Source organism: Pseudomonas sp. SJZ078, from assembly GCF_007828255.1.
Lineage (GTDB): Bacteria > Pseudomonadota > Gammaproteobacteria > Pseudomonadales > Pseudomonadaceae > Aquipseudomonas.
Window position 1 is genome coordinate 57,672 of the sequence record NZ_VIUG01000020.1, and the last position, 56,878, is coordinate 114,549.

Below are 56,878 nucleotides of genomic sequence, written 5' to 3' on the forward strand. Positions count from 1 at the left end.
GCAATGGCTCAAGCGCACCCGTGACCCGCGATGCCTGCCCGCCTACACCGCACCCTTCGTGGGGCTGGGCTGGCTGCTGCTGAGCTTCGCTGCGCCACAGCCTTCGCTGATGTCGGCCGAGCTGACACTGGCCAACCTGCTGGCCGGCTGTTTGACGGGATTAGGCCAAGTCATGTTTCTCGGTCATCCGTTAGCAGGTGCGCTGATTACAGCGGGCCTGCTGGTTGCCAACCGTCGAGCCGCGGGCTGGGCACTGTTTGGTTCGGCCGCCGGCGTCGCGTTCGCCTGGTGCATCAGGAATACGCAACGGCGCTGTCCGGACTGGGCGGTTATAACCCGGCGCTGGTGGCGCTGGCCCTCAGTCAACAGCGCCGCCAACCCTGGCTGCTGCTGGCCGGAATCCTGCTGGCAGTCCTGCTCACGCCGGGGTTTGCCGCCCTCGGTCTGGCGCCACTCACCGCGCCGTTCATCCTCGCTGGCTGGCTGGTGCAGGCCACGGCGCGAACGTGGCGGCAGATCCTGAGCGACACCCCGCCTTGCGCTCTGCGGGGCAATCGCCCTAGGCTTCGCTGACTCTGAATCAGGCGAAGGTTATGGACAGCACCGACAATTGGCGTGAACGCCTCTACATCATGATTTTCCAGACCGACACCGTGGCCGGTCGACGCTTCGACAGTGCGTTGCTGTTGATCATCCTCGCCAGCCTGGTGATCGTGATGCTCGACAGCATCGACAGCGTGCACAAGAACTATGCGGCCCTGCTGGCCGGGATCGAATGGGGTTTCACTTTCATCTTCCTCGTCGAGTACGGCCTGCGCCTGTATTGCTCGCCCAAGCCCCTGCGCTATGCGTTCAGTTTCTACGGCCTGGTGGATCTGCTGGCCATCGTGCCGGGGATCCTGGCGTTGTACTACAGCGATGCCCAGTACCTGCTGATCATTCGGATCATCCGCATGCTACGGATCTTCCGGGTGCTCAAGCTCAGCCCCTACCTCAAGCAAGCCAATTACCTGATGGCGGCCCTGCGGGGCAGCAAGCAGAAAATCATCGTGTTCCTGGTCAGCGTCTCCACCCTGGTGACGGTGTTCGGCACGCTGATGTACGTCATCGAAGGCCCGGAGCATGGCTTCACCAGCATTCCCAAGGGCATCTATTGGGCGATCGTGACACTGACCACCGTAGGCTTCGGCGATATCGTGCCCAAGACCCCCCTGGGCCAGGTGGTTTCATCCCTGGTGATGATCACCGGTTACTCGATCATCGCCGTGCCCACCGGTATCTTCACCGCGGAACTGGCCACCGCCATGCGCGGTGACCAGCTCAAGCACGATTGCCCGGTGTGCAGCAAAAACAACCACGAACACGGCGCCGCGTTCTGCTCCCGCTGTGGCAATGCGCTGTTCAGGAAACTGGAATAAGCAAAGCACTTTTTGATGCTTGTCGGCCAAAAGGCCTGCCGCTAGTGTGCTGGCCTGGAAACCCCTTTCAAATAAAAAGGAATTCGCAGTGAAGAACTTCTTTGGCGCCACCCTTCTCGCCGCCGGCCTGACCTTCGGCAGCCTGGCTCACGCCGCCCCGACACTGCTCAACGTGTCCTACGACGTGATGCGCGACTTCTACAAGGACTACAACGCCGCCTTCCAGAAGCACTGGCAGGCCGAGCACAACGAAAACATCACCGTGCAGATGTCCTTCGGTGGCTCGAGCAAGCAGGCACGCTCGGTCATCGACGGACTTCCGGCCGATGTCATCACCATGAACATGGCCACCGACATCAACGCCCTGGCGGACAACGGCAAACTGGTGCCCGAGGACTGGGTCAGCCGCTTGCCGAACCACAGCGCCCCGTTCACTTCGGCCACGGTGTTCATCGTGCGCAAGGGCAACCCCAAGGCCCTGAAAGACTGGCCCGACCTGCTCAAGGACGGCGTGCAGGTGATCGTGCCCAACCCGAAGACCTCCGGTAACGGTCGCTACACCTATCTGTCGGCCTGGGGCTACGTACTGAAGAACGGCGGCGATGAAACCAAAGCCAAGGACTTCGTCGGCAAGCTGTTCAAGCAGGCGCCTGTGCTGGACACCGGCGGTCGCGCGGCGACTACCACGTTCATGACCAACCAGATCGGCGATGTGCTGGTGACCTTTGAAAACGAAGCCGAGATGATCGCCCGTGAGTTCGGTCGCGACCAATTCGAAGTGGTCTACCCGAGCGTATCCGCCGAAGCCGAGCCTCCGGTCAGCGTAGTGGACAAGGTCGTGGATAAAAAAGGCTCCCGCGCCGCCGCCGAGGCGTACCTCAAGTACCTGTGGTCGCCCGAAGGCCAGGAAATCGCCGCCGCCAACTACCTGCGTCCACGGGATCCAGCCATCCTGGGCAAATACACCGACCGCTTCCCGAAAGTGGATTTCCTGTCGGTGGAGAAAACCTTCGGCGACTGGCGCACCGTGCAGAAGACGCACTTCAATGACGGTGGGGTTTTCGACCAGATCTACAGCGGGCAATAAACCCGCAACTTTCCAGGCCACACCAAACACTGTGGGAGCGAGCCTGCTCGCGATGGCGGAGTGTCAGACAAGCATCGGCGACTGACACCCCGCCATCGCGAGCAGGCTCGCTCCCACAGTCGCATCAATCCCGGACATGGTTGTTATCAATCCAGGCGACTATCCCAAAGCCGGCACAGCCTTTAGCCTTGCCCGCAATCCTTACTAGTCATTGACGGAATTCCCATGACCGCCAACTCCCCCGCCCTGACCCGAGGCATGGTGCTGCTGTTCGCCTTCTGCTGCGGCGCCATCGTTGCCAACCTCTATTACGCTCAACCCATCATCGACCTGATCGCCCCCGACGTCGGCTTGTCCAGCACCATGGCCAGCCTGATCGTCTCGCTGACCCAGATCGGTTACGCCCTGGGCCTGTTCTTCCTGGTGCCGCTGGGCGATCTGCTGGAAAACCGCCGGTTGATGATCCTCACCACCCTCGTGGCGATCGCCAGCCTGTTGGGTGCGGCGTTCACCGATCAGCCAAATGTGTTCCTGCTGGTTTCGCTGCTGGTGGGGTTCAGTTCAGTGTCGGTGCAAGTGCTGATTCCCCTGGCTGCGCATCTCACCCCGGAAGCGTCCCGGGGTCGGGTGGTGGGTGGGATCATGGGTGGGTTGCTGCTGGGGATCCTGCTGGCACGGCCGGTCTCCAGCGTGGTGGCGGATTACCTTGGCTGGCGCGCGATATTCATGATCGCGGCGGCATTGATGGCGGCGATCAGCCTCGTCCTGGCGTTCACCGTACCCAAGCGCCAGCCCGACCACAGCGCCACCTACTGGCAACTGCTGGGCTCCCTCGGCACCTTACTGCGCCAACAACCGTTGTTGCGCCAACGGGCGCTTTACCAGGCCTGCATGTTCGCCACGTTCAGCCTGTTCTGGACTGCCGCCCCCCTGGAGCTTGCGCGTAACCATGGGCTGTCCCAGACCGAGATTGCCCTGTTCGCCCTGGTCGGTGCCATCGGCGCCATCGCCGCCCCCATTGCCGGGCGACTGGCCGACGCCGGTCACACCCGCATCGCCTCGCTGCTGGCGATGCTCTTTGCCAGCCTGAGTTTCCTGCCGGCGTTCATCCATCCGCTCTATAGCGTCATCGGCCTGGCAGTCACCGGCGTGGTATTGGACTTCTGTGTGCAGATGAACATGGTGCTGGGCCAACGCACCATCTATGCCCTGGATGCCAAAAGCCGCGGCCGGCTCAATGCCCTGTACATGACCAGCATCTTCGTCGGCGGTGCCTTCGGTTCGTCGATTGCCAGCGCGGTGTACGAGCATGGCGGCTGGCTGTGGGTGGTGATCATTGGCAGTGCTTTCCCGCTGCTGGCCCTGCTGCGCTTTCTTGGTACGTCACAGAAGCACGCCTTGGCAGCGGCCTGAGATAGAAGCCCGGCGGGCGAAACCTGCCGGGCGCCGCAGCGGAACCGTCAAACCCGCACGTTGCCTCGCGGCCCGGCAATCGCCCAGATGATCAGGCCCAATACCGGCAACAGCAGGACCAGCAGTACCCAGAGGATTTTCATCCCGGTTTCCGCGCCACTCTTGAGTACATTGATGATCGCCCAGATATCGAGCGCCAGGATGATCAGGCCAACCAGGCCATTGAAGGTGGAACCCATGGTGTCGCTCCCAAGTGATGACATGCACACTTAGGATAGTCCGCCTCCAGCGAGGGTTCCGTTGGATTGCTTCAGACGTGGACCGCGATCTTGAGGGCTTCCAGGGCGGGCGCCACGGCGATGCCGACTTGCGCGCCCAACTCCAGCACCCGCGGCACATCGTTGCCGTACACCAACACCATCTGCAATTCATCGTCGAGCAGTTGGCTGAAGTTCATCAGCACGTAGCCGCCGTTTTCCTTGTTCAGGCTGCTCATCTGGATCTGGATGCGGTTGAGCGCCGTCAGCGCTTCGGTTTTCGCCAGTTGCTTGGGCTTGAGATTGAATGCCACGCCGGGGCCGAAAGACGCGACGATCTGCTCGAACAACTGCACATAGGTGTCGGCCTGGAACAGTACGGTGTCCGGCAAGCTGCCGACGACCACCCATTCACCCAGGGGAATCGGAAAGGTGTCGTCGTAGTTGATGTCCGGGTTGGCCGCCAGGAAAGCCGCCGGATCGGCATAGGCCTGGGCTGCTTCGTCGGCAATCCTTTCAATGTCGGTATCGCCCAGGCAGCCGGAGCTGATTTTGCTGATGAGTTCGACGAGTGCGGCTTTCATTGGGTGGATCCTTTAGCGAGGGATTACTGTGGCGAGGGGATTTAGCGAAGCGTCACACGGCCCCGCTGGGCTGCGAAGCAGCCCCCAATTCTGACACACCGAGTGGTCAGGGTGCGGGGCGGGCGACATTTCGCTAAATCCCCTCGCCACAAAAGCAGCCTCAACCCAACAACTTCTCCAACTGCGCCGTGGTATCCACCGCCCCCATGGTCCGAGCCGCATCGAGGGCCGAGACACCGTTGGCGTCCTTGGCCTTCGGATCCGCGCCTTTGCCAATCAGATAGTCGACGATTGCCACCCGGTTGAACATCGCCGCCATCATCAGCGCCGTGCGGCCATCGAAGGACGCGCCTTCCACCTGTGCGCCACCGTCCACCAACGCCGAAACCACCGCCAGGTCGCCCTTGAATGCCGCACCGGCAATCGGGCTCTGGCCGTTGTCGTTGCGGATTTCCGGATCGGCCTTGTGTTCCAGCAACACTTTCACCGTTTCCACGTGACCGTGATAAGCGGCCAGCATCAGCAAGGTGTCACCCTTGTGGTTGCGCAGGTTGGGCGGCAAGCCTTTGCTCAGCAAGGCCGCCATCATCGCGGCGTCCCCCTGGCGCGCCACGTTGAACACCTGTTCGGCAAATTCCGCGGCCTCTTCCGGGGTCATCTGGCGGCTTGTATCGGACATGGGGTACTCCACTTGAGTCTTCGAGAATGCGGCTAGTTTCCCGAGCGACGCAGGGCCTGTCATCCCCTTTTTCTCTGTACCTGTTATAGCCACAATCAATAGCAGAACCGCCCACCCTGGATCTGCATCGCCAACTGGCGGTCGACCCGCACATAGGTTCCAGTGCCGGGCAGCCAGGCGTAGATCGGCTCATCGTCTATGACGCAGGGGTCGAAGGCTTCGCGCCTGAGCCGGGTCTTGTGGTATTTGAAGGTGTCGGTGATGTCCATCTTCACCTTGATTCGCAGGAACAGTGGCACCGCACCGGCCGACAGCCTGGATTGCAGAAACTGCAACAGTTCGCTGAAATCCAGGGTTGCCAGCGATTCGGACGGGGTGATCGCCGCCATACCGGCGCGCCCGTCGACACCGTTGACCTCCACCCCATAGACCACCGCCTCGGCCACTTGCCGGTGCTGAAGCAAGACGTTCTCCACCTGCGTGGCGGATACGCTTTCGCCCTTCCAGAGGAACGTGTCGCCGAGACGGTCGACGAACTGGCCATGCCCAAAACCCAGGTCACGCAGCAGATCGCCGGTGTTGAGATAAAGGTCGCCCGGGATGAAGGCATCCCGGTAGAGGCTTTCTTCGTTCCGGGCCGCGTCGGTGTAGCCATCCAGAGGCGCCTTGTCATCGATCCGCGCCAACAACAGGCCAGGCTGGCCCTTCGGCACTTTCTGCAGCCGCCCTTGCAGGTTGCGCAACGGCATCCCGCTGCCCTGGTCGTACCGCACCAGCGCCCAGCCCGTCAGGGAAAACCCGACGGTATTGTCGAAATTCAATAGGTTGCTGAAGCCGATATTGCCGTCGCTGGCCGCGTACAGTTCACAGATGTGCTCGACACCGAAGCGGGCCTTGAACGCAGCCCAGGCGCCCGGCCGCAGGCCAGTGCCGATCATCTTCTTCACATCATGGTGCCGGTCTTCGCCGCTGGCCGGCAGGTCAATCAGGTAGCGGCACAACTCCCCCGCATAACCCAGCGTGGTCGCCCGATGACGGCGTACATCGCTCCAGAACCGACCGGCGCTGAAGGTGCGCCGGATCGCAAAAGCCGACGCACCGCTGATCGCCGCTCCCCAACACACGCACAGTCCCGTGGCGTGATACAGCGGCAAAGGGCAATAGAAGACATCGTCGGGCTGCATGTCCAGGGCAATCAGGCCAGAATGGACGGCCGTGCGCATCCAGCGCCCATGGCGGAACACCACGGCCTTGGGCAGGCCAGTGGTGCCCGAGGTGTAGAGATAAAAACACGGGTCGTCGAAAAATACCTGGCGGCTGCTGGCCGGGTTGGTACTGGGGTAGTCCTCGCTGTTGCCCAGCAGGTCGACGAAACCGCAAGGAACAGCGGCGCCGTGCTCGTCCGCCAGCCACCAGGTGCGAACGCTCGGCAAAGCGGTCCGGCCGCGCACCGCCTCGAAAGCCGGGACCCGTTCGTCCCCCACCACCACAGCGGCCGGCGCAACCAGCGCCAAGCTATGGACCAGCGCGTCGCCCGTTTGCGAGGTGTTGATCATGGCGCTGACCGCCCCGACCTTTGCCGCCGCCAGCAGTGTGATCAGCAGTTGTGGACGGTTTTCGAGAAAGATCGCAATGCAATCGCCCTTGTCGATGCCCTGCGCCAACCAGTAGTGGGCGATGCGATTGGCCTGCTCGTTGACCTGTGCATAACTCAATGAAATGTCGCCGCACAGCAACGCCGGGCCCTGGGGATTACGTTGCGTGGCCTGTTCGAAACTCCAGCCCAGGCCACAGGGCTGGGCCGGGTCCCGGACATTGGCGAGCTTGTGGCCCTTGATGATCCGGGGAACGACTCTGAAGAGCGAAGGCAGCTTGCGCAGCATCATGCCCCAGGTAATGGCGTCGCTGGGTGTACGACTCATGAAACTCCCCGTTCAACCTGCGGGTCTCGGTTCCTGCTCTCGGCTGGCAGCGATGGTCGGTCGAAAGTACCCAGCGGTTGTTCTGCTGTACACGCGGTTTTTGCAATGTTTTGTATCCGCTGCCGGGGACAGGCGAAGCGTGAGCGTCAGGAATCGATTTGGTTCCAAAAATGATTGCCCGACCACGCAAAATGCAGGATGCACGATGGCTATTCATGCAAGATGCACGAAAGCAAAAAAGCTACATAAAATTAACTTATTGTTTTTAAAGGAATTTATAACGAATCCAATGCTGGCATGGTCAGTGCAACTGCTCCTCCACGGTTTGCCACCACCAAGGAGCAGTCATATGAATATGATTCAAGAGAAATTCGCGTCCCTGTTTTCCAACTACGAAGTGACTACACAAGCTCGCCCGGACGGCGGCATCCTGCTGACATTGCGCAATAGCGAAGGCAAACAGTTCAAACGCTCGATTTCCTACGCCCAGTTGCACGCAGGGGACCAGCTGTCCTGGGTGATCAGTGCTATCCGTCGTGACTTGGCCGAACAGGCCAGCGAGCTGCCGCAGATCACCATGCTGCAAAGCCAGCATCGCTTCGCGCTGCCGACTTACCACAGCGCTTGAGCTTGAAGTTCGCCCAGTTGGGCTCCCTCAACTGGGCTTTTGTGGCGAGGGGATTTATCCCCCGCTGGGCTGCATGGCAGCCCTAAAACCAGGGGATAAATCCCCTCGCCACAGGGTTTGCGGTGGTCCTTAGAAACCCTCGGGATTTATATCGGTGAAACTTTTTACCGTGACATGCCCCTCCAGCGCTCCTCCCTCCCGAGCCAATCCACACGTCGCCATGCCAGCCCCCCGGGCCGCGTCCAGTTCCTGGACGATGTCCGACAGGAACAGGATTTCATCCGGCGCAATGCCTATGGCCTGGCTGATCCGCTGATAGGACTGCACCTCGCGCTTGGGCCCTGAGGTGGTGTCGAAGTAACCGCTGAACAACGACGACAGGTCGCCGGCCTCTGAACAGCCGAAGATCAGCTTCTGCGCCTGGATCGACCCCGATGAATACACATGGAGCCCGTAGCCTGCCTGATGCCAGCGCTTGAGGGCCTCGACCGCATCCGGGTACACGTGTCCTTTCAATTGCCCGGCCTGATATCCCTGCTCCCAGACCATGCCCTGCAACGCCTTGAGTGGCGTGGCCTTGCGGTCTTCGGCAATCCAGCCCAGCAGAATCGCGATGACCCGCTCGACGTCAGCGTCCGGCTCGCCACTGTCCTGGCGCACCGCCGCCAGTTGCTCGGCCACGTCGCCGCGGTCGGCGTGCTGACGGACAAACGCCGGCAAATGCTGCGCAGCGTAGGGAAACAGCACGTCGAAGACGAAACTGACCGCGCTGGTGGTGCCTTCGATGTCGGTGAGTATGGCTTTGATCGACACGGGCTCAGTCCTCCAGGCGTGGGAAACGGCTGGCGATGTCGTCGCCGGTGAACTTGGCGACCCAGCCTTCCGGGTTGTTGAACAGGCGAATGGCAACGAAGTGCGGATGCTCGCCCATGTCGAACCAGTGCGGTGTGCCCGCTGGTACGGAAATCAGGTCGTTCTTTTCGCACAACACGGCGTAAACGTAGTCATCGATGTGCAGGGTAAACAGGCCACGCCCGGCGACGAAAAAGCGCACTTCGTCCTCGCCGTGGCGATGCTCATCGAGGAACTTGGCGCGCAGTTCGGCTTTTTGCGGATGATCGCTATTGAGGCTGATGACATCGACCGTGATGTAGCCACGTTCGGTCATCAATTGATCGATCTGGCTCCGGTAGGCGGCAATCACTTCGTCCTGGGTCGCGCCTGGCTGGATTTTCGTCGCGGCCTCCCAACGGTCGAAGCGAACCCCCTGTTCGGCCAGGGTCGCGGCGATGTCTTCGAAGTGGGTCAACACCTTGTTCGGGATGTCGGGACTCGAGACGTGGTAAACGGACAGGCTGCTCATGGCAATGGCTCCAGCAAATTAACGGTTCAGGAGTGCGCGGGTTTTCAGCTCGCACTCGAACAGGAATTCGAACGCCTCGATCTGGCGCAACGCATCACTCATGCGTGTCCCCCAGGTATACAGGCCGTGGCCACGGATCAGGTAGCCCACGCAATCGGAATGTTCGTCGAGCCACGGCTGCACTTTGGCGGCCAGGCGGGCGATGTCCTGGTCGTTGTCGAAAATAGGCACGCGCACCCGGGACTCGTGGGTCGACACGCCGCTGAAGGCTTTCTGCAGTTCATAGTCTTCGAAAACGATGAACGCTTCAGCCGTCAGGCGCGACAGCACCGTGGCGTTCACCGAATGAGTATGCAGCACCGCGCCGATCTCCGGGCGCCAGCGGTAGAGCTGGGTGTGCAACAGGGTTTCGGCGGAGGGTTTCTTGCCCGGTTCCAGGCTGTTGCCGTCCAGGTCAGTGGCCAGCACATCGTCAACGCCCAACTGCCCCTTGTGCTTGCCAGACACCGTAAGCAAGGCCTGGTCAGGGGCAAGACGGGCGGAGTAATTGCTGCTGGTGGCCGGGGACCAACCGCGGCCATACAGAAAACGCCCGGCGTCGATGATTTCCCGGGCAAGCTGTTCACGGGTAAGGCTCATGGCCTGTCCTCTTGCATACGTGTGGCAATGATAACGGCTGCAGCGAAGGCTGCGACGCTGGCGATACTGAAAGTCCAGGTGGCGCCCAAGGCGTTCCAGCTATAGCCGGAATACAACGCGCCCAATGCCCCGCCCGTACCGGCCAGCGCGGCATACAGCGCCTGGCCCTGGCCTTGTTGGCGGGAGCCGAAACTACGTTGCACGAAATGGATGGCAGCGGCGTGAAAGCTGCCGAAGGTCGCCGCATGCAGCACCTGGGCAAACAACAGCACCCAGAGAAATTCGGCCAATGAGCCCAGCAGCAACCAGCGCAAAGCCGCCAGCAGGAAACTCGCCAGCAGCACCCGCCGCACGGAAAACCGCGCCAGGATCCGGCTCATCACCAGGAACACCAGCACCTCGGCCACCACGCCCACGGCCCAGAGCACGCCGATCACCCCACGGCTGTAACCCAGCCGCTCAAGGTGCAGCGTCAGGAAGGTGTAATACGGCCCATGGCTCATCTGCATCAGACCGACGCACGCGTAGAAGGCCAGCACACCGGGGTTGCGCAGCTGGCGCAGGAATCCGTCGCCCACCACCCGTGGCCCCTGCACCGGTTGGGCATTGGGCACCCAGAAGCTGGCGAACACGATGCCGCCCATGATCAACACCAGCGCCAGCGGGTAGATGTCCAGGCTCAGCCATTCGAACAACCGGCCCAGCAGGACCACGGCGATGATGAACCCGATGGAGCCCCACAGGCGGATCTGGCTGTAGCGCGAGGCCTGCGCGCTCAGGTGGGCCAGGGTGATGACTTCGAACTGTGGCAGCACCGCATGCCAGAAGAACGCGTGCAAGGCCATGACCATCGCCAGCCAGGCGTAGCTCTTGTCGATGAAAATCAGGGAAAAGGTCAGCAATGTACAGACCGCGCCAAACCGCACGATTGCCAGGCGCTGGCCGGTGTAGTCCCCCAGCCAGCCCCAGATGTTCGGCGCCACGCAGCGCATCAACATGGGAATCGCCACCAGCTCGCCGATGCGCGCCGCGTTGAATCCCAGGTGATCGAAATACAGCGCCAGGAACGGCGCCGTCGAACCGAGCAGGGCGAAATAGAACAGATAGAAACTGGAAAGCCGCCAGTACGGCAGTGCCGCCATGGTCGTCAGGCCACGGCGGTCGGCAGGTCAGCCATCAAAGCTGACCCAACACCGGGGTGCTGACCCGTACATCGGCGTTCTGGCCGCGATGGCGCAGCAGGTGATCCATCAACACGATCGCCATCATCGCCTCGGCGATCGGCGTGGCACGGATACCGACGCACGGGTCGTGGCGGCCCTTGGTGATGACATCGACCGGGTTGCCGTGGATGTCGATGGAGCGGCCCGGCGTGGTGATACTGGACGTTGGCTTCAATGCCAAGTGCGCCACGATCGGCTGGCCCGAGGAAATGCCGCCGAGAATGCCGCCAGCGTTGTTGCTGAGGAAGCCCTGCGGGGTCAGTTCGTCGCGGTGCTCGGTGCCACGCTGGGCGACGCAGGCGAAACCGGCACCGATTTCCACGCCTTTCACCGCGTTGATGCTCATCAGCGCGTGGGCCAGTTCGGCGTCGAGGCGGTCGAAGATCGGCTCGCCAAGGCCGGGCATCACCCCTTCGGCCACCACGGTGATCTTCGCACCGACCGAATCCTGGTCCCGGCGCAGTTGGTCCATGTAGGCCTCAAGCTCTGGCACTTTTTCCGGGTCGGGGCAGAAAAAGGCGTTCTGCTCCACTGAATCCCAGGTCTTGAACGGAATTTCGATAGGGCCCAACTGGCTCATGTAGCCACGGATCACGATGCCCTGGCTGGCCAGGTATTTCTTGGCAATCGCCCCGGCCGCCACGCGCATCGCGGTTTCCCGGGCCGAACTGCGGCCGCCGCCACGGTAGTCGCGCTCACCGTACTTGTGGTGGTAGGTGTAGTCGGCGTGGGCCGGACGGAACAGGTCCTTGATGGCCGAGTAGTCTTTGGACTTCTGGTCGGTGTTGCGGATCAGCAGGCCGATGGCGCAACCGGTGGTGCGGCCTTCGAACACGCCGGACAGAATCTCGACTTCATCGGCTTCCTGGCGCTGGGTGGTGTGGCGGCTGGTACCGGGCTTGCGGCGATCCAGGTCACGTTGCAGATCCTCCAGGGCAATCTCCAGGCCCGGCGGGCAGCCGTCGACAATGGCGACCAACGCCGGGCCATGGCTTTCGCCCGCGGTGGTGACAGTGAACAGCTTGCCGTAGGTATTGCCGGACATGCAGGGTGCTCCGTGAAATCGCTGAGAAACTCAATCTGGGATTCTTGATCGGCGCCAGTATACGCAGGCTGACTGCGTAGTTCATCCTCGAACCTTATCGGTGGCCGTCAGTCCAACCGGCACCTTCGCAACCAGTGGCGTGATGATGCTAAACCTGCGTGTCCTGAGCCTTACCCTGTTCATCGGTCTGTTTTCCAGCCTGGCCCAGGCGACGGTCCTGTTAAGACCGATCAGCCTCGACACCGGCCATGGGGAACTCTTCGGTTCACTGTTGCTGCCTAAATCCGACACGCCGGTGCCGGTTGTCCTGATCATTTCCGGGTCTGGGCCTACGGACCGCGACGGCAATAACCCCGAGGGTGGGCGCAACGACAGTCTCAAGCGCCTGGCCTGGGTCCTGGCCAAGCACAACATTGCCAGCGTGCGCTATGACAAGCGCGGCGTGGCCGCCAGCCTGGCCGCGACACCGGACGAACGCGACCTGAGCGTCGAGGCCTATGTCGCCGACGCCGTCGCCTGGAGCCGCAAGCTGGCCGCCGACCCACGGCTGGGCCCATTGATCCTGCTGGGCCACAGCGAAGGCGCATTGATCGCCAGCCTCGCCGCGCCCCAGGCCAATGCGGCAGCGGTCATCTCGGTGGCCGGTAGTGCCCGCCCCATCGACCAGGTGCTGCGCCAGCAATTGGGCAGCCGCCTGCCACCGCCGCTGATGTTGCGCAGCAATGAACTGCTGGACAGCCTCAAGGCCGGTCGCGTCGATGCGAACGTGCCGGCGCAGTTGCAGTTCATTTTCCGCCCCAGCGTGCAGCCGTACCTGATCTCGCTGTTCCGCCAGGATCCGTCCCAAGCGTTCGCGGCGCTGAAAGTGCCGGCCTTGATCATCCAGGGCAGTCATGACATCCAGGTCAGCGTCGATGACGCCCGGCAATTGAAGGCGGCCAAACCCGACGCCGAACTGGCGCTGATCGGGGGCATGAACCACGTGTTGCGTATCGTGCCCAACGACGAGAAACAGCAACTGGCATCTTATAAAAGCCCCGACCTGCCCCTGGCGGCGGCGCTCGGCACTCATATCCTGACCTTTATTGACTCGATAGCGGCCCGTTAAACGCTTTTAGCCCTCCAGTCCTGGAAAAAACGGCCGATAGACCGGTGTCGGACAGCGCATTGGCTGCCGACGAGCCGGCCAGGACAGGATTTCGCCGTTATGACTGAGACTGAAACTTCACCCGACACCACCGCCGAAACGCCCGCCACACCGGCGGCGGAGCTGCCATGGGCGGACGTGCAAGCCGAGCACCACAAGATGCTCCGGCTGGCCCCGCTCAAGACGGACCGTGCCACGGGCGCGCGGCCGCTGCGGTTTGTCGAATTCAGCTACGCCGAGCGCCACAGCAAGGAACGCAGCTTGTTGCGCATGAGCATCCAGTTGCCGGGCCAGCGCGTGCGCAAGGAACAGAACCACCTGGATGTCTGGGCCGATCACGTCGAAAAGCGCCTGCATTTTTCCCCGGACAGCCTGCAGACGGAGCCGATGAACCGCGGCATCGGCCGCTTCCTCGCGGCCCAGGCCATTACGTGGGCCAAGAAGCGCTGGTCCAGCTACCGGGTCGACGGCACCGACTTGAACAACAAGGACGCGCTGAACGAAGACACCCGACTGCGCCGCGACCGATTCCTGCAAGCCCATGGCTTCGAGGTGGTGTATGCCGACGCCCAGCACCTCAAGGGCAGCGTCAAGGATGCCCAGGTCGGTGACCTGAAAGGTGACTGGAATACCGAAAAGCTGCAGTTCGTGGAAATCCTCGAAGCCGCGCAAATGCTGCAACAGGCCGAGCAGAACCTGGCGGAACAGGAGGTCAAGCTCAAGCAGCAGGAGGAGAAGGTCAACAAGTTCAAGCGCGAAGACACCGGCCTGCGTTTCACCATCACCTGCCTTGTGGCGTTCGCCATGTTCCAGGCGGGTTTGCTGATCTGGATTGCGACGCGGCATTAAGACGGCGCACTGGGTGATCCTGTGGGAGCGAGCCTGCTCGCTCCCACAGGTATTGTGTTCCGCCAGTAGGCTTTGGGATAAATCCCAAAAGCTGTGGATCAAACCCGCGAAGCAAACAGCCCCTGATGCTGGCGGCACTGCTCCGCGCTGAGCATGAACACGCCATGCCCACCGCGTTCGAAATCCAGCCAGGCGAAATCGACTTCGGGGTACAACGCCTCGACATGCACCTGGCTGTTGCCCACCTCGACAATCAGCAACCCCTTCTCGGTCAGATGATCAGCCGCCTCGGCCAGCATCCGGCGAACCAGGTTCAAGCCGTCATCGCCACAGGCCAGACCCAGCTCCGGCTCATGCTGGTATTCCTGGGGCATGTCGGCGAAATCTTCCGCATCGACGTAGGGCGGGTTCGACACGATCATGTCAAAACGCTGCCCCGGCAGACCGTCGAAACCATCGCCCTGGACAGTGAATACCCGCTCATCGACGCCATGGCGCTCGATGTTCTGGTTGGCCACTTCCAGCGCCTCGAACGACAGGTCGGCCAGCACCACTTCGGCCTCAGGAAACTCATAGGCACAAGCGATACCGATGCAGCCGGAACCGGTGCACAGGTCGAGGACTCGCGCAGGGGCCTGGGCCAGCCAGGGTTCGAAGCGTTTTTCGATCAGTTCACCGATGGGCGAGCGCGGAATGAGCACGCGTTCGTCGACAATGAATGACATCCCACAGAACCAGGCCTCGCCCAACAGGTAGGCCGCAGGGATCCGCTCCGCGATACGTCGCTGCAACAGGCGCTGCACATGGACCAATTCGTCGTCTTCCAAGCTGCAATCCAGGTAGCTGTCGGCGATTTCCCACGGAAGGTGCAGCGCGCCCAACACCAACTGGCGGGCTTCATCCCACGCATTGTCGGTGCCATGGCCGAAAAACAGATCCTCCCCATGGAAACGGCTGACGGCCCAACGGATATGGTCGCGCAGGGTACGAAGACGGGAAGTGATCACGGCGGCAAACTCCAGAAAAAACGACTGGCGAGTCTAACAGCCAAACGCGCCGCCACCCAAACGTGCCTCAAGGACGACTGAAAACGCCAGAGCACTCGTAGGAACCTTCCGTTTTTTGCACTCACCATTGAACAAGACAGCCATCTTGACAAGGCTGTAGGCCAGCAACGACGGCGCTTGCGATGGAAGCGATTCACAGAACCGCTCAGCCAGAGGACAATGTCGCAAAAGCCCCACCCGAAGGAGCCCCAGAATGTCCGTTCCAAAAACGATGTTTCAACTCAGCGGTCGTGGTTACGCAGCGGCCAACCTGAGTCAAGCGACCCTGATCATCATCGATGCCCAGAAAGAATACCTCGCCGGCCCCCTGGCCCTGAGCGGCATGGATGCAGCGGTTGCGAACATCAGGCAATTGCTCGGCGCGGCCCGTGCCGCCGGCCGGCCGATCGTCCACGTGCGCCACCTGGGCACCCATGGCGGGCTGTTCGATCCACAGGGTGAGCGCGGCGAATTCATTCCAGGCCTCGAACCCCAGGGTGACGAAACCATTATCGGCAAGCTGCTGCCCAGCGCCTTCCATGGCACCGAATTGAAAAAGCGCCTGGAAGAGTTTGGCCCCCTGGACCTGATCGTCTGCGGGTTCATGAGCCATTCCAGCGTCAGCACTACCGTTCGCGCCGCCAAGAACCTGGGCTTTCGCTGCACCCTGGTTGAAGACGCCTGCGCCACCCGCGACTTGCCCCACAAGGGCGGCGTCCTGAGCGCCGAACACGTGCATCAGACCGAAATGGCGATCATGGCGGATAACTTCGCCACCCTGGCCCTGACCCACGATTTGATCTGATTGCCCTCGATGAGCGGCCGCGTCCGCCGCTCATCCGCAAAAGACTCTCATTAGCTCTAGCCTCAGGAACAACCCGAACATCTTCCGGTCGAAGGGCCGATACCCACTGAGGAAGATCGGAATGAAGTTATCCGATGGTTTTGACGCACGTCGCTTGCGGCCCAAAGGCCCGAGCAACTGGCGGTTTCGTTTTGGCGCGGCCATCGCGGCGCTTCTGGCAACACTCGGCGTCCTGTTGGCCATGGCCGGTGCCGCCAGCCTGTTGGGCCGCCCGCCCGCGCTGGGCGACTTGAATGCCACCCCGCTTGGTTCGGCGATCATTCTGGCCGTGGGTCTCCTGGTCCTGTGGCTGGGTGTCTGGTTCTGGCGCCGCTGCCGCCGTCGCGCCCGCCAGTCCCTGGAACTGGCCATGGCTCCGCACCTGATGAAAAAGCACGACTGACCCGCCATCCGACGTTTTGTCGCGCCCGATCCCGCCGGACTTCGGTAAACTGATCGGCCTTCGCGGAGGCTGACATGCAAGACGACGATTTTTCCCTGTTCAAAAGTGCGATCCAGGGCGTTAAACCGATCAAACACGATCGCGCCGACACCGGCAAACCCAAAGCCGACCGCGCACAGATCGCCAAGCTGCGCCAGGCCGCCACCGTGCGCGCCGATGCCACGGCCGTGGACGGATTGTCCGATCAGTTCGTGATCGACGTAGGTCCCGAAGACGAGTTGATGTGGGCCCGGGACGGCGTCCAGGAAAGCCAGATGCGCAAGCTGAAGGTCGGCCAGATTCCCTTCGAAGGCAGCCTCGACCTGCACGGCATGAGCGTCGAAAAAGCCCGGGAAACCCTCTGGGCCTTCCTCGCCGAAGCCACGAAGTTCGAGATCCGCTGCGTGCGCGTCACCCACGGCAAGGCCGTGCGACTGGATGGTAAGCGGCCGATGATCAAGAGCCACGTCAACACCTGGCTGCGCCAGCATCCACAAGTGCTGGGTTTCACCTCCTGCCAGGCGAAACACGGTGGCGCCGGGGCGGTGTACGTGATGCTCAAGCGCACCATGATGGAAGGCCGCGACGAGTAGCCCTCGATTGCCGAGCTTGCAGCGCCGTGTCCGCCACCGTACCCTTGCCCTTTGCGTAAAATCCCACAGGTAGTTTCATGTCTCTGGAACAGAATTACACCGCGATTCTCGGCCAACTGGGCGAGGACGTTTCCCGCGAGGGTCTGCTCGACACGCCCAAGCGCGCTGCCAAGGCCATGCAGTACCTCTGCCGTGGTTACGAACAGACCCTCGAAGAAGTCACCAACGGTGCCTTGTTCAGCTCCGACAACAGCGAAATGGTGCTGGTCAAGGACATCGAGTTGTACTCGTTGTGCGAGCATCACCTGCTGCCGTTCATCGGCAAGGCCCATGTGGCCTACATCCCGAGCGGCAAGGTGCTGGGGCTGTCGAAAGTAGCGCGGATCGTCGACATGTATGCGCGTCGCCTGCAGATCCAGGAAAACCTCAGCCGCCAGATCGCCGACGCGGTCCAGCAGGTCACCGGCGCTCTGGGCGTGGCGGTGGTGATCGAGGCCAAGCACATGTGCATGATGATGCGCGGTGTGGAAAAGCAGAACTCTTCGATGATCACCTCGGTGATGCTCGGTGAGTTCCGTGAAAACGCCGCGACCCGCAGCGAGTTCCTCAGCCTCATCAAGTAAGCTGTCGTTCGAGAAAAACCGGCATCGATCGCCGGTTTTTTTTCGCCCGTGAAAAATCAGGTAAGCTGCGCGCCCTCTTCTTCCCTGCCGCGAGGCTTATACCGTGATCGTCAAAGCGCTTCGAGTTGGTTTGGGCCAACTGATCATCTTCATCGACTTCATCACCCGTCCTGGCAAGAAACAACGCCCGGCCGATGCCCAGGCGCAGGTCGACCAGGCCGCCCGCAGCCTGACGCTGTATCAATTCCACGCGTGCCCGTTCTGCGTGAAAACCCGCCGTACCCTGCGCCGCCTCAACGTGCCGGTGGCCCTGCGCGATGCGAAGAACAACGAACAGGATCGCCAGACACTGCTGGAGCAAGGCGGCAAGATCAAGGTGCCGTGCCTGCGTATCGAAGAGAATGGGCAGACCACCTGGATGTATGAATCCAAAGTGATCATTGATTACCTGGACAAGCGGTTTTCGGCAGCCTGATAGATGAGTGGTGTGTTCAGGGCCTCTTCGCGAGCAAGCCCGCTCCCACAGGGATCGTCGTTGAATACACATTCGTGTTCACCCTGTCCACTGTGGGAGCGGGCTTGCTCGCGAAGGGGCCAGCAAAACCACTGTAAGATTTCCTGATATCAGGCAGCTTGCGCAGCCATAGCCGCCCGCACCACCCCCGCCAACCGCTTGAGCCCTTCATCCATCCGCGCCGGGTCGATGTGGCTGAAGTTCAAGCGCAAGTGCCCCGGATGCTGATCCGGCTCAGGGAAAAACGGCTCTCCCGGCATGAACGCCACATCCGCCGCCAGCGCAGCAGCGAGCAACGTGCGGGTGTCCAGCGGTTGCTTGAGGGTCAGCCAGAAAAACAGCCCGCCCTGGGGCATGTTCCAGTCCGCGATGTCGGAAAAATGCGTGTGCAATGCAGCCTGGAACCGGTCACGACGATCCCGGTAGAAATCCCTCAACTCGCCGAGATGGCTGCGGTACTTCTCGCTGCCGATCCATTGCAGTGCCTGCCATTGGCCGATGCGATTGGTGTGCAGATCCGCCGATTGCTTGAGCCGCAGCAGGTGCGGGAACAGGTCCGGGCTGGCAATCAGGTAACCCACCCGCAGCCCCGGCAACAGGGTTTTCGAAACGGTGCCGGTGTAGATCCAACTGGCTTTCTTCAAGCGGCTGACAATCGGCGTGGCGCTGCCGCCGTCGAAGGTCAGTTCGCGGTAGGGTTCGTCTTCGATCAGGGTCACGTCGAATTCATCCAGCAAGGCCGCCACCGCGTCGCGCTTGGCCTCGCTGTAGCGTACTGCCGAAGGGTTCTGGAACGTGGGGATCAGGTAGATGAACGCCGGTCGATGCTGTTCCAGGCGTGCCCGCAACTGTCTCAGGTCCGGCCCATCGGCCTGCAAGGGAACGGTGATGCAGTCGGCGCCGAACAGCTGGAAAATCTGCAGCGCCGCCAGGTAGGTCGGCGCTTCCAACATGATCTCGGTACCGACGTCGATGTGCAGCTTCGCCGCCAGGTCGAGGGTCTGCTGCGAGCCGCTGACCACCAGCACCTGACTTGCCTCGCAAGCCAGGCCCAACGCCCGTGCCTGCGCCGCCAGGGCTTCGCGCAGGGCCGGCTCCCCTTCGCTCATGCCGTATTGGCCCATGGTCAGGGGCATAGCGTCCCACTCCACTTTCGGCAGCATGGCTTCGGCGGGCAGACCGCCAGCGAACGACATCACCTCAGGGCGTTGGGCCGCCGCGAGGATTTCTCGAATCAAAGAACTTTTGAGGCGCGAGACACGTTCGGAAAAAGCCATGGGGACCACCTGTAGCGAGGCATTGGGGAAATGAGTCAAACTTGTTGACTGAAATTACTCCGACCTCTCTGGATACGTCAATATGATTGACCTTAAAAACCCGACTTCCCAGCAAATGGCCATGGAAGCGTTTTTCTTCGGCTACCAGGCGTTCACCGCCAAAGCCGATGAAATGCTCGAGCGTCGTGGGTTGAGCCGGGTGCATCAGCGCATCGTTTTCTTCGTTGCCCGGTATCCGTCCCTCAGCGTGAAAGAATTGCTGGCCCTGCTGGGGGTCACCAAGCAGGCCCTGAACATGCCGTTGCGGCAGTTGATGGAAATGCATCTGGTCAACAGCGTCGCCTCCGAGACCGACAAACGTAAGCGGCTGCTGGCGTTGACGGAGGAAGGCGCGCGGTTCGAACAGGCGTTGCGGCGCGAGCAGGTGAAGTTGCTGGAACGGGTGTTTGCCGAGGCGGGGGAGGAAGCGGTGAATGGCTGGTTGGCGGTGAACCTGGGGTTGGGGAAGGCTTAGCTCAGGTATTGCCTGGGCCTGCTCGCGATAGCGTCCTACCAGGCGATATATCTCTATCGCCGGACATTTCGCCCACAAACCATAAAACATTATTTGCTTTATTTGTATACAAAAGCATAATCCGCTTCGTGCGAGTTTCTGACCAAAAGGTCAACTACTTCGCCAGCCTTACCTGCCTCAAGGCGCGCAAGCCTCCCCCCGCAAGGCCTGCAACGCCGGAAATAACAATAAAACTGTTGAGGAGTACTCGCTGTGGAAAGCCGCAAACCCGAAGCCCGGACGCTGGACCTCTCGCCGCCACTACGAAGTGGCTGGCTGGAACGCATCTTCAAACTCAGCGTGCATGGCACCACGGTGAAGACCGAGCTGATCGCCGGCCTGACGACCTTCATCACCATGGCCTACATCATTTTCGTCAACCCCAACATCATGGCCGATGCCGGTATCGACCACGGCGCGGCGTTCGTCGCCACCTGCATCGCCGCCGCCCTCGGTTGCCTGTTGATGGGCCTGTATGCCAACTGGCCGGTGGGCCTGGCACCGGGCATGGGCCTGAATGCCTTTTTCACCTACACCGTGGTCGGCACCATGGGCTATAACTGGGAAACCGCGTTGGGCGCGGTGTTCATTTCCGGCGTGCTGTTCATGATCCTGACCCTGTCACGGGTCCGTGAGTGGCTGCTCAACAGCATTCCGGTGAGCCTGCGGTTCGCCATGGGCGCGGGGGTCGGGTTGTTCCTCGGACTGATCGGCCTGAAGACCGCCGGGATCATCGTCGACAGCCCCGCCACCCTGATCAGGCTCGGCTCGTTGCGTGAACCCGGCCCGCTGCTCGCCGCCGTGTGCTTTCTGATGATTGCCGTGCTCAGTTATCACCGGGTATTCGGTGCGATCCTGATCAGCATCATCGCTGTGACCCTGGCCGGCTGGGGCCTGGGCCTGGTGCAATACAACGGTGTGATGTCGACGCCACCGAGCCTGGCGCCGACCTGGATGGCGATGGATGTGGCCGGGGTGTTCAACGTCAGCATGATCAGCGTGGTGCTGGCTTTCCTGTTCGTGCATATGTTCGACACCGCCGGCACCTTGATGGGCGTGGCTCAGCGTGCCGGGCTGGTGAAGGCCGATGGCCGGATCGAGAACCTCTCCCGCGCCCTGAAGGCCGACAGCGCTTCCAGCGTGTTCGGCGCCATGGTCGGTGTGCCGCCGGTGACCAGCTACGTGGAAAGCGCTGCCGGTGTCGCGGCAGGTGGCCGCACGGGGCTTACCGCAGTGACCGTCGGCGTGCTATTTATTGCCGCTATGTTCTTCGCGCCGCTGGCCGGGATGATCCCCGCCTACGCCACCGCCGGTGCCTTGATCTACGTCGCCATGCTGATGATGGGCGGTATGGCCCATATCGAATGGGACGAGCCGACCGACAGCATTCCGGCCATCGTCACGGCGATCATGATGCCCCTGACCTTTTCGGTCGCCGACGGTATCGCACTGGGTTTCATCACCTACGTGGTACTCAAGGCTGGCACCGGTAAACGCAAGGAAATTTCCGTCAGCCTGTGGGTGCTCTGCGCGATCTTTATCGCCAAGTTCATCTTCTTGTAAGCGACACCGTGTCCACCCGCCTCACCCATCGGGTGAGGCTTTTGTATATCAGGAGCAAAGCAATGAATCTGGAAACCTGGCTGTTGTTCAGTGGCGCCGCACTGGTGGTGATTCTCATCCCTGGCCCCCTGTCGTTGTTGATGATCGGCAACAGCCTGAACTACGGCCTGCGTCGCTCGTACCCGGCATTCCTGGGTGGAGTGATCGCCTCGATCTGCTTGTTGAGCGCCTCGGCATTGGGGCTTGGGGCACTGCTGCTGGCCTCGGAAAAACTGTTCAGTGCCCTGAAGATCGTCGGCGCGCTGTACCTGTTCTACCTGGCCTGGCAGAGCTGGCAGCAATCGCGACAACCCTCCCAAGGCGCCGAAGTGCCCCAGGCCGCCACCGTCCCGCGCTTTCGCGCGCTGTTTGGCCGGGCATTCGTGCTAGGCGCCAGCAACCCGAAAGACATCCTGTTTTTCGCCGCGTTCCTGCCGCAGTTCCTGAGCGCCGGGCAACCTCTGCTGCCCCAACTGCTGATCATGATCGCCACCTGGACCGTCCTCGACCTGCTCTGCAAGCTGGCCTACGGCCTCGGCGCCCATGGCGCGGCGCGGTACCTGCGTACCGGTAAAGGCCAGAGCTGGTTCAATCGCATCAGTGCAGGCTTGTTTGGCGGCGCGGGCGCAGCGTCGTTATTGTCCGCCCACTGAGTGGCAAAACGAGGCAACAACCCATCGATATACACCGTCCAGGAAAACATCTTACATAGAGGGCCATTCAATCATCGTTGAACAAGGACGTTCACAATGGCCAAGGTCATTCACCCCCCCTCCGTGTTTGCCGAGCAAGGCATCGTCATTACGGATATAGGTTTGCACGCCAATGCGCGCACAACCGAAACGCTCGACTTCAAAGTTGCCAATCAATCGCAGCTCAGTTCAGAACTCAAGCAACGACAGGCGCAACTTGAAGTTGTGGATAAACTTTACGGCCCGTTCCATATCGGTTCCGTGGCGGTCACCCGTTCAGCTTTGAATGCACTCGGCGCAACAACCGACGGACAGCCCCTGAACGGCGAGAATACTTTTTTTCGCATCCCCAATCGCTTTTTCCTGAACTCACTGCAGTTCAATGCCAGTGACATCGAAACCCGTATAAGACTCACCGGCGACGCAAACGACTATCGACTGCCAACGTTGCTGTTCGAACTGGCCAGCCAGAGGTCACGCTCCGCGCAATCATTGTTGCGCAAAGAACCTGAAACCCAGACTGAGCCGGGGCGTTATCGAAACACACTTGAAAGGCTGTTGAGCGCGGCCCGACACCTCGACACCCAAGCGCTGGTGCAACGGTCATCCAGTTGGATCAACCAGGCCAAGAGCCAGGCCCTCATTCCCACGGGCCTGGGGCTGCAAGCCTTCGGAATCTACAGCGGCTTGCGGGGTCTGCAAGACGCCATCCGAGACAAGGATGCCTACCAGACGGTTTTCAACGGGGCCAGCGTGGCCGCCGAAGTGGCGTCCATCGGTGTCGAAGCACTGGTCACTCGCCAAGCCACCCAGATGATCAAGGCCGGCCAGCGTTCCCTCGGGGATTTCGCCAAAACGACCTTTGCCATCCGGCTGGCGCGTGGAAGCGGCCTGATTGCCAGCGTGCTCACACTGCCTTTCGATATCATCGCTGCGGTCGACTCGTTCAAGGCCGCCGCCGGCTCCACCGGCCGCGAGGCCACCGACCACTACGTCAACGCAGCCTTGAGCGTGACCAGTGCCGCCATGGCCGTGACCCTCGGTGTCGCGGCGCTGGCCGGGTTCACATCAGCGGGTCCCGCGGGCTTGGCCGCCGGGCTTATCCTGGTGATCGGCTCACAGATCTGGGGCGCGATCCGCCAAGTCGATGAAATCGACGATTACATACAACTCACCGTCCACGAGCGCCTTCGCACGGGCTGGTTCGCCTTCTGGACGATCAGCCCCGATGACGATATCCAGGAGCGCTACACCGTCGCCAAGGCCACCGCAGAACAGACGAAGCGACTCCAGGCCAATGCCTTGCACCTCCTCAGGGGACCATTGAAGGACAGCACTGAAGCGATCGTAAATGGCAAGTTCACCGTAGAACTCGAACGGGTCACCTACAACACCTGGAATTGGTGGACCGGGGAAGGGTATCAGGCAACCGCCGTGCGTCCCCGGCTCAAGGACAGCGATGACTGGATCGATGCACGCAGCGGCGTTACGGCCGAGACACCCGGCGCAGTCATGGGAGCGACGGCAGACCACAAAGGCATTCACTGGTCCATCGGCGGCGGCAACGATACTGTTCTGGGCGTTGAAAACAAGCCCAACGTCTTCCATTACGGAAGAGGCGTCAAGGCACTGACCGGCGGCACGAAGGATGATGTGTTCATTTTCGAGGGAGCGCCCGAGATCGTCGCCGGGAACGCGGCGCCCAGACCTAACCGCCTGGTAGGTGGAGCAGGCAATGACACGCTGATTCTAGCGGGCGGTCCCAGCGACAATCAGCAGCCACCACTGGGTTATCAGGTAGACCTGGCCGCCGGGCAAGTCAGCGTCATCACCCAAGCCGCTCATGGAACAGCGAGCGGCGCCTATCGCTCTAGCGTCCTTGAGAGCATTGAACATGTCGAACTGCTTGAGGGCGGGACGAACGTCATCAAGGGTACGGATGGTCCGAACATCATCAAATCCCGCGGTAACGATTCGATCGAGGCCGGCGCGGGTGATGACCAGATCTCCATCCTCGGGGGTAATAACCGCGAGGCCGCTGGAGGCCCTGGCGAGGACGTCTACACCATCGCTCATAAACCGGGACATGTATCGATCACCGAAGACGGCGTAGGTAACAGCGTCATCGCACTGGACTGGCGAGCGGACCTGATTGAAAGCTGGGCAATTGAAGCAGGCGACCTGGTGCTGGTTTCGGGCTTCGACTCGAACGATTGGGACGCGCGCAAGGTCACCGTCAACAACGTCTATGGCGACACTGCATACCCGCGGTCCTTACAAAACGACAAACTGACGTTCATCACAAAAGATGGTTTCCATTGGGTACCTGACCTGCCCGACAACATCGAAAACGGCAACTGGCTCGCCATCGAAGCCGTCATGGTGCAACAAGGAACGCCACGAAACCCGGCCATCCTGAATGACAAAAGCGAGCAATCGATCGCCCACGACAAAGATACGAGCTATTACGTTTCCCGTCTGATCGAACTGACCACACTCAACGTCAAACGAAAAAGTGAATTCTCCACCACACTCCATCTGGACTACGCCCACTCCGAACTGACACGGATCGAAGCCCACTACAGCGCCCATGTCATTCGGGAAGACGAATCGGACACGGTGAAGTATGGAGCGTGCGGCCTGACGCTGCACTGTGGCAATCGCCGGATCATCGTGAATAACCTGGCCAGCTCCGATGAGCGTTATACCGCTCGACAACCCGCTACGGGGCGACGTGCATTTTCCGCCCTCGGTCCGAATCATACGGTCATCCTGATTTTGAATGACGGGTCCTCCTACCGTCTGGCCCTACCGTCTCCCGACTATGGTTTGTTGCTGGACAATACGTTCATAGACAAGGATCCGGTGAAGTGGAAAACGGAAATACCACTGCCACTCACGCCGACAAAAAGGAAATACGCCTATCTTCAGCCCTTGGATAAAAAGCCCTATTACATGGGCAACCGGGCGACCTGCGCCCTGCTCACTTCAGCCGCTGTACAAACGGGTGTCGAAGTCCTGATTGGCCAAGGTTCCAGCTACCTTGTCCACCTGGGCCCGAACATGACACTACGCCTCTCCACGCCAGGCGCACTGGCCAGCGCCAATCCCCGGTTACCCCAGGCCTCCCGGTGGGAATTCGACGCCACGCAGCTCGGCCAGGTCGAGATAAAACTGGCATCCAACCTGTTGCAAATCGGCGGAACGGTCATTCATCTTCCCACTTATGAAGTGGACGACCTTGTGGACCAGATACGCGTCATCACTGCACAGGGTATCGTGTATGCGGTCGATAGCTTGTTCGAAAGCGTTTATGTAGAAGCGCTGGACGGTCGGTACTTTGCGCCCCCACTCGACCCCGATGTCACGTTGCCCGTGGAACTTTCAAAGTTGTCGTCCGAACAACTAAGAGTCTTCAACGTTGCCATCAAAGATGGCGCTCCCGGCACCCTGAGCTATCACTTCAAAACACGCAAGTGGACCCTGGATACGAATAAGTCCCGTGTCATCACGACACTGGATCTTAGAAAAACAAACTTGTGCGACCATCATCTCAAGATCTATCAGGAAGTGGCCCGGGAAGGCCTCAGCCAACATCCCCCGCTGAGCGACGAGGCCCTGCGTTCATTGCGGGAACAATGTACCAGGTTGGTAGAAGGTTTAACGCTGAGCAGGTCGTTGATGCTCGCCCAGGCGATCGCCTTGGGTCCGACGTTTGCCAGAGAGTTACCTTATATGAACTGGATACTCTCGCCGGACAAGCTCCTTTCTGACCCAACATAACCTCATGCAGGTTTTTCCTGATATTTAGTTCCAACGCAATATATATGTAGTGCACCTGTGCGGGTTTTTTCCATGAACATCTTCAAGGCGACAATCAGCCACCCGTTACAAGTCATATTCATTATTGATATTCAAGAGCCGAACATTCAATGAGTCCAAGAAAAAACACCCGACCCAATGTTTCAACTTCGTCCTCCGAGACATCCCGTACCAGTCGCGATACAACGCCGGAAAGTTCGCCCAGAAGTCCCATGAGGACGGAAGGAACGGGCCAGGCATCCGTCTCGCCGTCGGGAAGACACACCGAAGCGCCTGAATCCCAGCCCACGACCTTCCAGGTATCTGAAATTCCCCAACAGGGGGCCGCCCAAGGAGAAGCCGCCCCGGTGTCACTGGACAATTACCACCTTTCACCCGAACTGGTCCCCCTGTTATCGGCGCCAGACCCGACCTCTGGCATCCGGACGTTCAGGACACGCACATACGTCGAGCTTGAAGACGGTGCAACGGTATTGCTGGGGCGCGATGCCGAACAGAACTACCGGGCGCGATTGAGCACCGAGCTTATTGCCTCCGGACCACGCCTGGAACAAGTGGAAGACAGTCTCCTGTGGCGGCGGGCTCCCCAGCCGGTCGAGCCAGACAGCAGTGACTCCCCTCAGACCATTACACTCCACAGCCTGTCGGACGATGAACCGTCCGAAGCCAGCGCGCCCAAACGCCAGCGCACGACGTCGCCCGCACAAAGTGAAGCCGCTGTACAAAGCCCGGCGGTATTCAGACGGGATTGGGCGTTCGAGCCCACGCTGACACGGCCGCACTTCATCACTGTGAACGATGTTCACTACAAGGTGATGACCCGCATGCAAGCGCGAGATTACCCGATCACCTACATCCAGCCTCCCAGCCATCCCGCCTATGATTTCGACGTGCTGGAGGCCATCCTCAGGCATACGCCTGACGAGCAACCCAGGGCTGTCATACGCGTTCCGCCGGATAATCACTGGGAGATCGACGCCAGGCTGCCCTTCGAAAAGCCACTGACGGCTTACGTCAGGGACGTTTTCCCGGAGGTCACGACCGTCACCCTGGAGAACATCGCCAGAAAGCAATTCGAACTGGTCAACAACTCGACCTACGCTGACGCAGCGGGGCTGACCGCCCTCAGGCAGATTTTTCACAGTTGGCAACAGGGTAACCCTTCGCCGCACCCGCAATGGAGCGATCCATTGTTGATGCTTCCGACTCTTCCAACCTCTTCAGGCGTTACGAGCACCTCGCGCGCAATCGAACTGCCCTTCCCGTCCACGACGGGCACCTTGAGTCGGCTGGATTTCGACCCCATGCGATTCCGACGACAGTGGGATTTCTTCCTCTCGACCTATTCGACAGTGGACTTCAAACGCTTCATGGCCGGCCTTCTGAGCCGCAATGGCTATACGGTCATGGGGCCCAACAACTTCAACAGTTTTCCGGCATTGGTATTTCGGCGCGCAGGGCACGACTATCTGTTTTTCATGAGCCTGCACCGCACTCGGATCCCGAAGCTGTCCCTGCCCACCCACACCAACCCCAACACGACCGGCATTAACCTGGAAACCCAGGTCGGCGACGCCGCCGCGCAAGCCGTCAAGGACGCCCATGCGGCCAACAAGATCATCTGGCTCAAGGGCGGCTCCCAGATCCTGCCAGGCTACGCCGACACCGTCTTTATCATCCGGGACGACAATGCCCGGCTGTAAACGGGCAGGCGAAAAAAAGCCCGCAGTGTGAGCGGGCAAAAAAACCAAGGACGCGCCATGCGCAGGCGCTTCCAGGAGCAAGCGGCCGCCTGGGGTCAGCTGCCGCGATAGGTTGAATAAGCGTAAGGCGAAATCAGCAGGGGCACGTGATAGTGCTCCTGCTCGGCCGAGATGCCGAAGCGCAGCACCACCACATCAAGGAAGGCCGGATCGGGCAATTGCACGCCCCGGGCGCGGTAGTAATCGCCGGCATGGAATTGCAGTTGATAGACCCCCGAACGGTAGTCCTCCCCTTGCAGCAGCGGCGCATCGCAACGGCCATCGCTGTTGGTCGACGCGCTGGCGACGAGGTGCAACTGTGGGCCTTCCACGCGGTACAGCTCGATCTTGATCGAGCTGCCCGGGCAGCCGTGTGCAGCATCCAAAACGTGAGTAGTCAAACGTCCCATTGATTGTGCGCGCCTCGCTGCTGGGCAGCCCGGCCCGACGCCTCCTGAATCAGTTGAAAGACAAGCCGCACCGTTTCAGAGCATGAAACACCGCGGCGATGGACGAATTAAGACACTTTAAATAGAAATTGTACACAATAAAAAACACACACCTGCCCTGCCCTTTGCCCGCTCGCCCTTAAGCTCAGTTTCGAACCAGACCAAAGGATACACGGCTCTTCTAATGATTAATTGACCAAACCGGCAGAATTCTTGCAGTGTAGGACCATTCAGGGGGGTGATGAAAAATGCAGAAAAACGGGCTTACAAATCGCGCATAAAGTTGTATACAATCAACCCATCGTCGTGACGCCAGCTTGTGCCTCATCGCCCAGGCGCCACCTACATGGTACGAACAAGAAGGAAGACTGCAGTGAGCGCTGACTACCCACGCGACCTGATCGGTTACGGCAGTAACCCTCCCCATCCCCACTGGCCGGGCAATGCCCGCATCGCCCTGTCCTTCGTACTCAACTACGAGGAAGGCGGCGAGCGCAACATCCTGCACGGCGACAAGGAGTCCGAAGCGTTCCTTTCCGAGATGGTCGCGGCGCAACCGCTGCAAGGCGAGCGCAACATGAGCATGGAGTCACTGTACGAGTATGGCAGCCGCGCCGGTGTCTGGCGGATCCTCAAGCTGTTCAAGCAATTCGATATCCCGCTGACCATCTTCGCCGTGGCCATGGCCGCCCAGCGCCATCCGGACGTGATCCGCGCCATGGTCGCCGCCGGTCACGAAATCTGTAGCCACGGCTATCGCTGGATCGACTACCAATACATGGATGAAGCCCAGGAACGCGAGCACATGCTCGAAGCGATCCGCATCCTCACCGAAATCACCGGCGAACGCCCGCTGGGCTGGTACACCGGCCGCACCGGCCCCAACACCCGCCGGCTGGTGATGGAAGAAGGCGGCTTTCTCTATGACAGCGACACCTACGACGACGACCTGCCCTACTGGGAACCGAACACCCCCAACGGCAAGCCGCACCTGGTGATTCCGTACACCCTCGATACCAACGACATGCGCTTCACCCAGGTACAGGGGTTCAACAACGGCGACGACTTCTTCCAATACCTCAAGGATGCTTTCGATGTGCTGTATGCCGAAGGTGCCGAGGCGCCGAAAATGCTCTCCATCGGCCTGCACTGCCGCCTGATCGGCCGTCCTGCCCGCCTCGCCTCCCTCAAGCGTTTCCTCGAGTACGCCAGGGGCCATGAGCAGGTCTGGTTCAGCCGTCGAGTCGACATCGCCCGCCACTGGCAGCAGACCCATCCGCACCCTGGAGCCGCCCAATGACCGCGTTCCAGACCCTCAAGCCGTCGACTTTGAGCCGCGAGGCGTTCGTCGATGCCTTCGCCGACATCTACGAACACTCGCCATGGGTCGCCGAAAAGGCCTTCGACCTGGACCAGGACCCGTCGATCGACGAGATCGAAACCCTGCACCAGCGCATGAGCGACATCCTGTTGAGCGCTGACCATGCCAGTCAGTTGGCACTGATCAACGCTCACCCGGACCTGGCCGGCAAAGCCGCCGTCCAGGGTCAACTGACCGAAGCCAGCACGAACGAACAAGCCGGCGCCGGTATTCACCAATGCACGGTCGAAGAGTTTCAACGCTTCACCGAGCTGAACGAGGCCTACAAGGCCAAGTTCAAGTTTCCCTTCATCATGGCGGTAAAAGGCAGCAACCGGCACCAGATCCTCGCGGCGTTCGAAACCCGCATCCATAACCCGGTGGACACCGAGTTCAAATGCGCGCTGGCGGAGATCAACAAGATCGCGCTGTTCCGACTACTGACCCTTTAGCGAGCAGCCTGAGTCCAGGCCTGCAAGCATCCCCAGCCAACTTATTAAAGGCAGACAAGAAGAATGAAAGCTTACGCCGTACCTTTCGAGAAGTTCGTCAACCTGGCCGACGCCCGTCTCGGCACGAAGATCATCAGCGTCACCGATGACTGGTTCGCCGATGCCAACCGTCTGTTCCAACCAACGCCGGCCGTGTGGAAGGAAGGCGTGTTCGATGACAACGGCAAGTGGATGGACGGCTGGGAGTCGCGTCGCAAGCGCTTCGAAGGCTACGACAGCGCCGTGATTCGCCTGGGCGTACCGGGTTCGATCAAGGGCGTGGACATCGACACTTCATTCTTCACCGGCAACTATCCACCGTCGGCGTCCCTGGAAGCCTGCTTCCTGGCCGAGGGCGAACCGGACGACAACACCCAGTGGACCGAAGTACTGTCGGCCGTCGAGCTACAAGGCAACAGCCACCACTACCACGAAATCAGCAACGACCAGGCCTTCAGTCATCTGCGTTTCAACATCTACCCCGATGGCGGCGTGGCCCGGTTGCGGGTCTACGGCATCCCGTATCGCGACTGGTCGGCCGTCGGCGACAACGAACAGATCGACCTGGCTGCCGCCCTCAACGGCGGTCGTGCCCTGGCATGCTCCGACGAACATTTCGGGCGCATGAGCAACATCCTCAACCCGGGCCGTGGCGTCAATATGGGCGACGGCTGGGAAACCGCCCGCCGCCGCACGCCAGGCAACGACTGGGTCATCGTCGCCCTGGGCCATGCTGGCGAGGTCGAGAAAATCATCGTCGACACCCTGCACTTCAAGGGTAACTACCCCGACAGCTGCTCGATCCAGGGTGCCTTCGTCAAGGGCGGCACCGACAGCCAGATCGAAACCCAGTCGCTGTTCTGGCGCGAGCTGTTGCCCAGCCAGAAACTGGAGATGCACGCGGAACACACCTTCGCCGAGCAGATCAAGGCCCTGGGCCCGATTACCCACATCCGCCTGAATGTGTTCCCGGATGGGGGCGTGAGTCGGCTGCGGGTGTTGGGCAAGGTCGCGAAGTAAGCGGCGCGCCCTTCGCGAGCAAGCCCGCTCCCACAGGGGAATGCATTTCAAATGTGGGAGCGGGCTTGCTCGCGAAGGCGCCAGAACAAACAACACAAAATTTTGGATTAAGAAGACCAGCATGCGCACACTCAAGATCGAACCCTTGACCAAAGAAGCCTTCGCCCCCTTCGGTGACGTGATCGAAACCGACGGCAGCGATCACTTCATGATCAACAACGGTTCGACCATGCGCTTCCATCGCCTGGCAACGGTTGAAACCGCCACGCCGGACGACAAGGCGATCATCAGCATTTTCCGCGCCGACGCACTGGAGATGCCGTTGACCGTGCGCATGCTGGAGCGCCATCCGCTGGGCAGCCAGGCGTTCATTCCGCTGCTCGGCAACCCCTTTCTGATCGTGGTCGCGCCACTTGGCGATGCACCTGTATCAGGCTTGGTCCGCGCCTTCGTCACCAACGGCAGGCAGGGCATTAATTACCATCGCGGCGTCTGGCACCACCCGGTGCTGACGATCGAAAAGCGGGATGACTTCCTGGTGGTTGATCGCAGTGGCACAGGCAATAACTGCGATGAGCATTTCTTTGAAGAGGATGAGTGTTTGATCCTCGATCCCCACCAATAAGAGAAGCGTCCGATCACGCGAGAACAAGCGTGACGGGCGAGAGGTAACGACTGTGGAAGCACATTTGCTGGAATGGCTGAACCTGAGCATCCGCTGGGTTCATATGATCACTGGCGTGGCCTGGATCGGCGCGTCGTTCTATTTCGTCTGGCTGGAAAACAACCTCAATCGCGTCAACCCCAGGAGCGGCCTGGCCGGTGACCTGTGGGCGATCCACGGTGGCGGCATCTACCACCTGGAGAAATACAAACTTGCGCCACCGTCCATGCCGGACAACCTGCACTGGTTCAAATGGGAAGCCTACTTCACCTGGATGTCGGGCATCGCCTTGCTGTGCGTGGTGTTCTATTGGAACCCGACCGTCTACCTGCTGGCCCCCGGCAGCGGCCTGAGCGGTCCCGAAGGCGTCGCCTTGGGCATCGGCTCGTTGTTCGTCGGCTGGTTCGTCTATTCCTTTCTCTGCGACTCGGCCCTGGGCAAGCGCCCGGCCCTGCTCGGTGCGATCCTGTTCGTGCTGCTGATCGCCGCGGCCTACGGGTTCAGCAAGGTGTTCAGCGGTCGCGGTGCCTACCTGCATGTCGGGGCAGTCATCGGCACGATCATGGTGGGCAACGTGTTCCGTATCATCATGCCGGCACAGCGTGCGCTGGTCGCCGCCATCGCCGAGAACCGCACGCCCGATCCGGCGTTGCCGGCCAAGGGCTTGCTGCGCTCGCGCCACAACAACTACTTCACCCTGCCGGTGCTGTTCATCATGATCAGCAACCACTTCCCGAGCACCTACGGCAGCCCGTACAACTGGCTGATCCTCGCCGGGATCGCGGTGGCGGCGGTGTTGGTGCGTCATTACTTCAACACCCGTCACGACAGCAACCGGTTTGCCTGGACGCTGCCAGTCGGCGCCCTGGCGATGATCTGCCTGGCGTATGTCACCGGGCCCAAGCCTGTGTCTACCGCCCCCGACGTGGCCAAGGCACCAGCGGTCATCGAGTACCAGCCACTGCCGGAAACCGCCGTGGGCGGTGGCGCCAAGCCGCAAACCGCGCCGGCACAACCTGCCGCAGCGCCGGCCCAGGCCGCCAACGCCCAGGGCCCTTCGTTCGAAAAGGTGCACAGCGTGATTCAGGAACGCTGCTCGGTCTGCCATTCGGCCAAGCCCACCAGTCCGCTGTTCAGCGCGGCACCGGCCGGGGTGATGTTCGATACGCCACAGCAGATCCAGCAACAGGCCGCGCGTATCCAGGCCCAGGCCGTGACCACGCAGATCATGCCCCTGGGCAACATCACCCAGATGACCCAACAGGAACGGGACCTGATCGGCGCGTGGATTACTCAGGGCGCGCAGACCAACTGAGCCCCCCCTACCCAGTCCGACTGAACCCGTTACACGCACTACCTGACAGGCGACCCGGTCGCCTGTCAGCCACTCCCTGCATCTCGACAAATATTGCTCCAGACAGCTGAACGAGCCCTTCGGGAATCTTTCCCTGGGCTCGGCCACCAGGATTTGCCACAAGCAAAAACCTGACCGAACGGATGTTTTACTGGAGAAAAAAGGCGCCACACCAGAGCGCTGACAAAAAAGCGGTACCACTTACCTTGGGAGCAAACCGAATGAAACGTACGTGCACCTGCCTGACACTCGCAGGATCCTTGCTGGCCGGCGGCCAGGCCATGGCCGACGATCTGTTCCAATGGCAGAACAATAGCCTGACCTACCTGTACGGTAAGGATTTCCAGGTCAACCCGCGCATCCAGCAGACGGTGACCTTCGAACATGCCGATGCCTGGAAATACGGCGACAACTTCTTTTTCCTCGACCGGATTTTCTACAACGGCAAGGAGGACGGCCAGTCGGGGCCGAACACCTACTATGGCGAGTTCAGCCCGCGTTTGTCGTTCGGCAAGATCTTCGACCAGAAACTGGAAGCGGGACCGATCAAGGACGTCCTGCTGGCCATGACCTATGAGTTCGGTGAAGGCGACAACGAGTCCTATCTGATCGGCCCGGGCTTCGACCTGGCCATCCCTGGCTTCGATTACTTCCAGCTGAACTTCTACAACCGCCAGACCGAAGGCCCACGCGCTGGCGACAATGTCTGGCAGATCACCCCGGTCTGGGCATATACGATTCCCGTGGGCTCATCCGACATCCTGATCGACGGTTTCATCGACTGGGTGGTGGACAACGACAGCAATGCCAAGGGTACCTCCCACGCCAACCTGCACATCAACCCGCAGATCAAGTATGACCTGGGCAAGGCGCTGAACCTGGGTGCCAAGCAGCTGTATATCGGTGTGGAATATGACTACTGGAAGAACAAATACGGGATCGAGGACAACGAAGGGTTCAAGACCAACCAGAGCAATACGAGCTTCTTGCTGAAGTATCATTTCTGATTGATCCACAGCAAGCCATGTGGGAGCGGGCTTGCTCGCGAAAGCGGTGGGTCAGTCGGCGTTGATGTTGAATGATAAGCCGCCATCGCGAGCAGGCTCGCGATGGCGATGGCTCAGTGGGCATCAACCCTGAGCCAACCCCAGGAACCGGCTCAGCTCCTCGCGCTGGGCCAGCGCATCCTGGCGACCCAGCTCGATCAGTTCGTTGCAATACCCCGCCTCGAACAGCAGATAACTCAACACACTGGCGCCGCTGGTCTTCGTCGCGCCCGGCCCGCGCAGGAATAGCCGTAGCGCACGGGGCAGCTCCTGGCGATGGCGGGCGGCGATTTCGTCAATCGGCTGGCTCGGCGAAATCACCAGCACGTCTACCGGCGCCGCGCCCAGGGTGTGGGCTGGCACATCATCGGGCAGCAAATGACTGAACCCGTTCAGACGCTGAAGCAACTCGATATCGCTTTCCAGACTGTCGATGAAGGTACTGTTGAGCAAGTGCCCGCCGATCTGCGCCAGGGTCGGTTGCAGACCGGTATAGCTGCGCGCCACCGGCTCCGCCGCAGCGGGTCCACGGGGGTTGCCACTGACTCCGATGACCAGCACCCGATTCGCCCCCAGGTGCAACGCCGGGCTGATGGGCGCCGACTGGCGCACCGCACCGTCGCCGAAATACTGCGGGCCGATCTTGACCGGCGCGAACAGCAGAGGAATCGCCGAACTGGCCAGCAGATGCTCGACCGACAACACCGTCGGCACGCCGATCCGACGGTGGCGCAACCAGGCATCAATGGTCCCGCGCCCCTGGTAGAACGTCACGGCCTGGCCGGACTCATAACCGAACGCAGTCACCGCCACTGCACGCAATTGATGTTCTGCGATGGCCTGCTCGATACCCGAAGCCTGAAACTGTGCCTCAAGCAACTCACGCAGCGGGGAGCTGTCGATCAGCGCCACCGGCAACCTGGCGCCTAGGCCGAGCAGGCCATGGCCAAGGAAACGTCTCGCCTGGGCAATAACCCCCCACCAGTCGCTGCGCATGACCTGATGGCTTCGCACCGCCTGCCAGAACGCAGTCAACCGCTCGATGGCCGTCTTGAAGTGCATCGCCCCGCTCGCCAGGCTGACTGCATTGATCGCCCCTGCCGAGGTGCCGACGATCACCGGAAACGGGTTCTGCGCCTCGTCCGGCAACAATTCGGCGATTGCCGCCAATACCCCCACCTGATATGCCGCCCGAGCCCCGCCGCCGGAAAGAATCAAACCTGTGACCGGTTCAGCTGGGATCATCGCAACACTCCGTGCTCAGGGATGGGAACTGCTGGCTCAACCGCGCTTGCCGTACAGCTTCGGCTCGCCCGGCGGACGACTCTTGAAACGCCGGTGGGCCCAGAGGTATTGCTCGGGACAGTCGCTCACCGACTGCTCTACCCACCGATTGATACGGATGCAATCGGCTTCCTCGGTCTCACCCGGAAAATCGTCCAACGGCGCCTGGATCACCAGACGATAGCCGCTGCCATCGGCCAGGCGCTCCTGGACGAACGGCACCACCAGCGCCTTGCCGAGGCGGGCGAACTTGCTGGTGGCGGTTACCGTGGCCGCCTGGATGCCGAACAACGGCACGAACACACTCTGCTTGGCGCCGTAATCCTGATCCGGCGCGTACCAGATCGCCCGGCCGGCACGCAGCAACTTGAGCATGCCACGCACATCTTCACGTTCCACCGCCAGGGAGTCGAGATTGTGCCGTTCACGGCCCCGACGCTGGATGTAGTCGAACAGCGGATTCTTGTGCTCACGGTACATGCCGTCAATGGTGTGCTGCTGGCCAAGCAAGGCCGCGCCGATTTCCAGCGTAGTGAAATGCAGGGCCATCAGGATCACGCCCTTGCCCTCGCGCTGGGCCTGCTTGAGATGTTCCAGACCTTCCACATGAGCCAGCTTGGCCAGCCTCGAACGCGACCACCACCAGCTCATGGCCATTTCGAAGAAGGCGATACCGGTGGAGGCAAAGTTTTCCTTGAGCAGACGCTTGCGTTCCGCCGCGGATTTTTGTGGAAAACACAGCTCCAGGTTGCGCCTGGCGATGCGCCGTCGGTCGCCGGCCACCCGGTACATCAGCGCCCCCAGGACACGACCGACCCGCAACAGCAACGGGTAAGGCAACTGAACGATCAGCCACAACAGCCCCAGGCCGCACCATAGCAGCCAGAAACGCGGGTGAAAGAAAGCACTTCGAAAACGCGGGCGATCCATTACAGCTTCCATAAAGACATGGGCCGCGCATTCTACATCGTTCGACCCGGCTTGCGGCTCGCGGACGATCTCGTTATAAGTCTCGGCACTTTCAGTGACAAGCCGTTGTACGCCGACCATGAGCCAAACCGAATCGCTAGACCAAGATCCCGTGTTCCAGCTGAAGGGCAGCATGCTCGCCATTACGGTGCTGGAGCTGGCCCGCAATGACCTGGAGGGCCTTGACCGGCAGCTTTCGGCCAAAGTCGCCCAGGCGCCGAATTTCTTCAGCAATGCCCCCCTGGTGCTGGCACTGGACAAGTTGCCGGCCCACGAAGGCTCGGTGGACCTGCCGGGCCTGATGCGCGTCTGCCGCCAGCACGGCCTGCGCACCCTGGCCATCCGCGCCAGCCGCATTGAAGACATCGCCGCCGCCATCGCCGTGGACATTCCAGTGCTGCCGCCGTCCGGCGCCCGGGAGCGCCTGTTGGAACCGGTCCCGGCCGAAGCGGCCAAAAAACCGGAAAAACCACCGGAGCCCGAAATCAAGCCGACCCGGGTCATTACCTCGCCGGTGCGCGGCGGACAGCAGATTTATGCCCAGGGTGGCGATCTGGTGGTGGTGTCCTCGGTCAGCCCGGGCGCGGAACTTCTGGCCGATGGCAACATCCATGTATACGGTCCGATGCGCGGCCGCGCGCTGGCCGGTGTCAAGGGCGACACGAAAGCCAGGATCTTCTGTCAGCAATTGAGCGCTGAACTGCTCTCCATCGCAGGGCAGTACAAGGTTTCCGAAGATTTACGCCGCGACCCGCTGTGGGGGGCCGGCGTCCAGGTCAGCCTGTCGGGCGACGTGTTGAACATCATTCGGCTTTAACGGATACTGCCGCATTTTCCAAACATCTCTAAAACTAGCGAAAACGGCTAAAAACGACGCAGGAAAAAGGATCAGGCAGTGTTTACCGGAGGTAAACCCGGCCCCGTGTCCTATTCCAGCCAAGCCTGTCCAATTGCAGCAGTTTTAAAGAGATGTTTTTCAGGGACCGACAACGTCCTTTTTCCTTAGGGGTGAAACACCTTGGCCAAGATTCTCGTGGTTACATCCGGCAAGGGTGGTGTGGGTAAGACCACCACCAGCGCCGCTATCGGTACCGGCCTCGCACTGCGCGGCCACAAGACTGTCATCGTCGACTTCGACGTCGGCCTGCGTAATCTGGACCTGATCATGGGTTGCGAGCGGCGCGTGGTCTATGACTTCGTCAACGTCGTCAATGGCGAAGCGAACCTGCAACAGGCTCTGATCAAGGACAAGCGCCTTGAGAACCTCTACGTGCTGGCCGCCAGCCAGACCCGCGACAAAGACGCGCTGACCCAGGAAGGCGTGGAAAAAGTCCTGATGGAGCTCAAGGAGCAGTTCGAGTTCGTGGTCTGCGACTCCCCGGCCGGTATCGAGAAAGGTGCCCACCTGGCGATGTACTTCGCTGACGAAGCGATTGTCGTGACCAACCCGGAAGTGTCGTCGGTACGTGACTCCGACCGCATGCTGGGCCTGCTGGCGAGCAAATCCCGTCGCGCCGAGAAGGGCGAGGAGCCGATCAAGGAACACCTGCTGATCACCCGCTACCACCCGGAGCGCGTGGAAAAGGGCGAAATGCTCGGTGTCGAAGACGTCAAGGAAATCCTCGCGGTACGCCTGCTCGGCGTGATCCCGGAATCCCAGGCGGTGCTCAAGGCTTCCAACCAGGGCGTCCCGGTGATCCTCGACGACCAGAGCGACGCCGGCCAGGCCTACAGCGATACAGTCGACCGCCTGCTGGGCAAAGACCTGGAACACCGGTTCCTCAACGTCGAGAAGAAGGGATTCTTCGAGCGCCTGTTTGGAGGTAGGTAATGAACCTTTTTGACTTCTTTCGTGCCAACAAAAAGCCCAGTACCGCCTCGGTCGCGAAAGAGCGTCTACAGATCATCGTGGCGCACGAACGCGGCCAACGCAGCACCCCGGACTACCTGCCCTCCTTGCAGAAGGAGCTGGTCGAAGTGATCCGCAAGTACGTCAATATCGGTAACGATGACGTCCATGTCGCACTGGAAAGCCAGGGTAGCTGCTCGATTCTGGAACTCAATATCACCCTGCCGGATCGCTGATCGATCCAGCGGGAGCCACGGCGGCTCGGGCCTCGCCCTTTGTGGGAGCGGGCTTGCTCGCGAAGACGGCGGCACATTCAATGACAATGTGTCCGAACTACCGCTTTCGCGAGCAAGCCCGCTCCACACAGGGATGGGCCCGAGCCGCCGTTGGCGTTTGTACCGAGACTGTTTTCAATGCCCCTTTCCAACATCCACATCATTCATCAGGACGCCGCCGTTCTCGTGGTCGACAAGCCGACCTTGCTGCTGTCGGTGCCCGGTCGGGCCGACGATAACAAGGACTGCCTGATCACCCGCCTGCAGGAAAACGGCTATCCGGAAGCACGAATCGTGCACCGACTGGATTGGGAAACGTCGGGGATCATCCTGCTGGCCCGGGATCCGGACACCCATCGTGAACTGTCCCGTCAGTTCCATGACCGGGAAACCGAAAAGGCCTACACTGCGTTGTGCTGGGGCCAACCGGAACTGGACAGCGGCAGCATCGATCTGCCCCTGCGCTACGACCCGCCGACCAAGCCTCGTCACGTGGTCGACCATGAGCACGGCAAACACGCCCTGACCTTCTGGCGCGTGCTGGAACGCTGTGGCGATTGGTGCCGGGTCGAGCTGACCCCCATCACCGGACGCTCGCACCAGTTGCGCGTGCATATGCTGTCCATCGGCCATCCACTCCTGGGTGACGGCCTTTATGCCCACCCGCAAGCCCTGGCCGCCTGGCCCCGCCTGTGCCTGCACGCCAGCATGCTCAGCTTCACCCACCCGCAAAGCGGCGAACGCCTGCGCTTCGAGTGCCCGGCGCCGTTTTGAAATACGCCACATACTTTTGTGGGAGCGGGCTTGCTCGCGAAAGCGCAGTGTCAGTCACATCAATCCTGGCTGATCCAATGCTTTCGCGAGCAAGCCCGCTCCCACAAAGGTTGCGCGACAAACACAATTTGTTGCCTGCCTGCCATCCTCCCCATCGCCCCCCAATACGGTAAACTCCCGCCCATTGCTGTCTGGAGCTATTTATGCGCGCAGAGTTGAACCAGGGCCTGATCGACTTCCTCAAGGCCTCCCCTACCCCGTTCCATGCCACCGCCAGCCTTGCCCAACGTCTGGAGGCGGCGGGTTATCAGCGCCTCGACGAACGCGAGACCTGGGCCACCGAGGCCAACGGTCGCTATTACGTCACGCGCAACGACTCTTCGATCATTGCCTTCAAGCTGGGTCGCAACGCACCGCTACACGACGGCATCCGCCTGGTCGGCGCCCACACCGACAGCCCTTGCCTGCGGGTCAAGCCCCAGCCTGAGCTGCAACGTCACGGATTCTGGCAACTGGGGGTGGAAGTGTATGGCGGCGCGCTGCTGGCGCCGTGGTTCGACCGCGACCTGTCCCTCGCCGGGCGCGTCACCTTCCGCCGGGACGGCAAGGTCGAAAGCCAGCTGATCGACTTCAAGGCGCCCATTGCCACGATTCCGAATCTGGCCATCCACCTCAATCGCGAAGCCAACCAGGGCTGGGCCATCAACCCGCAGAACGAACTGCCGCCGATCCTCGCCCAGTTCGCCGGCGACGAGCGCGTCGACTTCCGTGCCGTGCTCACTGACCAGCTAGCCCGCGAACACGGCCTGAACGCCGATGTGGTACTCGATTACGAGTTGAGCTTCTACGACACCCAGAGCGCCGCAATCATCGGCCTGCATGACGATTTCATTGCCGGCGCGCGCCTGGACAACCTGCTGTCGTGCTATGCCGGCCTGCAAGCCTTGCTCAACGCCGACTCGGAAGAAACCTGCGTGCTGGTATGCAACGACCACGAGGAAGTCGGCTCCTGCTCGGCCTGCGGTGCCGACGGCCCGATGCTGGAACAGACCCTGCGTCGACTGCTGCCGGAAGGGGAAGAGTTCGTACGGACCATTCAGAAATCCCTGCTGGTTTCTGCGGACAATGCCCACGGCGTACACCCCAACTACGCCGATAAACATGACGCCAACCACGGGCCCAAGCTCAACGCCGGACCGGTGATCAAGGTCAACAGCAACCAGCGCTACGCCACCAACAGCGAAACCGCCGGCTTCTTCCGCCACCTGTGCATGGCCGAAGAAGTGCCGGTGCAGAGCTTCGTGGTGCGCAGCGACATGGGCTGCGGCTCGACCATCGGCCCGATCACCGCCAGCCAGCTGGGCGTGCGCACCGTGGACATCGGCCTGCCGACCTTCGCCATGCATTCGATCCGCGAGCTGTGCGGCAGCCATGACCTGGCGCACCTGGTGAAAGTGTTGAGTGCGTTCTACGCCAGCCGGGAGTTGCCCTGATTACCATCCCTTGTGGCGAGGGGATTTATCCCCTTGCCACAGATAACTCCCGTCACAACAGCGTTGGGTCAAGCTCATCGCGACCTCACACAAAACCCAACTAGACTGACCTTATCGCCCCCGACAAGGCCGTCACCATGATTCCCTCGTCCATCTTCCATGCCATGCTGGTGCCCATCCTCGCCGGGATGATCCTGCTGGCCATCGGCTTCAATTTTCGTGACAAGAATGTCGGGGTCTTCGCCATGTGGATCGGCATGCTGCTGATTCTCGCCACCGTACTGTTCAGGATCATGGCCAAACTCAACCAGTCAATCTGACGCCGCGTCCAGTACGTCCACGCCGACATGAATCGCATCGTGTCGCCAGAACTCCAGGTCGCAGTCGATCAGCCGCTGATGCTGGTCATAATTGACCCGGGCGATCCGTAACCCGGGGCTGCCCACCGAGACCTTCAGCGCCGCCGCGGCTTCGGGCTGTAGGGACGTGGGCACGATTTCGAATTTCACCCGACCGTAGTGCAGGTCGTAATGGCGGGCGTACAACTCGGTCATGGACTGGTTGAGGTCAAACCCGAGGATGTCGGGAAAATACTGTGGGTTCAGGTAATGCTCGACATACAGCACCAGCCGCTCGTCGATGCGCCGTACGCGACAGATCTGGATCACACTCGACAAGGCCGGCAATTGCAGCCAGGCACACACCGCCGCCGAAGCCGGTTGCAGACGGGCCGAGATCACCTGGGTAGAAGGCACCCGTCCCTGGGCGGTCACCATGGCGTGGAAATGGCTGCGCTGCATCAGGTTATAGGCCAGGCGTGGCGGCGACACGAACCAGCCTCGGCGTTCCTCGCGATAGATCTGCCCTTGGGCCTCGAGCTGCAGCAAGGCTTCGCGCACGGTGATGCGCGTGGTGCCGAACAACTCACTAAGCTTGCGCTCGGCCGGCAACTTGCTGCCGGGGGCCAGCAATCCATGGTCAAGCTGCTCTTGCAGGACCTGGCCGATGGTTGTCACCGCTTTGGTTGTCTCAATGCGCATCAGCGTTACCTATCTGGACTAGACCAGCACTGTTTCGGGGCGGAATCGGTCATGCATCGAGCCATTTTCCATCTCTGTAAGCCTAGGCACTGCACATGACTGACAGATGACAGAACCGCCGAACGGTCGATGCTCAGCCGTGCAAATTTGCAGCCAAGTCCTTTCATATCAGCCGTTTAACCATGGTCTACGCTTAGCTATCAGTCACTGCGCGCGAACCGACTCGGTGTCGGTGCATCCACTGCCGACATCAAAATGTCACAGGGCTCGCCTACATTGGCTCAGGTATTGCTGACCTAGACCAACATAACCGCCAACACAACCGCAATCGCAGCGTTGAAAACGCCCAAAGGAGCTTCGGATGAAACAGCTTTTCCTGGCATCACTGTTAGGCTCGACCATCGCCATGTGCACCGCCGCCATGGCCGCTGATACCGATCTGAAAAAGTTGGAAGCCGCTGCGAAAGCGGAAGGCGCCGTCAACAGCGTCGGCATGCCCGATGACTGGGCGAACTGGAAAGGCACCTGGGAAGACCTGGCCAAGACCTACGGGTTGAAACACGTCGACACCGACATGAGCTCGGCCCAGGAAATCGCCAAGTTCGCCGCCGAGAAAGACAACGCCAGCGCCGACATCGGTGACGTCGGCGCGGCTTTCGGCCCGATTGCGGTCAAGCAAGACGTAGTCCTGCCCTACAAGCCAAGCACGTGGGAACAAGTGCCTGCCTGGGCCAAGGATACGGAAGGTAACTGGGCGCTGGCCTACACCGGTACCATCGCCTTCATCGTCAACAAAAAGCTGCTGCACGGTTCCGAAGTACCGACCAAGTGGGCTGATCTGAAGAGCGGTAAGTACAAGGTATCCATCGGCGACGTGAGCACCGCGGCCCAGGCTGCCAATGGCGTGCTGGCGGCGGCCCTGGCCAACGGCGGCGACGAGAAGAACCTGCAACCGGCCCTGTTGATGTTCGCCGAGCTCGCCAAGCAAGGGCGCCTGTCCATGGCCAACCCGACCATCGCCACCATGGAAAAAGGTGAGGTCGAAGTCGGTGTGGTCTGGGACTTCAACGGCCTGAGCTACAAGGCCAAGATGGCCAACCCGGATGATTACGTCGTGCTGATTCCGTCCGACGGCTCGGTCATCTCCGGCTACACCACCATCATCAACAAATATGCCAAGCACCCGAATGCCGCCAAGCTCACTCGCGAGTACATCTTCAGCGACGCTGGCCAGATCAACCTGGCCAAAGGCAACGCCCGGCCGATCCGCGCCGAGCACCTGACACTGCCGGAAGAGGTCAAGGCCAAGCTGCTGCCGAACGAACAGTACAAGCACGTGACGCCGATCAAGGACGCGGACGCCTGGGAGAAGACCTCCAAGGCACTGCCGCAGAAGTGGCAGGAAGAAGTGATCATCAATATGCAGTGAGGCGGTAGTTAGCCCGCTCGGATATCCGATGCAAATCCCTTGTGGGAGCGGGCTTGCTCGCGAAGGCGGTCTGTCAGCCAATGTCAATGTTGAGTGTCAGTCAGCCTTCGCGAGCAGGCCCGCTCCCACACAGGGGCTGCGGTGAATCCGAACTTTCTGGTTCCTGTCCGGAGTCCCGGTACCCATGAAGCACAACGTCATCCTGGTAGTGCTCGACGGCCTCAACTACGAAGTCGCCCGACATGCCATGGGACATTTGCAGGCTTACGTCAGCGCAGGACGCGCGGCTCTCTACAAACTGGAATGTGAGCTGCCAGCCCTGTCCCGCCCGCTCTATGAATGCATCCTCACCGGCGTCCCGCCCATTGACAGCGGCATTGTGCACAACAACGTCTCGCGCCTGTCGAACCAGCGCAGCGTCTTCCACTATGCCACCGAAGGCGGTTTGAGCACGGCGGCCGCGGCGTACCATTGGGTCAGCGAGCTTTACAACGCTTCACCGTTCGAGGCTGGTCGGGATCGTCACACCGACAACCCAGACCTGCCTATCCAGTACGGGCATTTCTACTGGAACGACCACTACCCCGATTCCCATCTGTTCGCCGACGCCGAACATTTGCGTCAGCGCCATTCACCGAACTTTTTGCTGGTGCATCCGATGAACATCGACGATGCCGGCCACAAGCACGGCCTCGACACCCCACAATACCGCAACAGTGCCCGTTCGGCGGACATCAACCTGGCGGTCTATCTGCAAGGCTGGCTCGACGCCGGTTACCAGGTGTTGGTGACTTCTGACCATGGCATGAACAACGACCGCTCCCATAACGGCCTGTTGGCCGAGGAACGGGAGGTACCGCTGTTCGTGCTTGGAGACAGCTTCAGCTTCGACCCCGCCGCGAAGCCCCGGCAGACCGAACTGTGCGGCACCCTCTGCCAGTTGCTCGGTGTGGCTCACGACAAACCGTATTGCCAGGAGTTGCTCAAGTGAATGCCATGACCCGCGGCAAATGGCTGGCAGCGTTGTGCCTGGTGCCCTTCGCGATTTTCTTCATCGTGTTCCAGATCGCCCCGCTGCTCTGGGTGCTGATCAACAGCCTGGAGTCGGAAGAGTTCGGTTGGGGCCTGGCCAACTTCAACAAAATCTTCAGTTCGAAGTTCTACCTGCAAGCGATCCAGCACAGCCTGGAAATCAGCTTCTGGTCCAGTGTGTTCGGGATCATCATCGCAGTGCTCGGCAGCTATTCGCTGCGCCGGGTCGATTCGAAGCTGCGCAATTTCGTCAACGCCTTCGCCAACATGACCAGCAATTTCGCCGGCGTGCCCCTGGCGTTCGCCTTCATTATTCTGCTGGGGTTCAACGGCAGCATCACCCTCATGCTCAAGCAGGCGGGAATCATCGAAGACTTCAACCTGTACTCGAAAACCGGGCTGATCATCCTCTACACCTACTTCCAGATTCCCTTGGGCGTGCTGCTGCTCTACCCGGCCTTCGATGCGCTGCGCGAAGACTGGCGCGAGTCCGCCGCGCTGCTGGGGGCCAACGGCTGGCAGTTCTGGCGGCACATCGGGCTGCCGGTGCTGACCCCCGCGCTACTAGGTACCTTCGTGATCCTGCTGGCCAACGCCCTTGGCGCCTACGCCACGGTGTACGCGCTGACCACCGGCAATTTCAACGTGCTGCCGATTCGCATCGCCGCCATGGTCTCCGGCGACATCTCTCTCGACCCGAACATGGCCAGCGCCCTGGCCGTGGTGCTGGTGGCGTTGATGACCCTGGTGACCGTCGTCCATCAGTTGCTGCTCAAGAGGAGCTACCATGTCTCGCGCTGAATCGAGCCCTGCCGGCCTCTATCATCGGGCCGTGGTGTACCTGCTGTTCGCCATCCTGTTGCTGCCCCTGGCCGGCACGCTGATCTACTCCATTGCCAGCAGTTGGTCGGCCACTGTGCTGCCCGCCGGCTTTACCTTCAAATGGTACGTGCAACTGTGGAGCGATCCACGTTTTCTCAGCGCCTTCGGCCAGTCGCTGATCGTCTGCGTCGGCGCGCTGGTGCTCTCGGTGGTGCTGATCCTGCCACTGCTGTTCGTGGTGCATTACCACTTCCCGAAACTCGACGCGCTGATGAACATCCTCATCCTGCTGCCCTTCGCGGTGCCGCCGGTGGTGTCGTCGGTAGGGCTGCTGCAACTCTATGGCTCCGGCCCGCTGGCCATGGTGGGGACACCGTGGATCCTGATCGGCTGCTACTTCACCGTCGCCCTGCCGTTCATGTACCGCGCCATCACCAACAACCTGCAAGCCATCAACCTGCGCGACCTGATGGACGCCGCTCAACTGCTCGGCGCCAGCACCTTCCAGGCGGCCTTGCTGGTGGTGTTGCCCAACCTGCGCAAGGGCCTGATGGTGGCGTTGCTGCTGTCCTTCTCCTTCCTGTTCGGTGAGTTCGTGTTCGCCAACATCCTGGTGGGCACCCGCTATGAAACCCTGCAGGTCTACCTGAACAACATGCGCAACAGCAGCGGCCACTTCACCAGCGCCCTGGTGATTTCCTACTTCTTCTTCGTACTGGTCCTGACCTGGGCGGCGAACATTCTGAACAAGGACAAAAGCCAATGAGCTACGTCAGCGTCCAACACCTGCAAAAAGGCTACGCGGGCACGCCGGTGTTCAGCGACATCAATTGCGAAATCGGCAAGGGCGAATTCGTCACTCTGCTCGGACCTTCCGGCTGTGGCAAGTCCACGCTGTTGCGCTGCATTGCCGGACTGACGGCGGTGGATGCCGGCAAGATCCTGCTGGACGGCCAGGACATCGTCCCCCTGAGCCCGCAAAAACGCGGCATCGGCATGGTGTTCCAGAGTTACGCCCTGTTCCCCAACATGACCGTGGAACAGAACGTCGCCTTTGGCCTGCGCATGCAAAAAATCCAGGCCGAAGACAGCCGCCAACGCGTGCAGGAGATCCTGCGCCTGGTGGAACTGCACGATTTCGCCACCCGCTATCCCCATCAACTCTCCGGCGGCCAGTGCCAGCGCGTTGCCCTCGCCCGCTCCCTGGTGACCCGGCCACGCCTGTTGCTGCTGGACGAACCGCTGTCCGCCCTGGATGCGCGAATTCGCAAACACCTGCGCGAACAGATCCGACAGATCCAGCGCGAGTTGGGCCTGACCACGATTTTCGTCACACACGATCAGGAAGAAGCCCTGACCATGTCCGACCGGATTTTCCTGATGAACCAGGGAAAGATCGTACAGAGCGGCGATGCCGAAACCCTTTACACTGCGCCCGTCGACGTTTTTGCCGCCGGCTTCATTGGCAACTACAACCTGTTGGACGCCGACAGCGCCAGCCGATTGCTGCAACGGCCGGTGAACAGCCGTATTGCCATCCGCCCGGAAGCCATCGAGCTGAGTCGCAGCGGCGAACCGGATGCGTTGATCCGCAGCCACAGCCTGCTGGGCAACGTGATCCGCTACCGGGTCGAGGCCCGCGGCGTGGAACTGGTGGTGGACGTGCTCAACCGTTCGGCGGCCGACCTGCATCCCGATGGCGCCCGCCTGGCGCTTTCCATCGAGCCATCGGCCCTGTGTGAGGTAGCCTGATGGTTGTGTTGATTTTGAATTTGAAACTGATCTTGAGAAGGGAAATAGGCTGATGGCCCTGGCAATTTTTGATCTGGACGAAACCCTGATCCACGGCGACTGCGCCACCCTCTGGAGCGAGCAGATGGGGCGCCTGGGCTGGGTCGATCCCGAGTCGTTCATGCGTCGCAACAACGAGCTGATGGATGCCTACAGCCACGGCAAGTTGCGCATGGAGGAGTACATGGACTTCAGCCTGGAACCCATGATCGGCCGCACCCCGGAAGAAGTCGAACATCTGGTGTCGCCCTGGGTGGAAGACTTCATCGAACCGATCATCTTCAGCGACGCCACCAAGACCATCGCCGAACACCGCAAGGCCGGCGACCGGATCCTGGTGATCTCGGCCTCGGGCACGCATCTGGTCAAGCCGATTGCCGAGCGCCTGGGTATTGATGAGATCCTGGCGATCGAGCTTGAAGTGGCCCATGGGGCCTACAGCGGCAAAACCGTGGGCACCCTGACCTACCGTGAGGGCAAGATCGCGCGGTTGCTGGACTGGCTGGACGCAGAGGAAGAAAACCTGGAGGGGGCGAGCTTCTACTCCGACTCGCGCAATGACCTGCCGCTGTTGCAACGGGTGGACCACCCCCATGTGGTGAACCCGGACCCGGTGTTGAAGGCCCACGCCGAACTGGCGGGGTGGCCAATTCACAGCTGGAAATAAGCCGACGTTCACCGGGGGAGCACGGAGCAGCGGCTCTCATGGCATCTGCTCAATAAGGCACGGCATACAGCGCACCGGTCACGCTGCTTTCGCCAGGTAATGCACAGGCGAGCGCTTGGCTGTTTTCAGCATGATAGTAAGTGTAATAACCCGCCGGACAAACGCCGCCATGCTCACCGAGCCAATATCTACCACGCGGTAGCGGGAAAGGTCGGGCATACAGGTTCTCCAGCGTCTGGAACTGCCCGCTGCTGTTGATCAGGTATCCGCCGACGGTTCCCAGCCATTGATGGAAAGCCGCAAGACTAGTGAAGGTGCCGGGCACTACGACCCCCAGCAGCCAAGTGTTGCTGACCTGAGCCGTATACGTTGCCGACTGCACCGGCGTGCTCGAATCAGATACGGTGATCACCGCACTACCACGTCTGATTCCTGTCACCTGACCGTTGCCCGAGACCGTCGCCACTTGGGTATTACTGGATGTGTACCGATACGGTGGAGTGCCGCCCACTGCCCGGCGGATCGCGGTGTTGCCGGGTGCCTCAACTCCCGTCGCGGGCCAGGAAGCGAAGATTCTGAAGCCATCCAATGCCAACGGCGTTCGGTCTATGGACAGTGGTCCGCCGGGGAAAAATGCCTGGTCGGCGCTGCGATAGCCAAATCTCGCGTCGCCCGTCGTTGTCGTGGGTAGCGTCAAGATAATAATCGGCAGCCATCGGTCGGTTTCAGCGTAGAAATCACGCTGATATTGCTGGGCACCAGGCAAACCACCCGAAGTGTAGAAAAGCGCTTCGATCGGTAAGTCGCGGCCTGCATTCTGTTCCCAGGTGGCCAGGCGTAATTCGTTCTGGATCGGGCCAAGGACCGGATCGCTACTGCCCAATGTTCGCGCCTCAAGACTGGTGTGAAACGCACGCGCCGCAGCCGTACCCAGTGACGCACGCACATTGAAACCGCATTGGTGAGGTGGCCGTTGCGTCGACTCAACGGATTGAAAATGCGCCAGCCACTGGGTTGCGGTGGTGATCCCCTGGGATTGGCATTCCCGGCTTATGTCCGGATACGTGTAGTACTGTCCACAACCTTTATCGTCCCTATCGAATGTCCAAGCGTCCACGGGAAATGAACACAGGACCTCTGGCTGAACCGCTGTCTGTCCGGAATCCTGGTAAGGGCGAAAGATGAAGCCATTGTTATAGCCATAGACCAGCTTGGTGAATTTCGAATCCTCCCGCAGATACGAGAAGGACACACCGCCGCTTGCCACTGAAAAATGGCTGGGGTTCCAGAAATAATAGGACGTGGAGGGCTTTGTTCCCCTGAACACAACCCCCGAACACAAGTACGCTGGCAAGTTGGAACCGCAATCGAATACTTTTTTATGATAGCGAGCGGTCAGATTGATCGCTGTCACCCTGCCTATTTCATCAGCATCATTCGCGTGCAGCTGTTGTAGATGCTGGGAAGTCGCGCTGCATCCCAGCAACAGCGCAATACCGAAGGCTATGGGCAGTATTTTCTTTACTGTTATTGAGAGCAACATGGCTCGACTCCACTCAGGCGATACTGGGGTCGATTAGATGCGCGAACGCCGGGCCTGCCTACTGTCAGGAACGACAGTTCGGACAGTTGTCTGGTCAATGAAAACGCTTGCGTGCCGCTGTGGTGCGAAACCTTGTGGGAACCGAGCTTGCTCACGATAGTGTCGGCCCCCTCGGCATCGATATTGACTGTGCTGCCGCCATCGCGAGCAGGCTCGCTCCCACAGTTGTTCGAGGCATTCACGAAAGCAGCGTCCAAACGCCGATTCCTTGTGGGAGCGAGCCTGCTCGCGATGGCGGTGGGTCAGTCAACCGGGATGCCAAGGGGGCCGATCCTATCGCAAGCAAGAATCGGTGGAATTGGACATCAACGTCCCTCGCTACTTGAACCGGGTAAAGGCCTTGGCAAGTTCCAGAAGGGTCTTTTCGTCCTGCTTGTCCATATCACCGTCGCCATCGGTGTCGGTCTTGACGTTGACCGTATCGTAGGCGCCGTTCTTTTTTGAAGCCGAGAGAAAGGTCGCGAACTGCAAGGTCTTGCCTTTATAGAATTCCAAGAGAATTTCAGGTGAGCTGTCGCCGACAATATCTTCTTTGGACAGGCGGAGTTCTTTTTTGGCCATCACAACACCTCTTCTGCTAGTGAAACTACCCGCGAGAGATCCATTGCTCTCGAATGCTGGTATTTAGAAGGGCTGGCTCTGCAACGTCTACTGTCAGACCTGACAGGGTGTATATCCATCTACTGTCAGGAATGACAGTAGACGCAGCGCCGCATCCGCCACCTAATATTCAGGTGCGTGGAGGAATACAAAAAAATGAAAAAACTGTTCTTTGCAATTATCGGTAGTTTATTGTCGATGGGTTGTTCGGTCCTGGCACTCGCACAACCTCTCGAAGGGCACGCGATGGCAACCGAACTACGCCGTCGATATGCAGACACCCGAGCAGACTGCGGCACGGTCAACAGGCCGGCTTTCCTGTGCTCGGGGATTATATTGCGCGGCACCAATCATGCGGAGGGAAAACCCTATGATGTCTGGGACCCCAGCGACACGGCGGTGCGTGTAGGAGGCACTTCATTTTCTTATTTACGTTCGGACTTCAATATAAAGCGCCTCGCCTATACCTATGACAAGGGCTATATTTTTTTCCCTAAACTGGAGGCGCCAGCGGATAAAATCTCGATTGAGATCCTGTGCTTTTTCCCTCTCGACGGCGCATCGGATCTGCGTTCCAACAAAGGCTGTGGTGCCCATAAGGACTATCCCGACGTCAGTGTCCCCTGTGGCTTGCAAGGCATCAATACCGCCGAACAGTGGGCTGCCCATTTCGTACAATACCCCTACGGACAGCAACGTTGTGGCTTTGACGTTAGTAAGTCGTCTGCCGTACCAACGGCACCGGTTTTTTATCAGAGTTTATTGACCGCCCCCTTGGTACTCTCCATCGCCTACGACGTACCCAACGACATGAAACTGGAGACCTGGACTCCTGGTATTCCTGGAAAATTGCCGATTGAAGCGTTCATGTATACCCGTGACACGGGTATTGCTTCCGTGCAACACGACCAGAAACGCTTCCATGAGTTGACCGGCATTGTTTTACCCATTATTCGCATCACCCTGGCCAGCACTTACCAAGGGCAAGCGACATTTGAGTACCGCGAGGACGATCAAGCCATTCTTCCTGAGCCACAAGCCAAGCCCGAGCCCAAAGTACTCAAAACGTATGACGCGGCGGGCAATCACTTGAGAATGAGCGACATCTATACCGACGATCACGTCGATGTGGAAATTCCCCAATACCCAGGCATGGATGGCACCGATACCATCAGGGCCCGCTGGCAAGGTCGGGTCAGATACAACAGCAACATTATCGAGGTGGGCAATCCCCCTGGAAAAAGACGGATCCCGATTCCACGCCTGGAGGTCGTCGACAATATCGGCCGATCGGTTGAGGTCAGCTACTCAGTCAAGGAAAAAGGCGTCGGTGAAACGATAGAGTCCGAGAAACTGACCCTGCATATCGACCCTCAGGCGATTCATCCATTACCCGCGCCCAGTTACTCGGCCTCCAAAGTCACCGTGAACTACGGCGGCCAGACCGGCTATTCCGTCAGGGTTCGCTGGGCTGGGGTGACGACCCGGGACACGGAAACACAGGATGTGAAGACCGGCGAAGCCAACGTGTTCGATATTCCCAGTGCCTGGATAACCGAAAACACTGGAAGACCGGTCCTTATCAACTACTCCATCGTTCGTAAAAACAGTGGCGAACAGCGGATGTTCTCTGGGGTGTTAAGGATGACTCCGTAGTCAACGCGGCGCGCATCCAGGTATCCGACAGATGGTGCGCCTTCTTACTTTGACCTGTTATTTCTGACAGTAGACGCAATGCTGTGTCCGCAGGTTAATACACTCCACGTCTGATCAACTCGACACTTCTTCCACGACGGGAGCCCTCATGGACAAGCGCCTTGAACGGTGGACTTATATCAACGCTAGCATAAAGATATTAACGGCCCTCACGCTCGCCGTATTACTTGGTTGCGCAACTCAATCAGCCTCACCACCCGCCGTCCTTCAGACGTCTAACATTTATGAGCACTCCGGTGAGGAAACCGCCAGAAACCTGACCACGGCTTATCACAATACCGCCACCGACTGCGGAACCCCCACTACACCGGCCTTTCTTTGCTCAGGCGTAACGCTACGCATCACTAAAACCAGTAATAATTATGATCCCTGGGATCATAGCGACTTCTCAAGAACGACCGACGCGGTCTCTTTTTCCTATTTAAGAGCCGATACGAAATTTGTCCGCGCGCCCTGGAATGGGGCCAACGGTTTTATCTTCTACCCTTATTTCAGCGCCCCAGCGGAAAAAATCAGACCAGAAGTCATTTGTTACTTTCCACTCGACGGCGCTACTTTTTATCGAGACGCGGCGGGACAGTACGGATGCAGGGACAGCATTGTTCCTCCATACGTGTTCCCTACCAGTAAACCTTGTCGAGAACAAAATGTGACCACCGCGGAGCAGTGGGTGGCTCACTATCAATCGGTTCCTCAATCCAGGAATCCAACGGTGCACTCTTGTGCCTTTATGGTGGAAAGTAACCTGGGCTCTGAAGCAGTAAACGCCTTCAATCAAGCCATCCGGGTACGCTCCTTGATTCCCACCGTAGCCTTCGGAGACCACAACGAACTTCGAATCAAAGCCTGGCCTGAGAATCAGCCAGGGGTATTGCCGATTCAAGCCTTCTTCTATCTCGGCGCCGGGCTGGCAAATGCCCGAATCGACCAACAGAAATATTACGACCGCACCGGAGGCATGGTGGTCCCAATCATTCGCCTGACTTTACCCAGCACCCCCTCGGAGGACGCCACGTTTGTCTATGATGTCGCGGACCAGGCTGTGCTTCCCTCCCACAAGCTTAAACCCAGCGTTCCCAAAACATATAACGCAGCGGGCGACCATCTGAAAATGAGCGACATCTACACCGACGCGCATGTGGATGTTGAAGTACCTCACTACACCGGTATGCATGCAACCGATACCATCAGGGTGCGCTGGCAAGGCCGGGTCAACTACAACAGCGGGATAGTAGAGGTGGGCGACCCGCCCGGGAAAAGATTGATCCCGATCCCTCGTCTGGAAGTCGTCGACAATATCGGTCGATCTATCCAGGTCGGCTACTCAGTCAAGGAGAAAGGTGTTGGTGAGACGATAGAGTCGGCAAGATTGACGCTGCATATCGACCCGCAAGCGGTGGATCCATTACCGGCACCGAGTTATTCCAACTCGAAGGTTAGCGTGAACTACGGCGGTGAGACAGGCTACACCGTCAGGGTTCGTTGGGCCGGTGTCACAACCCACGATACTGAAAGCCAGGATGTGACGTCCGGTCAAGCCAACGTTTTTGACATCCCCAGTGCCTGGATATCCGAAAACAGCGGAAAAACCGTTCTGATCAACTACTCGATTGTCCGTAAAAACAGCAACGAGCAACGAATGTTCTCCCAGGTCCTGAGGGTTAACCTATAGGTCAACCCTTTAGCAGTGTTTTCCACATTCAGGCAGCACGTGCAAGCCTGGGCGCGACGCCCCAGAATCAGCTCAGGCTCTCATCAATCACTAACACCAACTTCCCTGACACCTTGTTACTCGCCAGCTCAGCAAACGCCGCTTCGGCATCCTTGATCGCAAACGTTCTGGCCAACTGCGGATTCAGGCGTTGATCGGCAAACAACGGCCACACGTGTTGCCTCAACTCGCTGATCAAGTCGGCCTTGAATTGCTCATCGCGGCTGCGCAGGGTCGAGCCGAGCAGTTGGATTCGCTTGCCCAGCACCTGGGCTAGATCGAGTTCAGCCATGCGCCCGCCCATCAGCCCGATCAACACCCAACGCCCGTCAACTGACAAAAGTTTCACATTGAGTTTGGCATAGCTGGCGCCCACCGGATCGAGGATTACGTCAAAGGGCGCGAAGTCGTTCAAGCGCTCTATGTCATCAGCCCGCACCACACCACCCTGGGCTCCCAACGCCTGGCAATAAGCCAGCCGATCCGCCGAACCGACACTGACCCAGCATGGGTTGCCGAACGCCTTGCACAGTTGGATCGCAGCGGAACCGACGCCACTGGCTCCGGCGTGCAGCAGCACCTTCTCCCCCGGCTTGAGGCCTGCCAGCTTGAACAGATTCAGCCACGCAGTGCTGTAGACCTCAGGCAGCGCGGCCGCTTCAGCCAACGACAGGCCCTCGGGCACCGGCAGTACGTGCCCGGCATCGACCACCACTTCCTCGGCCATGCCGCCGCCGGCGAGCAAGGCACACACGCGGTCGCCCACCTGCCAGGCCGAGCCCGGCCCAACCTCGCTGATGACCCCGGAACACTCCAACCCTAGAACGTGGCTGGCCCCGGGAGGCGGCGGATAAAGTCCGGCTTTCTGCAATAAATCGGCCCGATTCAGGCCGGCAGCCGCCACACGAATGCGAACTTGCCCTACATCGCACGTAGGACTTGGCTCATCAGCCCATACCACTTGGCCTTCAACGCCTTGCAATGCTTTCACGGTGCCTCCATAGTGAGTCTCGACTGGGCCCGCTGCTGTAACGCCGGGCTTTCTTGCATTTTGCGCCCGGGCCACATGGAACCGGCGACTTCAAAGACGGCCTAATATGCGTTATCAATTGTCCCTGCGTCGAATCAGTATGAAGCACCTGTTCCCCAGCACCGCCCTCGCGCTTGTCATTGGCCTCGGTCTGTTGCCAATGTCGAGCGATACGTTCGCAGCCAACAGCTGGGACAAGCTTCAACCCGATCGCGACGAGGTGATTGCCAGCCTTAATGTCGTGGAGTTGCTCAAACGTCATCATTACAGCAAGCCACCGCTCGATGACGCGCGCTCGATCATCATCTATGACAGCTACCTGAAGCTGCTTGATCCGTCGCGCAGCTATTTCATGGCCAGCGACATTGCAGAATTCGACAAGTGGAAAACCCAGTTCGATGATTTCCTCAAGAGCGGCGACCTGAACGCCGGGTTTGTCATCTACAAGCGTTACCTGGACCGCGTGAAGGCGCGCCTGGATTACGCCATTGCCGAGCTGAACAAAGGCGTCGACAAGATCGATTTCAGCACCAAGGAAACCCTGCTGGTCGACCGCAAGGACGCCCCTTGGCTCAAAAGCACAGCCGAACTCGATGATCTGTGGCGCAAGCGCGTCAAGGACGAAGTGCTGCGCATGAAGATCGCCGGCAAGGACCCCAAGCAGATCCAGGAAACCCTGACCAAGCGCTACAAGAACCAATTGGCTCGCCTGGAGCAGACTCGCGCCGAAGACATCTTCCAGGCGTACATCAACACCTTCGCCATGTCCTACGACCCGCACACCAATTATCTGTCGCCGGATAACGCGGAAAACTTCGACATCAACATGAGCCTGTCCCTGGAAGGCATCGGCGCGGTCCTGCAAAGCGATAACGACCAGGTGAAAATCGTGCGCCTGGTACCGGCGGGCCCGGCCGACAAGACCAAGCAGGTCGGCCCGGCGGACAAGATCATCGGTGTCGCCCAGGGCAACAAGGAAATGGTCGACGTGGTCGGCTGGCGCCTGGACGAAGTGGTCAAGCTGATCCGTGGTCCAAAAGGCTCGGTGGTGCGCCTGGAAGTCATTCCGGCCAGCAATGCGCCGAACGACCAGACCAGCAAGATCGTGGCCATCACCCGTGAAGCGGTGAAACTGGAAGAACAGGCCGCGAAGAAGTCGATCCTCAACCTGAAACAGGACGGCAAGGACTACAAGCTCGGCGTGATCGAGATCCCGGCCTTCTACCTGGACTTCAAGGCGTTCCGCGCCGGGGATCCGGATTACAAGAGCACCACCCGCGACGTCAAGAAGCTGCTGACCGAGCTGCAGAAGGACAAGGTCGACGGCGTCGTCATCGACTTGCGCAACAACGGTGGCGGCTCCTTGCAGGAAGCCACCGAGCTGACCAGCCTGTTCATCGACAAGGGCCCTACCGTGCTGGTACGCAACGCCGATGGCCGGGTCGATGTACTCGAAGACGAAAACCCGGGCGCGTTCTACAAAGGGCCGATGGCCTTGCTGGTCAATCGCCTGTCGGCGTCGGCCTCGGAGATTTTTGCCGGTGCCATGCAGGACTACCACCGGGCGTTGATCATCGGCGGCCAGACCTTCGGCAAGGGCACCGTGCAGACCATCCAGCCGCTGAACCACGGCGAACTGAAACTGACCCTGGCCAAGTTCTACCGGGTGTCCGGCCAGAGCACCCAGCACCAGGGCGTGCTGCCTGACATCGATTATCCGTCGATCATCGACACCAAGGAAATCGGCGAAAGCGCCCTGCCCGAAGCCATGCCGTGGGACACCATCCGGCCGGCGATCAAACCGGCGGTGGACCCGTTCAAACCGTTCCTGGCCCAGCTCAAGTCCGATCACGACGCCCGCACTTCCCAGGATGCCGAGTTCGTGTTCATTCGCGACAAGCTGGCCCTGGCGCAGAAATTGATGCTGGAAAAAACCGTCAGCCTCAACGAAGCCGACCGTCGCGCCCAGCATGCAGACATCGAGGCCAAGCAACTGGCGATGGAAAACCTGCGTCGCAAGGCCAAGGGCGAAGAGCCGCTCAAAGAGCTGAAGAAAGAAGACGAAGACCTGATTACCGAGCCGGAAAAGACCAAGCCGGAAGACGATGCGTACCTGAGCGAGACCGGGCGAATTCTGCTGGATTACCTGAAACTCAATACAGCCGTCGCCAAGCAGGGATGATGGCCATTTAATGGTAAATCTCGTCGGAATGTCATCAAACTGACATCAGTCTGTCGTGAAATACAGGACTGGGCGCCCCATACGGCGCCCGGTCCTTTTTTTATCGCCAGAGATCGCCATGACCACGACCGAACAGCTGAGTGCGTTGAGTTCAATCCTGACTCAAAGCGGTTTGCACAGTCTGTTCCAACCGATCGTGTGCCTGTCCGAACGGCGCATCCTG

At 60.1% G+C, this 56,878-nt stretch carries 56 protein-coding genes and 1 pseudogene (2 of these 57 only partly in view); 39 read left to right on the forward strand and 18 right to left on the reverse strand.

The features are described 5' to 3' along the window. The 4 genes and pseudogenes from FBY02_RS18065 to FBY02_RS18080 form a co-directional block, all read left to right on the forward strand. Positions 1–573: pseudogene (locus tag FBY02_RS18065) on the forward strand (urea transporter) (it extends 329 nt beyond the left edge of the window). Between the two features lie 20 nt (positions 574–593). Further along, complete coding sequence (locus FBY02_RS18070) at positions 594–1,418, forward strand: ion transporter (protein ID WP_144929609.1); 825 nt, start codon at positions 594–596, stop codon at positions 1,416–1,418. Between the two features lie 88 nt (positions 1,419–1,506). Further along, entirely contained in the window at positions 1,507–2,505 is a 999-nt protein-coding gene (locus FBY02_RS18075; RefSeq protein ID WP_144929610.1) for a sulfate ABC transporter substrate-binding protein, read from the forward strand. Between the two features lie 225 nt (positions 2,506–2,730). Continuing rightward, complete coding sequence (locus FBY02_RS18080) at positions 2,731–3,918, forward strand: MFS transporter (protein ID WP_144929611.1); 1,188 nt, start codon at positions 2,731–2,733, stop codon at positions 3,916–3,918. A gap of 47 nt (positions 3,919–3,965) precedes the next feature. Here the strand turns inward: FBY02_RS18080 and FBY02_RS18085 are convergent, their stop codons facing one another. From FBY02_RS18085 to FBY02_RS18100, 4 genes are all read right to left on the reverse strand, one after another. Then, positions 3,966–4,157 carry a PLDc N-terminal domain-containing protein gene (locus FBY02_RS18085; protein WP_144929612.1) on the reverse strand — a complete coding sequence of 64 codons (192 nt, stop codon included), beginning with the start codon at positions 4,155–4,157 and terminating at the stop codon, positions 3,966–3,968. A gap of 71 nt (positions 4,158–4,228) precedes the next feature. Continuing rightward, entirely contained in the window at positions 4,229–4,759 is a 531-nt protein-coding gene (locus FBY02_RS18090; protein WP_144929613.1) for a hypothetical protein, read from the reverse strand. 160 nt (positions 4,760–4,919) lie between these two features. Next, positions 4,920–5,438 (reverse strand): ankyrin repeat domain-containing protein, encoded by a 519-nt coding sequence (locus FBY02_RS18095; RefSeq protein ID WP_144929614.1) that lies wholly within the window; start codon positions 5,436–5,438, stop codon positions 4,920–4,922. 95 nt (positions 5,439–5,533) lie between these two features. Then, entirely contained in the window at positions 5,534–7,360 is a 1,827-nt protein-coding gene (locus FBY02_RS18100; RefSeq protein WP_144929615.1) for a long-chain-acyl-CoA synthetase, read from the reverse strand. A 349-nt stretch (positions 7,361–7,709) separates the two neighbouring features. Here FBY02_RS18100 and FBY02_RS18105 point away from each other — a divergent pair, with 349 nt between their 5' ends. Next, entirely contained in the window at positions 7,710–7,988 is a 279-nt protein-coding gene (locus FBY02_RS18105) for a DUF3509 domain-containing protein (protein ID WP_041021541.1), read from the forward strand. Positions 7,989–8,117: 129 nt separating this feature from the next. Here FBY02_RS18105 and mtnC read toward each other — a convergent pair whose 3' ends face one another. The 5 genes from mtnC to aroC are packed head-to-tail and all read right to left on the reverse strand — an operon-like array spanning position 8,118 to position 12,258. Next, on the reverse strand, positions 8,118–8,801 hold the full coding sequence (mtnC, locus tag FBY02_RS18110; RefSeq protein ID WP_144929616.1) for an acireductone synthase: 684 nt from the start codon (positions 8,799–8,801) through the stop codon (positions 8,118–8,120). Between the two features lie 4 nt (positions 8,802–8,805). Then, positions 8,806–9,351, reverse strand: a complete 546-nt coding sequence (locus FBY02_RS18115) for an acireductone dioxygenase (protein WP_041021543.1) — start codon at positions 9,349–9,351, stop codon at positions 8,806–8,808. An 18-nt stretch (positions 9,352–9,369) separates the two neighbouring features. Then, complete coding sequence (locus FBY02_RS18120) at positions 9,370–9,990, reverse strand: methylthioribulose 1-phosphate dehydratase (protein ID WP_144929617.1); 621 nt, start codon at positions 9,988–9,990, stop codon at positions 9,370–9,372. Beyond that, entirely contained in the window at positions 9,987–11,132 is a 1,146-nt protein-coding gene (locus FBY02_RS18125; RefSeq protein ID WP_144929618.1) for an MFS transporter, read from the reverse strand. Before FBY02_RS18125 ends, FBY02_RS18120 begins: the two co-directional genes overlap by 4 nt. A gap of 34 nt (positions 11,133–11,166) precedes the next feature. Next, positions 11,167–12,258, reverse strand: coding sequence for a chorismate synthase (aroC, locus tag FBY02_RS18130; protein WP_144929619.1), 1,092 nt, complete (start codon positions 12,256–12,258; stop codon positions 11,167–11,169). A 142-nt stretch (positions 12,259–12,400) separates the two neighbouring features. Between aroC and FBY02_RS18135 the strand changes: the two genes are divergently transcribed. Next, positions 12,401–13,366 (forward strand): alpha/beta hydrolase, encoded by a 966-nt coding sequence (locus FBY02_RS18135; RefSeq protein ID WP_144929658.1) that lies wholly within the window; start codon positions 12,401–12,403, stop codon positions 13,364–13,366. Positions 13,367–13,465: 99 nt separating this feature from the next. Next, a complete protein-coding gene (locus tag FBY02_RS18140) occupies positions 13,466–14,254 on the forward strand; it encodes a hypothetical protein (RefSeq protein ID WP_144929620.1) in 789 nt (262 codons plus the stop codon). Positions 14,255–14,352: 98 nt separating this feature from the next. Here the strand turns inward: FBY02_RS18140 and prmB are convergent, their stop codons facing one another. Further along, entirely contained in the window at positions 14,353–15,261 is a 909-nt protein-coding gene (prmB, locus tag FBY02_RS18145) for a 50S ribosomal protein L3 N(5)-glutamine methyltransferase (RefSeq protein ID WP_144929621.1), read from the reverse strand. A 253-nt stretch (positions 15,262–15,514) separates the two neighbouring features. Here prmB and FBY02_RS18150 point away from each other — a divergent pair, with 253 nt between their 5' ends. The 5 genes from FBY02_RS18150 to FBY02_RS18170 all read left to right on the forward strand — a co-directional run bounded on the left by FBY02_RS18150 (position 15,515) and on the right by FBY02_RS18170 (position 18,277). Beyond that, entirely contained in the window at positions 15,515–16,105 is a 591-nt protein-coding gene (locus tag FBY02_RS18150; RefSeq protein ID WP_144929622.1) for a cysteine hydrolase family protein, read from the forward strand. Positions 16,106–16,226: 121 nt separating this feature from the next. Next, complete coding sequence (locus tag FBY02_RS18155) at positions 16,227–16,547, forward strand: hypothetical protein (RefSeq protein ID WP_139648980.1); 321 nt, start codon at positions 16,227–16,229, stop codon at positions 16,545–16,547. Between the two features lie 74 nt (positions 16,548–16,621). Further along, positions 16,622–17,179 carry a Smr/MutS family protein gene (locus FBY02_RS18160; RefSeq protein WP_144929623.1) on the forward strand — a complete coding sequence of 186 codons (558 nt, stop codon included), beginning with the start codon at positions 16,622–16,624 and terminating at the stop codon, positions 17,177–17,179. Between the two features lie 77 nt (positions 17,180–17,256). Then, positions 17,257–17,802, forward strand: coding sequence for a GTP cyclohydrolase I FolE (gene folE, locus FBY02_RS18165; RefSeq protein WP_003204506.1), 546 nt, complete (start codon positions 17,257–17,259; stop codon positions 17,800–17,802). A 103-nt stretch (positions 17,803–17,905) separates the two neighbouring features. Further along, the gene (locus FBY02_RS18170; RefSeq protein ID WP_144929624.1) at positions 17,906–18,277 is read left to right on the forward strand and encodes a glutathione S-transferase N-terminal domain-containing protein; all 372 of its coding nucleotides are present in this window, start codon (positions 17,906–17,908) and stop codon (positions 18,275–18,277) included. Between the two features lie 149 nt (positions 18,278–18,426). Here FBY02_RS18170 and FBY02_RS18175 read toward each other — a convergent pair whose 3' ends face one another. Further along, positions 18,427–19,593 (reverse strand): PLP-dependent aminotransferase family protein, encoded by a 1,167-nt coding sequence (locus FBY02_RS18175; protein WP_144929625.1) that lies wholly within the window; start codon positions 19,591–19,593, stop codon positions 18,427–18,429. Positions 19,594–19,675: 82 nt separating this feature from the next. Between FBY02_RS18175 and FBY02_RS18180 the strand changes: the two genes are divergently transcribed. The 5 genes from FBY02_RS18180 to FBY02_RS18200 all read left to right on the forward strand — a co-directional run bounded on the left by FBY02_RS18180 (position 19,676) and on the right by FBY02_RS18200 (position 27,965). Further along, on the forward strand, positions 19,676–20,107 hold the full coding sequence (locus FBY02_RS18180; RefSeq protein ID WP_144929626.1) for a MarR family winged helix-turn-helix transcriptional regulator: 432 nt from the start codon (positions 19,676–19,678) through the stop codon (positions 20,105–20,107). Between the two features lie 252 nt (positions 20,108–20,359). Continuing rightward, positions 20,360–21,709 (forward strand): NCS2 family permease, encoded by a 1,350-nt coding sequence (locus FBY02_RS18185; protein ID WP_144929627.1) that lies wholly within the window; start codon positions 20,360–20,362, stop codon positions 21,707–21,709. 62 nt (positions 21,710–21,771) lie between these two features. Beyond that, entirely contained in the window at positions 21,772–22,401 is a 630-nt protein-coding gene (locus tag FBY02_RS18190) for a LysE family translocator (RefSeq protein ID WP_144929628.1), read from the forward strand. A 96-nt stretch (positions 22,402–22,497) separates the two neighbouring features. Continuing rightward, the gene (locus tag FBY02_RS18195; RefSeq protein WP_178115370.1) at positions 22,498–26,223 is read left to right on the forward strand and encodes a calcium-binding protein; all 3,726 of its coding nucleotides are present in this window, start codon (positions 22,498–22,500) and stop codon (positions 26,221–26,223) included. Positions 26,224–26,474: 251 nt separating this feature from the next. After that, positions 26,475–27,965 (forward strand): hypothetical protein, encoded by a 1,491-nt coding sequence (locus tag FBY02_RS18200; RefSeq protein WP_144929629.1) that lies wholly within the window; start codon positions 26,475–26,477, stop codon positions 27,963–27,965. A 95-nt stretch (positions 27,966–28,060) separates the two neighbouring features. On the opposite strand, the gene uraH is transcribed toward FBY02_RS18200, so the two are convergent. Continuing rightward, the gene (uraH, locus tag FBY02_RS18205) at positions 28,061–28,414 is read right to left on the reverse strand and encodes a hydroxyisourate hydrolase (protein WP_144929630.1); all 354 of its coding nucleotides are present in this window, start codon (positions 28,412–28,414) and stop codon (positions 28,061–28,063) included. 412 nt (positions 28,415–28,826) lie between these two features. On the opposite strand from uraH, the gene puuE reads away from it, so the two are divergent. The 6 genes from puuE (at position 28,827) to FBY02_RS18235 (ending at position 34,349) form a co-directional block, all read left to right on the forward strand. Then, positions 28,827–29,753 (forward strand): allantoinase PuuE, encoded by a 927-nt coding sequence (puuE, locus tag FBY02_RS18210; RefSeq protein WP_144929631.1) that lies wholly within the window; start codon positions 28,827–28,829, stop codon positions 29,751–29,753. After that, complete coding sequence (uraD, locus tag FBY02_RS18215; protein ID WP_144929632.1) at positions 29,750–30,265, forward strand: 2-oxo-4-hydroxy-4-carboxy-5-ureidoimidazoline decarboxylase; 516 nt, start codon at positions 29,750–29,752, stop codon at positions 30,263–30,265. The genes puuE and uraD overlap by 4 nt, the downstream gene beginning before the upstream one ends. 63 nt (positions 30,266–30,328) lie before the next feature. Beyond that, positions 30,329–31,324 (forward strand): allantoicase, encoded by a 996-nt coding sequence (gene alc / locus FBY02_RS18220; RefSeq protein WP_144929633.1) that lies wholly within the window; start codon positions 30,329–30,331, stop codon positions 31,322–31,324. Between the two features lie 121 nt (positions 31,325–31,445). Then, positions 31,446–31,949 (forward strand): ureidoglycolate lyase, encoded by a 504-nt coding sequence (locus FBY02_RS18225; protein ID WP_047698874.1) that lies wholly within the window; start codon positions 31,446–31,448, stop codon positions 31,947–31,949. Between the two features lie 52 nt (positions 31,950–32,001). Further along, positions 32,002–33,303, forward strand: coding sequence for a urate hydroxylase PuuD (locus FBY02_RS18230; protein ID WP_144929634.1), 1,302 nt, complete (start codon positions 32,002–32,004; stop codon positions 33,301–33,303). 260 nt (positions 33,304–33,563) lie between these two features. Beyond that, a complete protein-coding gene (locus FBY02_RS18235) occupies positions 33,564–34,349 on the forward strand; it encodes an outer membrane protein OmpK (protein WP_144929635.1) in 786 nt (261 codons plus the stop codon). 123 nt (positions 34,350–34,472) lie between these two features. Here FBY02_RS18235 and FBY02_RS18240 read toward each other — a convergent pair whose 3' ends face one another. Together FBY02_RS18240 and FBY02_RS18245 are read right to left on the reverse strand one after the other, a co-directional pair. Further along, complete coding sequence (locus FBY02_RS18240; RefSeq protein ID WP_144929636.1) at positions 34,473–35,633, reverse strand: patatin-like phospholipase family protein; 1,161 nt, start codon at positions 35,631–35,633, stop codon at positions 34,473–34,475. A gap of 36 nt (positions 35,634–35,669) precedes the next feature. Next, complete coding sequence (locus FBY02_RS18245; RefSeq protein ID WP_144929637.1) at positions 35,670–36,602, reverse strand: lipid A biosynthesis lauroyl acyltransferase; 933 nt, start codon at positions 36,600–36,602, stop codon at positions 35,670–35,672. A gap of 118 nt (positions 36,603–36,720) precedes the next feature. Between FBY02_RS18245 and minC the strand changes: the two genes are divergently transcribed. From minC to FBY02_RS18275, 6 genes are all read left to right on the forward strand, one after another. Beyond that, positions 36,721–37,458, forward strand: a complete 738-nt coding sequence (gene minC / locus FBY02_RS18250; RefSeq protein WP_144929638.1) for a septum site-determining protein MinC — start codon at positions 36,721–36,723, stop codon at positions 37,456–37,458. A gap of 201 nt (positions 37,459–37,659) precedes the next feature. Beyond that, entirely contained in the window at positions 37,660–38,472 is an 813-nt protein-coding gene (gene minD, locus FBY02_RS18255) for a septum site-determining protein MinD (RefSeq protein WP_024779631.1), read from the forward strand. Then, entirely contained in the window at positions 38,472–38,726 is a 255-nt protein-coding gene (minE, locus tag FBY02_RS18260) for a cell division topological specificity factor MinE (protein ID WP_007960071.1), read from the forward strand. Before minD ends, minE begins: the two co-directional genes overlap by 1 nt. Positions 38,727–38,903: 177 nt before the next feature. Then, complete coding sequence (locus tag FBY02_RS18265) at positions 38,904–39,539, forward strand: RluA family pseudouridine synthase (protein WP_144929639.1); 636 nt, start codon at positions 38,904–38,906, stop codon at positions 39,537–39,539. Between the two features lie 203 nt (positions 39,540–39,742). Beyond that, positions 39,743–41,032 carry a M18 family aminopeptidase gene (locus FBY02_RS18270; RefSeq protein ID WP_144929640.1) on the forward strand — a complete coding sequence of 430 codons (1,290 nt, stop codon included), beginning with the start codon at positions 39,743–39,745 and terminating at the stop codon, positions 41,030–41,032. 137 nt (positions 41,033–41,169) lie between these two features. Beyond that, positions 41,170–41,352: a hypothetical protein gene (locus FBY02_RS18275; RefSeq protein ID WP_144929641.1), complete on the forward strand. Its 183-nt coding sequence runs from the start codon at positions 41,170–41,172 to the stop codon at positions 41,350–41,352. Here FBY02_RS18275 and FBY02_RS18280 read toward each other — a convergent pair. Further along, positions 41,344–42,072 (reverse strand): UTRA domain-containing protein, encoded by a 729-nt coding sequence (locus tag FBY02_RS18280; RefSeq protein ID WP_144929642.1) that lies wholly within the window; start codon positions 42,070–42,072, stop codon positions 41,344–41,346. The two genes, FBY02_RS18275 and FBY02_RS18280, sit on opposite strands and share 9 nt — an antisense overlap. A 361-nt stretch (positions 42,073–42,433) precedes the next feature. Between FBY02_RS18280 and FBY02_RS18285 the strand changes: the two genes are divergently transcribed. The 6 genes from FBY02_RS18285 to FBY02_RS18310 all read left to right on the forward strand — a co-directional run bounded on the left by FBY02_RS18285 (position 42,434) and on the right by FBY02_RS18310 (position 47,813). Further along, positions 42,434–43,501: an ABC transporter substrate-binding protein gene (locus FBY02_RS18285; RefSeq protein ID WP_144929643.1), complete on the forward strand. Its 1,068-nt coding sequence runs from the start codon at positions 42,434–42,436 to the stop codon at positions 43,499–43,501. Positions 43,502–43,685: 184 nt separating this feature from the next. After that, complete coding sequence (locus tag FBY02_RS18290; protein WP_144929644.1) at positions 43,686–44,492, forward strand: alkaline phosphatase family protein; 807 nt, start codon at positions 43,686–43,688, stop codon at positions 44,490–44,492. Positions 44,493–44,497: 5 nt separating this feature from the next. Further along, positions 44,498–45,334, forward strand: coding sequence for an ABC transporter permease subunit (locus FBY02_RS18295; protein WP_178112077.1), 837 nt, complete (start codon positions 44,498–44,500; stop codon positions 45,332–45,334). Next, entirely contained in the window at positions 45,321–46,121 is an 801-nt protein-coding gene (locus FBY02_RS18300; RefSeq protein WP_047700543.1) for an ABC transporter permease, read from the forward strand. The genes FBY02_RS18295 and FBY02_RS18300 overlap by 14 nt, the downstream gene beginning before the upstream one ends. Further along, on the forward strand, positions 46,118–47,107 hold the full coding sequence (locus tag FBY02_RS18305) for an ABC transporter ATP-binding protein (protein ID WP_144929646.1): 990 nt from the start codon (positions 46,118–46,120) through the stop codon (positions 47,105–47,107). Before FBY02_RS18300 ends, FBY02_RS18305 begins: the two co-directional genes overlap by 4 nt. A gap of 52 nt (positions 47,108–47,159) precedes the next feature. Continuing rightward, complete coding sequence (locus tag FBY02_RS18310; protein WP_144929647.1) at positions 47,160–47,813, forward strand: HAD family phosphatase; 654 nt, start codon at positions 47,160–47,162, stop codon at positions 47,811–47,813. A 49-nt stretch (positions 47,814–47,862) separates the two neighbouring features. Here FBY02_RS18310 and FBY02_RS18315 read toward each other — a convergent pair whose 3' ends face one another. Beyond that, positions 47,863–49,356, reverse strand: coding sequence for an Ig-like domain-containing protein (locus FBY02_RS18315; RefSeq protein ID WP_144929648.1), 1,494 nt, complete (start codon positions 49,354–49,356; stop codon positions 47,863–47,865). 378 nt (positions 49,357–49,734) lie between these two features. Continuing rightward, positions 49,735–49,977 (reverse strand): hypothetical protein, encoded by a 243-nt coding sequence (locus FBY02_RS18320; protein ID WP_144929649.1) that lies wholly within the window; start codon positions 49,975–49,977, stop codon positions 49,735–49,737. A gap of 195 nt (positions 49,978–50,172) precedes the next feature. On the opposite strand from FBY02_RS18320, the gene FBY02_RS18325 reads away from it, so the two are divergent. Further along, on the forward strand, positions 50,173–51,672 hold the full coding sequence (locus FBY02_RS18325; RefSeq protein ID WP_144929650.1) for a hypothetical protein: 1,500 nt from the start codon (positions 50,173–50,175) through the stop codon (positions 51,670–51,672). A gap of 148 nt (positions 51,673–51,820) precedes the next feature. Beyond that, the gene (locus FBY02_RS18330) at positions 51,821–53,404 is read left to right on the forward strand and encodes a hypothetical protein (RefSeq protein ID WP_144929651.1); all 1,584 of its coding nucleotides are present in this window, start codon (positions 51,821–51,823) and stop codon (positions 53,402–53,404) included. Positions 53,405–53,471: 67 nt separating this feature from the next. Here the strand turns inward: FBY02_RS18330 and FBY02_RS18335 are convergent, their stop codons facing one another. Further along, entirely contained in the window at positions 53,472–54,434 is a 963-nt protein-coding gene (locus FBY02_RS18335) for a zinc-binding dehydrogenase (protein WP_144929652.1), read from the reverse strand. A 139-nt stretch (positions 54,435–54,573) separates the two neighbouring features. Between FBY02_RS18335 and FBY02_RS18340 the strand changes: the two genes are divergently transcribed. Further along, on the forward strand, positions 54,574–56,655 hold the full coding sequence (locus FBY02_RS18340) for a carboxy terminal-processing peptidase (protein WP_178115371.1): 2,082 nt from the start codon (positions 54,574–54,576) through the stop codon (positions 56,653–56,655). Positions 56,656–56,773: 118 nt separating this feature from the next. Then, positions 56,774–56,878: the beginning of a bifunctional diguanylate cyclase/phosphodiesterase gene (locus tag FBY02_RS18345; RefSeq protein WP_144929654.1), read on the forward strand. Its footprint extends 1,683 nt past the window's final position; the window shows 105 of its 1,788 coding nt (coding positions 1–105); its start codon is at positions 56,774–56,776; its stop codon lies off the right edge, out of view.

What these genes read in the sequence shown, in the direction of transcription:
- FBY02_RS18180 (WP_144929626.1), top strand. Translation starts at nt 19,676, where the DNA reads ATGATTGACCTTAAAAACCCGACTTCCCAGCAAATGGCCATGGAAGCG.
- FBY02_RS18200 (WP_144929629.1), top strand. Translation starts at nt 26,475, where the DNA reads ATGAGGACGGAAGGAACGGGCCAGGCATCCGTCTCGCCGTCGGGAAGA.
- FBY02_RS18085 (WP_144929612.1), bottom strand. Translation starts at nt 4,157, where the DNA reads ATGGGTTCCACCTTCAATGGCCTGGTTGGCCTGATCATCCTGGCGCTC.
- FBY02_RS18160 (WP_144929623.1), top strand. Translation starts at nt 16,622, where the DNA reads ATGCAAGACGACGATTTTTCCCTGTTCAAAAGTGCGATCCAGGGCGTT.
- uraH (WP_144929630.1), bottom strand. Translation starts at nt 28,414, where the DNA reads ATGGGACGTTTGACTACTCACGTTTTGGATGCTGCACACGGCTGCCCG.
- FBY02_RS18265 (WP_144929639.1), top strand. Translation starts at nt 38,904, where the DNA reads ATGCCCCTTTCCAACATCCACATCATTCATCAGGACGCCGCCGTTCTC.
- minE (WP_007960071.1), top strand. Translation starts at nt 38,472, where the DNA reads ATGAACCTTTTTGACTTCTTTCGTGCCAACAAAAAGCCCAGTACCGCC.
- FBY02_RS18245 (WP_144929637.1), bottom strand. Translation starts at nt 36,602, where the DNA reads ATGGATCGCCCGCGTTTTCGAAGTGCTTTCTTTCACCCGCGTTTCTGG.
- FBY02_RS18315 (WP_144929648.1), bottom strand. Translation starts at nt 49,356, where the DNA reads ATGTTGCTCTCAATAACAGTAAAGAAAATACTGCCCATAGCCTTCGGT.
- FBY02_RS18175 (WP_144929625.1), bottom strand. Translation starts at nt 19,593, where the DNA reads ATGGCTTTTTCCGAACGTGTCTCGCGCCTCAAAAGTTCTTTGATTCGA.
- FBY02_RS18070 (WP_144929609.1), top strand. Translation starts at nt 594, where the DNA reads ATGGACAGCACCGACAATTGGCGTGAACGCCTCTACATCATGATTTTC.
- FBY02_RS18090 (WP_144929613.1), bottom strand. Translation starts at nt 4,759, where the DNA reads ATGAAAGCCGCACTCGTCGAACTCATCAGCAAAATCAGCTCCGGCTGC.
- FBY02_RS18235 (WP_144929635.1), top strand. Translation starts at nt 33,564, where the DNA reads ATGAAACGTACGTGCACCTGCCTGACACTCGCAGGATCCTTGCTGGCC.
- FBY02_RS18320 (WP_144929649.1), bottom strand. Translation starts at nt 49,977, where the DNA reads ATGGCCAAAAAAGAACTCCGCCTGTCCAAAGAAGATATTGTCGGCGAC.
- FBY02_RS18275 (WP_144929641.1), top strand. Translation starts at nt 41,170, where the DNA reads ATGATTCCCTCGTCCATCTTCCATGCCATGCTGGTGCCCATCCTCGCC.
- FBY02_RS18295 (WP_178112077.1), top strand. Translation starts at nt 44,498, where the DNA reads ATGACCCGCGGCAAATGGCTGGCAGCGTTGTGCCTGGTGCCCTTCGCG.
- FBY02_RS18150 (WP_144929622.1), top strand. Translation starts at nt 15,515, where the DNA reads ATGTCCGTTCCAAAAACGATGTTTCAACTCAGCGGTCGTGGTTACGCA.
- FBY02_RS18225 (WP_047698874.1), top strand. Translation starts at nt 31,446, where the DNA reads ATGCGCACACTCAAGATCGAACCCTTGACCAAAGAAGCCTTCGCCCCC.
- FBY02_RS18105 (WP_041021541.1), top strand. Translation starts at nt 7,710, where the DNA reads ATGAATATGATTCAAGAGAAATTCGCGTCCCTGTTTTCCAACTACGAA.
- FBY02_RS18240 (WP_144929636.1), bottom strand. Translation starts at nt 35,633, where the DNA reads ATGATCCCAGCTGAACCGGTCACAGGTTTGATTCTTTCCGGCGGCGGG.
- FBY02_RS18300 (WP_047700543.1), top strand. Translation starts at nt 45,321, where the DNA reads ATGTCTCGCGCTGAATCGAGCCCTGCCGGCCTCTATCATCGGGCCGTG.
- FBY02_RS18340 (WP_178115371.1), top strand. Translation starts at nt 54,574, where the DNA reads ATGAAGCACCTGTTCCCCAGCACCGCCCTCGCGCTTGTCATTGGCCTC.
- FBY02_RS18290 (WP_144929644.1), top strand. Translation starts at nt 43,686, where the DNA reads ATGAAGCACAACGTCATCCTGGTAGTGCTCGACGGCCTCAACTACGAA.
- FBY02_RS18135 (WP_144929658.1), top strand. Translation starts at nt 12,401, where the DNA reads ATGATGCTAAACCTGCGTGTCCTGAGCCTTACCCTGTTCATCGGTCTG.
- FBY02_RS18095 (WP_144929614.1), bottom strand. Translation starts at nt 5,438, where the DNA reads ATGTCCGATACAAGCCGCCAGATGACCCCGGAAGAGGCCGCGGAATTT.
- FBY02_RS18140 (WP_144929620.1), top strand. Translation starts at nt 13,466, where the DNA reads ATGACTGAGACTGAAACTTCACCCGACACCACCGCCGAAACGCCCGCC.
- FBY02_RS18100 (WP_144929615.1), bottom strand. Translation starts at nt 7,360, where the DNA reads ATGAGTCGTACACCCAGCGACGCCATTACCTGGGGCATGATGCTGCGC.
- FBY02_RS18125 (WP_144929618.1), bottom strand. Translation starts at nt 11,132, where the DNA reads ATGGCGGCACTGCCGTACTGGCGGCTTTCCAGTTTCTATCTGTTCTAT.
- aroC (WP_144929619.1), bottom strand. Translation starts at nt 12,258, where the DNA reads ATGTCCGGCAATACCTACGGCAAGCTGTTCACTGTCACCACCGCGGGC.
- FBY02_RS18310 (WP_144929647.1), top strand. Translation starts at nt 47,160, where the DNA reads ATGGCCCTGGCAATTTTTGATCTGGACGAAACCCTGATCCACGGCGAC.
- FBY02_RS18325 (WP_144929650.1), top strand. Translation starts at nt 50,173, where the DNA reads ATGAAAAAACTGTTCTTTGCAATTATCGGTAGTTTATTGTCGATGGGT.
- FBY02_RS18270 (WP_144929640.1), top strand. Translation starts at nt 39,743, where the DNA reads ATGCGCGCAGAGTTGAACCAGGGCCTGATCGACTTCCTCAAGGCCTCC.
- alc (WP_144929633.1), top strand. Translation starts at nt 30,329, where the DNA reads ATGAAAGCTTACGCCGTACCTTTCGAGAAGTTCGTCAACCTGGCCGAC.
- FBY02_RS18115 (WP_041021543.1), bottom strand. Translation starts at nt 9,351, where the DNA reads ATGAGCAGCCTGTCCGTTTACCACGTCTCGAGTCCCGACATCCCGAAC.
- FBY02_RS18285 (WP_144929643.1), top strand. Translation starts at nt 42,434, where the DNA reads ATGAAACAGCTTTTCCTGGCATCACTGTTAGGCTCGACCATCGCCATG.
- FBY02_RS18120 (WP_144929617.1), bottom strand. Translation starts at nt 9,990, where the DNA reads ATGAGCCTTACCCGTGAACAGCTTGCCCGGGAAATCATCGACGCCGGG.
- uraD (WP_144929632.1), top strand. Translation starts at nt 29,750, where the DNA reads ATGACCGCGTTCCAGACCCTCAAGCCGTCGACTTTGAGCCGCGAGGCG.
- folE (WP_003204506.1), top strand. Translation starts at nt 17,257, where the DNA reads ATGTCTCTGGAACAGAATTACACCGCGATTCTCGGCCAACTGGGCGAG.
- FBY02_RS18190 (WP_144929628.1), top strand. Translation starts at nt 21,772, where the DNA reads ATGAATCTGGAAACCTGGCTGTTGTTCAGTGGCGCCGCACTGGTGGTG.
- FBY02_RS18280 (WP_144929642.1), bottom strand. Translation starts at nt 42,072, where the DNA reads ATGCGCATTGAGACAACCAAAGCGGTGACAACCATCGGCCAGGTCCTG.
- minC (WP_144929638.1), top strand. Translation starts at nt 36,721, where the DNA reads ATGAGCCAAACCGAATCGCTAGACCAAGATCCCGTGTTCCAGCTGAAG.
- FBY02_RS18305 (WP_144929646.1), top strand. Translation starts at nt 46,118, where the DNA reads ATGAGCTACGTCAGCGTCCAACACCTGCAAAAAGGCTACGCGGGCACG.
- FBY02_RS18330 (WP_144929651.1), top strand. Translation starts at nt 51,821, where the DNA reads ATGGACAAGCGCCTTGAACGGTGGACTTATATCAACGCTAGCATAAAG.
- FBY02_RS18155 (WP_139648980.1), top strand. Translation starts at nt 16,227, where the DNA reads ATGAAGTTATCCGATGGTTTTGACGCACGTCGCTTGCGGCCCAAAGGC.
- FBY02_RS18195 (WP_178115370.1), top strand. Translation starts at nt 22,498, where the DNA reads ATGGCCAAGGTCATTCACCCCCCCTCCGTGTTTGCCGAGCAAGGCATC.
- FBY02_RS18080 (WP_144929611.1), top strand. Translation starts at nt 2,731, where the DNA reads ATGACCGCCAACTCCCCCGCCCTGACCCGAGGCATGGTGCTGCTGTTC.